Consider the following 53,488-nt stretch of genomic DNA (forward strand, 5'->3'; position numbering starts at 1 on the left):
GCGCTGGCGGTCCAGCGCGTACTCGGCCCACATCGGCGGCTGCGGCAGCCAGCTGGCGTCGGTCGGCCCGAAGCCGTACGACGGGGCGTCGGCCTCCCACGGGACCGGCACCCGGCAGCCGTCCCGGCCGCGCTGGGTGTGCCCGCTGCGCATCCAGGTGGGGTCCTGGCGGGCCTCCTCGGGCATCGTGGTGTGCTCCGGCAGCCCCAGCTCCTCGCCCTGGTAGAGGTAGGCCGAGCCGGGCAGCGCGAGCATCAGCAGGGTGGCCGCCCGGGCCCGGCGCAGGCCGAGCGCGGCGTCCGGCTGCGGGTCGCCGATGCCGATGCCGTTCGGCCGGGGGGTGCCGACCGGCAGGCCGAGCCGGGAGGCGTGCCGCACCACGTCGTGGTTGGAGAGCACCCAGGTGGTCGGGGCGCCGACCGCGTCGGTGGCCTCCAGCGAGCGGGTGATCACCGCGTACTGGGCCGGCGCGGTCCAGGCGGCCAGCAGGTACTCGAAGTTGAACGCCTGGTGCATCTCGTCCGGGCGCACGTAGCGGGCCAGCCGCTCGGCCGGCTCGACCCAGGCCTCGGCGACCAGGATCCGCTCCCCGGGGTAGCGGTCCAGCACCCGGCGCCAGTCCCGGTAGACCTCGTGCACGCCGTCCTGGTCCCACATCGGCGGCCGGGGCTTCTCCACCTCCCTGCCGGAGAGGATCTCCTGCGGCTCCTGCCAGTCCGCGAGATCGGCCTGCTTGATCAGGCCGTGCGCCACGTCGACCCGGAAGCCGTCGACCCCGCGGTCCAGCCAGAACCGCAGCACGTCCAGGAACTCGGCGCGGACCTCCGGGTTGTCCCAGTTCAGGTCGGGCTGCCCGGTGTCGAACAGGTGCAGGTACCACTGGCCGGGGCGGCCGTCCGGCTCGGTGATCCGGGTCCAGGCCGGTCCGCCGAAGACGCTCTGCCAGTCGTTCGGCGGCCGGTCGCCGTCCGGACCGAGGCCGTCACGGAAGACGTACCGGTTGCGCTCGGGGCTGCCGGGCGCGGCGGCCAGCGCGGCCTGGAACCATCGGTGCGCCGACGACGTGTGGTTGGGCACCAGGTCGACGATCACCCGCAGGCCGCGGGCGTGCGCCTCGGCGATCAGCTTGTCGGCGTCGGCGAGCGTGCCGAAGAGCGGGTCCACGTCCCGGTAGTCGGCCACGTCGTAGCCGGCGTCCGCCTGCGGCGACGGGTAGAACGGCGACAGCCAGACCGCGTCGACGCCCAGCTCGACGAGGTGGTCGAGGCGGGCGGTGACGCCCGGCAGGTCGCCGACGCCGTCGCCGTCGGAGTCGGCGAAGGAGCGCGGGTAGATCTGGTAGATGACGGCCTCGGTCCACCAGCCGGGGGCGGACTCGTCCTGCTGCGTCGGGTTGCTGTTCAGGGCCTTCTCCTGTGCGTCGAGCCGGTCGTCGGGTGCGTGACTGCCCGCCGGGGCGGGACGACTGTCGTTCAGTGTGCCCGGGGTGGCGCGGTCGATTCGCGCACGACCAGCCGAGTGGGCAGGATCACCGGCGAGCCGGGCGGGGCGTCGCCGTCCGGCGGGTCCAGCGGCCGCCCGCCGAGCGGGTCGAGCAGCAGCCGGGCGGCGAGCCGGGCCTGCTCCGCCGCGGGCTGCGCGATCGTGGTCAGCCCGAGCGCGCCGGCCAGGTCGTGGTCGTCGATGCCGACGACGCTGACGTCCTGCGGCACCCGCAGTCCGGCCTCGCGCAGTGCCGTCATGGCACCCATCGCCATCTCGTCGCAGGCCGCGAAGATCGCCGTCGGCGGGTCGCCGCGGCGCAGCAGCTCCTCGGTGGCCCGGGTGCCGCCGTCGATGGTGAACTGCGACTCGATGTCCAGGCTCGGGTCCGGGCGCAGCCCGGCCGCGCGCAGCGCCTCCCGGTAGCCGCGGCGCCGGTCCAGGTGGGTGGTGAAGGCGAGTTCGTCGTCGGGGTCGCCGGAGATGTGCGCGATCCGCCGGTGGCCGAGGTCGAGCAGGTGCCGGGTGGCGGACCGCGCGGCGGCCACGTCGTCGATGCGTACGCAGGGCCAGCCGGGCACGCCGGTGCCGGAGCTGACGATCACGCCGGGCAGGTCCAGCGCGCCGAGGGCGGTCAGCTCGGCCGGTCGCAGCGGGGTGGCGACCAGCATGATGGCGTCCACCCGCTTGCCCAGGTTGGCGGTGCGCAGCACCCGCTGGCGGATCTGCTCCCGTCCGCCGAGGTTGTAGAGCAGCAGGTCGTAGCCGGCCTGGTGGAGGAAATCCTCGACCGTCTCGACGACGACGCCGAAGAACCACCGGGTGATCCGGGGGACCACCACGGCGACCGTGCCGGTCCGGCCGCCGGCCAGCCGGGAGGCGCTGGGGGAGACGGCGTACTCCAGCTGCTCGGCGGCGGCCAGCACCCGGCGGCGGGTCGCCGCCGAGACCGTCGGCAGGCCCCGGAGCGCCCGCGAGACGGTGGCCGTGGAGACCCCGGCCAGGCGGGCGACATCATCAATCTTCGTCACGGTTCCCCGCTCCCCACCCCACGCCCGCCGCCGCCGGTGGCCCGGCGGCGGCGGAGCCGCGGGTCAGCCCTTGACGCTGCCGGCGAGCAGGCCTCGCACGAAGTAGCGCTGCAGGGACAGGAACACCAGCAGCGGTACGACGATCGAGACGAACGCGCCGGCGGTCAACCGCTGCCACTCGTTGCCCCGGGTACCGGCCATCTCGGCCAGCCGGACGGTGAGCGGGGCGGTCTCGTCGCCGCCCCCGGCGAAGATCAGCGCGACCAGCAGGTCGTTCCAGACCCAGAGGAACTGGAAGATGCCGATCGCGGCCAGCGCCGGGGTGATCAGCGGCAGCACGATGGTGCGGAAGATCTTCGGGTGGCTGGCCCCGTCGACCCGGGCCGCCTCCATCAGGTCGCCGGGTAGCTGCGAGATGAAGTTGTGCAGCAGGTAGACGGCGAACGGGAGCGCGAAGCAGGTGTGCGCGAACCACACCTGGGCGAACTTCTGTTCGTCGACCAGGTCCCAGGCCGGCATCAGGGTGATGCCGGCGACGGTGACGCCGGTGGAGAAGAACTTCAGCAGCGGCACCAGGGCCATCTGCAGGGGCACGATCTGCAACGCGAAGATCGCGATGTAGGCCCAGTCCCGGCCCCGGAAGTTGATCCAGGCCAGCGCGTACGCGGCCAGGGAGGCGAAGGCGATCGGGAAGAGGACCGACGGGATGGTGATCGCCAGGGAGTTGATGAAGTAGCTGGCCAGCTGCCCGGACGACGAGGACCGGCCGAACAGGACCTGCTGGTAGTTCTCCAGCGTGAACTGCGGGTTGGTGAAGGTGGTCCACCAGCCGGTGGTCTTGATCTCGTCTTCCGGCCGGAGCGAGGAGATGAAGAGGCCGAAGGTCGGGATGGTCCAGACCACCGCGATGACGATCGAGACGATGGTCGCGGTACGGCTGTTCAGCCGCTTGCGGACCCGCGCGGCGGTGCCGGGCGTACGGCCGTCGGTCTTCTGGGTGCCGGCGGCGACGGTGGGCGTTGCGGTCGTCATCTCAGCCCTCCCGCTGCTGACGGAGGTTGCGGATCTGGTAGATCACGATCGGGATGACCAGGATGAAGAGGAAGACCGCGAGCGCCGAGCCCTGCCCGTTCTCGCCGTACCGGAACGCCTGGTTGTACATCTCGTTGGCGATCACGCTGGTGTCGTAGTTGCCGTTGGTGGCGGTCCGGACGATGTCGAAGACCTTGAGCGTGGCGATCGAGAGGGTCACCACCACCACGATCAGCGCCGGGCGGATGCTCGGCATGGTGATCTGCCAGAACATCTGCCAGGGGCTGACCCCGTCGAGCCGGGCGGCCTCGACGATGTCCGCGGGGATGGCCTTGATGGCCGCGGAGAGCACCACCATGGCGAAGCCGGCCTGGATCCAGACCATGATGACGATCAGCAGCAGCGTGTTCACCGGTGACTCGAGCAGCCACTGCCTGGGTTCGCCGCCGAGACTGACCACGATCTGGTTGAGCAGGCCGATCTGGTCGCCCTCGCCGCGGTAGGCGTAGACGAACTTCCAGATGATGCTCGCGCCGACGAACGAGATCGCCATCGGCAGGAAGATCAGCGACTTGGCCACCGCCTCGAACCGGACCTTGTCCACCAGCACGGCGTAGATCAGGCCGAAGCTGGTCGCCACCAGCGGGACCAGGATCACCCAGATCAGGGTGTTGGTCAGCACCCGGATGATCGAGCTGTCGGAGAACATCCAGCTGTAGTTGGCCAGTCCCACCCACTCGTTGCTGTCCTTGTCCATCAAGGAGAGCATCGTGGTGCGGACGGCCGGCACGACCAGCCCGATGCTGAGCAGCAGCACCGTCGGCAGCAGGAAGAAGAGCGCGAAGAGCCCTTCCCGTTGCTTCGGGCGCCGGGGAAGCGGGGCGCCGCCGGCGGACGCGGCGACGAGCTGCGCCTCCCGACGCCGGGCGAACCAGGCCGGCACCACGTCGAGGAGCAGGAGCAGACCGCCCACCACCGCGACGAAAGCGATCAGCCCGTACATCAGCATGAGGAACTTCGGCTGTTCCTCCGCGAAGTCGAACTCCATCGACCCTCCCAGGTCCGGATCCGCCGGTGGGCCGGTCCGCGTGCGCGGACCGGCCCACCGCTCAGATCACTTCCAGCTGCTCTCGATGCCCTGGAGCACCGACGCGGTGTCCTTGCCGTTGATCCACTCGACCATGCCCTTCCAGAACGTCCCCGCGCCGACGGCGGCCGGCATCAGGTCGGATCCGTCGAAGCGGAAGACGCCGGTCTTGTCCTGCAGGATCTGGACGGAGAGCTTGTCGATCGGGCTGGCGACGTTGGCGATGTCCAGCTTGTTGTTCGCCGTGACCCAGTTGCCGAGCTTGGCGCGGCTGTTGACGTACTCGCCGGAGGCGAGGTAGGTCTGCACCGCCTGGACCTCCGGGCGGTCGGCGTAGGCGACGACGAACTCGCCGGCACCCAGCACGGGCTTGCCCTTGGCCGGGTCGATGGCCGGGAAGTAGAACGCGAACACGTCGCCGTCCTCGGCCACCTTGGTGTTGTCCGGGAACTGGTTGGCGTAGAACGACGCCTGCCGGTGCATGGCGCACTTGTCGGTGGTGATCGGCAGGCCGGCCTCACCGAAGGCGGTGGTGCCGATGCTCTTCACGCCGCCGAAGCCGCCGTTCATGTACTTCTCGTTCTTGAGGATGGTGCCGGCCTTGTCGACCGCCTCGACGACCCGCGGGTCGTTGAACGGGATGGCGTGGGTCGTCCACTGGTCGTAGACCTCGGGGCCCTGGGTGCGCAGCAGCACGTCCTCGATCCAGTCGGTGGCCGGCCAGCCGGTGGCGTCACCGGACTCGATGCCGGCGCACCACGGCTTCATGCCGCTGGCGGCGATCTTGTCGCTCAGGGCGATGAGCTGATCCCAGGTGGTCGGGACCTCCCAGCCCTTCTCCTTGAACGTCTTCGGCGAGTACCAGACGAAGGACTTGACGTTCGCGCCGAGCGGCACGCCGTAGAGGGTGCCGTTGACGGTGCCGTACTTCAGCCAGTCGGCCGGCAGGTTCTGCTCGGCCATGGCCTTGGTGTCGGCCCCGAGGCCCTTCAGCTTGCCGGCGTCCGCGAACCGCTTCACCAGACCCGGCTGGGGTACGAACGCCAGGTCGGGCGCGTTGCCACCGTCGACCCGGACGGGGAGCTGCGCCTCGAACTCGGCGTTGCCCTCGTAGTCGATCTCGATGCCGGTGCACTCGGTGAACTGCTCCCACGACCGCTCCAGCAGGTCGGCCTCGGCGTCGCGGATGGACGCGTAGATGGAGACCTTCTTGCCGTCGTGCCCCTCGTACTTCTCGTATGCGGCGCACTCCGCGGAGCCGGCGTTGTCGCTCTTCTTGTCGTTACCGGTGCCGCAGGCGGTGGCGCTGAGCGCCAGCCCCAGTACGCCGGCGATAACGAAGGCCTGGCGTGGTCTGGCAAAGACCGCCATGCCGTCCTCCTTTCTTGCCGGCGCGGCCACGGGGGCGTGACCTGACGCCGGTCCGATGGGCGTCCCAACATGTAAGCGCTTGCATCCGACCCGGTCCAGCCCTCACCGGACACGACCGAGTAACAATCCGGAAACCCCCGCGTTCCGCGATGGGCGCGCTCCCAGCCTGGATTTTCACCTCTTTCGATCGATGGCGATTTCTGTCACGCTGAGGGCAGCTGATCGAAGGATTTCGACATAGGAGGTGCTGGATGGGTAAGCGGTGGTTGAGCCTGTTCGCGGCCGGCCTGCTCGCCGTGGGTGTCGTCCTGCCGGCGGCCCCGGCGATGGCCGCCCCGACGTTCAAGGTCCCGTTCCCCTGCGGGCAGACCTGGTCCGGGCAGACCCGGACCAACCACAGCCCGGCGTACGCGGTCGACTTCAACCGCACCGACGACCTCGGCGACCCGGTGGTGGCCAGCGCCCCCGGCACGGTCGACCGGGTCACCGACCTCGGTGGCACCAGCTACGGCAAGTACGTCCGGATCGACCACGGCGGTGGCTACACCACCTACTACGCCCACCTGAACGGCTTCAACGTCTCGGTCGGGCAGAGCGTCGGCTACGGCAAGGTGATCGGCTGGGTCGGCAGCACCGGCGGCTCGACCGGGCCGCACCTGCACTACGAGCAGCGGCTGAACGGCAGCGACATCCAGGTCCGGTTCAACGGGGCGCTCGCGCTCTACTGGGGTACGAAGAACTACACCAGTGACAACGGCTGCGGCGGCACGACCGGCTCCGGCACCGTCAACACCAGCGGCACCCCGCTCACCGTGCGCTCCGGCCCGGGCACCGGCTACGACGCCGTCGGCACCGTCGCCGACGGCACCCGGGTCACGATCTACTGCCAGACCAGCGGCACCAGCGTCACCGGCACCTACGGCACCAGCACCATCTGGGACCGGATCGGCACCGGCCGCTTCATCTCCGACGCGTACGTCTACACCGGCTACGACGGGTACATCCCGAACGTGCCGCGCTGCTGAACCGGCGGCCGGGCCCCGCCTCCGCGGGGCCCGGCCGCTCAGCTGTTCAGTCGCCAGATGGCGAGGTTGAGCGCGGCGGCGAAGCTGACCCACACCCAGTACGGCAGCAGCAGCGCCGCGGCCGGCCGCCGGACCCGGTGGAAGAGCACGACCGTCACCCCGATCGCCAGCCAGAGCAGCACGATCTCGGCGAACGCCGGCCCGTACCGGCCGGCGCCGAAGAAGAGCGGGGTCCAGATCGCGTTCAGCACCAACTGCACCGCCGCGACGAACCCGAGCAGGGCCCACCACTGCCGCCCGCCGTGTCGAGCGCGCTCCGATATCTCCATGGTCGAGATATCGCCGCCGGGCGAGGCGGGCAAACCTCCGGACCGGGCCGGAACGTACGACGCCGGGGTCGTCGCGTCCGGTGCTCCTGTCGGGAGGACGGAGCTCCGGCCGCGACGACCCCGGCGGGTCCGGGTGCGTACGGCGACCGCGAGGTCAATTGAAGATGCTGACCCCGCCCGGGCCCACCAACAGCCCGACCACGATGAGGACGATGCCCCACAGGATCTGCCGGCGGAACAGTGCCAGGATGCCGGCGACCACGAGTACGACTGCGAGAATCCAGAGAATCAGCTCCATGACCGCTCCATACCCGAGCTTCCGATCCGGGAAACCTGGTGTTGATCGAGGTGGTCACCCAGGTGGAAGACGCTGTAGGCCTGCTTGATGACCGGGTGGGCGACGTTGCGCACGCGTACCCCGCCCGGGGTGGTGCCCCGCTCGCTGCCGTGGTGCGCGTGGCCGTGCAGGGCCAGCGCGGTGGGCGCCGAGTCGATCGCCTGCCCCAACTGGTACGAGCCGAGGAACGGGTAGATCTCCAGCGGCTCGCCGGCGAGCGTGTCCGGCACCGGCGAGTAGTGGGTGAGCGCCACCAGCACGTCGCACTCGAGGGACCGCAGCGCCTCGCCCAGCCGGTCGGCGCTGTCGATGGTGGTCCGGACGAACGCCTTCATCTCCGGCTCGCCGAAGTCGCTGGCGCAGCGGCCGGCGAAGCCGCCGCCGAAGCCCTTCACCCCGGCGACGCCGAGCCGGCCGCCGGCGCACTCCAGCACCACGCCGGTGCCCTCCAGCACGGTGATCCCGACGTCCTCCAGCACCTTGACCACCTGCGGCACCTGGTCGCACTGGTGCTCGTGGTTGCCGAGCACGGTCACCACCGGCACGCCGAGCCCACCGAACTCCCGGGCCACGCAGCGCGCCTCGGACTCGGTGCCGTGCCGGGTCAGGTCACCGGCGAGCAGCAGCGCGTCGGCGTGCTCGGGCAGTTCCTCCAGGGCCGGCCGGAACCGGCCGACCACGTCCTCGTCCAGATGCACGTCGCCCACGGCGGCGATCCGGATCACCATCGAACCTCCTCAGGGCAGTTCCTCGATCTGGGTGGGCGCCTGCGCGCGGATCACCCCGATGTCGCTGGTGATCGGTATGTCGGGGAAGCGCTCGGCCACCCGGCGCAGGATCTCCTCGCGCCGGTGCGGGCTCTCCACCTCGCCGTAGAGCACGAGGGCGCGTTCCCGGCGGACCACGGTGATCCCCTGCTCGGCCACGTCCGGATCCTCGGTCAGCATCCGGTGGATCTCCGCCTCGACGTACTCGTCGGGTGGCCCGGCGCCGCGATGCACGGTCACGGTGTCCCCTTCCCCTCCGGGGTGCCGGAGTACGGCACCACGTCCAGCCGGTCGAGCAGCACCAGGAACGCCTCCGCGTACGGCGAGTGCTGCGTCTCCTTGCGTACCCGTTCCCAATCGATCTGCTCCCGCAACGAGCGGGCCAGCGGCAGACCCCGGGCGAAGTCGCAGTAGTGCTGCGAGAAGCTGAGCAGTTTGTGCACCATCAACTGGGTGGCCGAGAGCACCGGCATGTGGATCGCGTCGACCGGCCGGACCACGGTGTCGGCGAACGTCTCCTCGGTCACCGGGGTCTCGATCGGCCGGTGGATCAGGTCCACCATCCGCCCGTCGTCGTAGACCTTGACCAGCCAGTCCTCCGGCGGGCGCTCGGCGGTGAAGCCGGCCGCCACCAGGGCCTCCAGGGCGCGGTCGACGTCGTCCCCGCGGATCAGGAAGTCGACGTCGTGCTCGCTGGAGTGGCCGCCGTGCGCGTACACCGCGAAGCTGCCGCCCAGCGCGAACGGGATCTCGGACTGCTTGAGCACGGCGGCGACCTTCTTCAGGGTGGTCACCAGGGTCTCGTCCCCGCGCTCGGCCATCTCGATCTCCCGTCGTCGTGAGGGTGGACAGGCGGTTGGGATCGAACTTGCGTACCCGGCATTCCGGTCGTCCACACCTGGCCGGGTCGCGGGTGGGTGCCAACCGGGAGCAGGAAGGACAAACCACCCGGTACGCGAGCGCCCGTCGGATAGCCTGTGCAAGGTGGCCAGATCAACGTGGGGACGGCGCGGCAGGGCCCGATTGCGCGCCGTCGCGCTGATCGGCATCGACGGCTCGGGCAAGACCACCCAGGCGCACCGCCTCGCCGACGCGCTCACCGCGTCGGGTCGCCCCGCCACCTACCACCGCAACGCCGGCGGCCGGCGCTGGCTGGGCCGGGTCGCGCAGCGGCTCGGCCGGCCGGACGCACAACGGCTGGTCGGGCGGCGCGGCCTGCTCGTGGTGGAGTCCGCGCTGCGGTGGCTCGCCATCGCCGCCGCCCTGCTCAGCCGCCTGCTGACCGGCCGGGTCGCGGTGATGGACCGCTACTCCGTCTGCCAGTACGTGAGCATCCGGGCGCACGGCGGGCACCGCTGGGAGCGGCTGGCCCGGCTCGGCTACCGGATCTTCCCGGCCCCGCAGGTCACCTTCCTGCTGGCCGTCGACCCGGCCGAGGCGTACCGGCGGATCGAGCGGCGCGGCACCGACCACGAGAGCATCGGCTACCTCGCCGCGGCGGACCACGCCTACCGGACCCTGCCCGAGTACCCGACGTTCGTGCTGGTCGACGCCGGCCGCTCGCCGGATGAGGTGTCCCGGCAGATCCAGGACCACCTGGCCGGCTGGTTGTCGGCGGCCGAACCGCGCCCCGACGGCCCACCGTCCGCGGAGACCGGTCCGGCCCGGCCGCCGGGGCGGCTGCCGGCGCGGGTGTTCCGCAGCGCTCAGGCCCGGCCGTAGACCGGGATCGCGGCGCCGCTGGTCGGGGCCGACTCGTCGGAGGCCAGGAACCGGATCACCGGCGCGATCTGGGCCGGGTCGACCCAGCGGGAGTGGTCGGCGTCCGGCTGGGCCGCCCGGTTGGCCGGGGTGTCGATGACGCTGGGCAGCACCGTGTTGCAGCGCACCCCGGCGGACCGGTACTCAACCGCCACCGCGCCAGCGAAGGCGAGCACCGCCGCCTTGGCGGTGACGTAGCCGGCGGCTCCGGCGAACGGGGCGACCGCCGCCCGGGACGAGACGCAGACCACCGCGCCGCCCCCGGCCGCCACCAGGTGCGGCAGGGCCGCCCGGGTGACCAGGTGGGTGGGGCGGAGGTTGACGGTCAGCATCCGCTCGAACTCCTCGACCGGCGTCTCGTGCACCTTGCCGCTGCCGGCGTACCCGCCGACCAGGTTGACCACCGCGCGCAGCGGCGCCGCCGGGTCGCCGGCCGCGACCTCGACCGCGCGCTCCGCCCCGGCCGGATCGGTCAGGTCCGCGACCACCCGGACCGGCCCGCCCGCCGCCGTCGCCGGACCCGTCCGCTGCGGTACGACCACCCGCCAGCCCGCCTCCACGAACGCGGTGGTGACCGCACCGCCGAGCCCACCCGTGCCGCCGGTCACCAGCACACTGCGATCCGCCATGCCACCACGCTATCGGCGCGGCCGCCGGGCGTGGTGCCCGCCCGGCGACGACCGGCGGCCGTCCGGCAGCCGGTCCGAGCCGGTGGGCGGAGGCGCCCGTTGCTACGCAATGGCACGCTGTCAAGCGGAGCGCGCCGATTGGCGGTACTTTCGCCAACACGCGGAGTCATGGTTGACGCTCACGCCTCATGAAAGTAAGTTTCATCCGTGGCGAAGAGTCCGAAGATTTCTGCGAGTCACGAGCCGGGTGGACTGATCGTCCACATCAGCGGCCTGCTCCCGTCGCTGTCCCCGGCCGAGCAGCGGGTCGCCCGGCTGGTCGTCGCCGACCCGGCCGACGCCGCCCGGCGGACGATCACCGATCTCGCCACCGCCGCCGAGACGTCCGAGGCGACCGTGATCCGGTTCTGCCGGTCGGTCGGCATGGACGGCTACCCGCAGTTGCGGATCCGGCTGGCCGCCGAGGCCGCCCGCCGGGTCGAGCCGCCGGACGCCCGCGTGGTCGGCGGCGACATCCCGCCCGGCGCCGACCTCGCCCAGATCATCGCGACCATCGCGTTCAACGACGCCCGCGCCGTCGAGGAGACGGCCGAGCAGCTCGACCCGGCGGTCTGCGAGCAGGTGGTCGACGCCATCGTCAACGCCGGCCGGATCGACGTCTACGGCGCGGGCGCGAGCGGCTTCGTCGCCTCGGACTTCCAGCAGAAGCTGCACCGCATCGGCCGGACCGCCTTCTACTTCCCCGACGTGCACACGGCGCTGACCTCGGCCGCGCTGCTCGGCCGGGGCGACGTGGCGGTGGGCATCTCGCACACCGGCACCACCTCCGACGTAATCGAGGTGCTGGAGCAGGCCCGGGCCCGGGGCGCGGCGACGGTGGCGCTGACCAACTTCCCGCGCTCGCCGATCACCGAGGTGGCCGACTTCGTGCTCACCACGGCGGCCCGCGAGACCACCTACCGGTCCGGCGCCATGGCCAGCCGGCTGGCCCAGCTCACCGTGGTCGACTGCCTCTTCGTCGGGGTGGCCGCGCGCAACCGCGCCCGGGCCAGGAAGGCGCTCGAGGCCACCGCCGAGGCGGTCCAGTCGCACCGGGTGGGCTCCGGCCGGAGGCGGGCATGACCGCGGTGGAGCCGGACGAGCAGGCGCCCTCCGTGGCGGCCGGGCCGGTGATCCGGGTCGGCGCGCCCACCGAACGGCGCAACCCGCTCAGCGTGGATCTCGACCTGATGTCGACCCGCGAGGTGCTCTCGGTGATCAACGACGCGGACCGGCGGGTGCCGGCGGCGGTCGCCGCCGTCCTCGACCAGATCGCCGAGACGGTCGACCTCGCGGTGACCGCCCTGCGCGGCGGCCACCGGGTGCACTACTTCGGCGCCGGCACGTCGGGCCGGCTGGGCGTGCTCGACGTGGCCGAGCTCGCCCCCACCTTCAACTCCCCGCGGCACTGGTTCTGCGCCCACCTCGCCGGCGGGCCGGACGCCATGTGGCAGGCGGTGGAGAACGCCGAGGACGACGACCGGGCCGGCGCGGCCGAGGCGGCCGACTGCGTACGCGCCGGTGACGTGGTGGTCGGGCTGGCCGCCAGCGGGCGCACCCCGTACGTCCTCGGGGCGCTCGCCGCGTCCCGGGCCGCCGGGGCCGCGACCGTGCTGCTCTGCGCGAACCCGGAGGCGGAGGCCGCCCGGTCGGTCGACGTCTTCATCGGGGTGGACACCGGCCCCGAGGTGGTCACCGGGTCGACCCGGATGAAGGCGGGCACCGCGCAGAAGCTGGTGCTCAACACGTTCTCCACCGCCGTGATGGTGCGGTTGGGCCGGGTCTACTCGAACCTCATGATCGACATGGTGGCCACCAACGCCAAGTTGCGGGGCCGGCTGATCTCGATCCTGATGGAGGCGACCGGGTGCGCGGAGGAGATCTGCCGCCGCGCTCTCGACGAGGCCGACGGTGACCTGAAGACCGCGCTGGTCTCGCTCGTCTCCGGGGCCGAGGTGTCGGTCGCGCGGGCCGCCCTGGCCCGCTCCGCCGACCAGGTACGCGGCGCGCTCGCCCTGCTCGCCTCCTGACCCAGCCCGGGCACGCTCCACGCACCTTCGGGCCGCGGCCGCCGGCGCGGCGGCGCCCCGGACGCCCCGCCTGGGCGGCTCCGGACGTGCCGTCCGACCCGTCCCGAACCCGTCCGGTGCGGTGGGCATAACCGGAGGCCCCGGATTGTTCAACCTGCCGTGGGGTATCACCATGGGCGTGGATGAACCGACCCGGCCGCCCGCGCGTATGTGGCAGTGACCAGGATCGCAGCGCGGCGGTGACCCGGGTCGCTGTGCTCCCGGGCCGGGCGGTGGTGCCATGGACCGGGCGGACGGCGTCCGTCGATCCGCCGACCCGTGCGTGGTGCCCACCGATGAGCAGCCCGACGGGGTGCTGACAGCAAACATGGACCGGGCTCTCAGCTGATTATCAGGCATTCGTGACACTTTCGACTCACGACATGGAATCCCCGACACGTCTCATCTGTTGTGTAGGTGTCAGCACCGGTGGGCACGGCGGAAGTTACGGGGGAGGGCTGATGGACGTGGGGATGGCAAGGAACCGGGCAACCGGCGCGAGCGAGGGGACCGTGGGCAACGTGGACAAGAACATCGGCATGCGAACCGACGAGGTCGCCGAGGAGCGGGACCTGGTCGGCGTCTACCTGCACGAGATCTCCCGGACGCCGCTGCTGGACGCCGCCAAGGAGGTCGAACTCTCCAAGGCGATCGAGGCCGGCCTCTACGCCGAGCACCTGCTCGCCGAGGACCGCGTCCCGGCCGGCGTCGACCGGGACGAGCTGGAGCGGCTGGTCGCCGAGGGTGAGCGGGCCAAGGACCTGTTCATCCGGGCGAACCTGCGACTGGTCGTGTCGATCGCCCGACGCTACGTGCGCTCCGGGATGCCCATGCTGGACCTGATCCAGGAGGGCAACACCGGCCTCGTCCGGGCGGTCGAGAAGTTCGACTACGAGCGGGGCTACAAGTTCTCCACCTACGCGACCTGGTGGATCCGCCAGGCGATCAGCCGGGCGATCGCCCAGCAGGAGCGCACCGTGCGGCTGCCGGTGCACCTGGTCGAGGACGTCAACCGGATGCGCAACGTGGCCCGCCAGCTGACCCGGGAGCTGGGCAGCGACCCGGAGCCGGAGCAGATCGCGGCGGCCCTCGGGGTCACCGTCGAGCGGGTCAACGAGCTGGTCCGGTGGTCGCAGGACACCGTGTCCCTGGACACGCCGGTCGGCGACGACGGGGACACCAACCTCGGTGACCTGGTCGCCGACAGCGACGCCCCGTCGCCCGAGGAGATCGTCCTCACCGGGCTGGAGCGGCAGCGGATCGAGGGCCTGCTCAACCACCTCGACGACCGGTCGGCCGGCATCATGCGGGCCCGGTACGGGCTCGAGGACGGCCGGGAGCACTCGCTCACCGAGGTGGCCTCGCGGTTCTCGCTCTCCCGGGAGCGGATCCGTCAGCTGGAGATCCAGGCGCTCGGCCGGCTCCGCGAGCTGGCTCGCGCGGAGGGGCTGCAGGCGGCCTGAGCTGGTAGTAATGACGACGAACGGCCGGCGTCCGATAGGGGGACGCCGGCCGTTCGTCGTCTTCGCCGGCGGTCAGCGGACCCGGCCGTAGCCCTGGATGGGCATCAGGTCCATGTCCCGCTTGAGCACGTTCCGCCCGGCGCTGGGCGCGTCGATCACCTGGCCGCCGCCGACGTAGAGGCCCACGTGCCCCAGGCCGCTGTAGAACACCAGGTCGCCGGGGCGCAGCTCACCACGGCCGATGTGTGCCACCACGCCCCACTGCATCCGGGTGTTGTGCGGCAGTGACTTGCCGGCCGCCCGCCAGGCGGCGGAGGTGAGGCCGGAGCAGTCGTACCCGTCCGGCCCGTCGGCGCCCCACCGGTACGGCTTGCCGAGCGCCCCGTAGGCGTAGCGGACCGCCGCCCCGGCCCGGCCGGAGACGGCCGGTGCGTCGGCGGCGTTGCCCGGCCGCGCGGCGGGCGCCTCGGTGGCCCGGCCGTACGCCTGGCGGCGCAGCTCGTAGAGGCGGGCCAGGTCCCGCTCGATGCGCTTCCTGCCGGCCGCCAGCTCGCGGGCCTGAACCGCCTGCCGGCTGAGCGTGACGTCCAGCCGGGTCTTCTCGTCCAGCAGCGCGCGCTGGCTGGCGGTGAACCCGGCGATCCGCTCCTGCCGCTGCCGGGTGAGCTGGTCGAGCGTGCCGAGCCGGTCCAGCAGCGTGCTGGCGGAGTCCGGTCGCAGCAGCGCGTCGGCGGTGCTCATGTTGCCGCCGTTCTTGTACGCGGTCACGGCGAGCGCGCCGACGTCGGCCCGGCTCTGCTCGGCCTGCCGCTCCAGCGGCCCGATGCGCTCCTGCAACCCGGCCACGGCCGCCTGGTTCTCCTTCATCTGCTCCCGGAGCTTGTTGTACGCCTCGACCACGTGCTCCAACTCCGTCGAGGACTTCTCGATCCGCCGGGTCAGTTCCGCGGCCGACGGTTCGGCCCATGCCGCCGTGGCCGGCGCGACCAGCGCGGCCGACAGCATCGTGACGACCAGGCCGCGCAGCGTGTTTCTGAGGGACGACAAGAGCGGAAGGCTCCTCTCCCACCGGCCGCCGTGGGCTGCTGACGCCCCCGGGCGGCACCCGGGCCGGCGCCATCCGGATGGACGGCGGTCGACCGGGCCGGGCCCGCTCAACCTAACCCGGGGCAGGAGTGGCCCGCAGTGAAAGCCGGGGCGAATGTTGGCAAAGGGGCGGGAATGGCGAGCCGTACCGTCACGATCGGTGGGCGCCCCGTCGCTCGGCCGGGGCGCGACTGCCCGTCTTTTCGTCGTACGGGGGATCTGTCGGATTCGTCGTTCCAGGCGTATGCCGCCGGATGCTGGAGCGCTATAACCGAAAAGACGGACTTGGATGGCTCTATCCGGCGGAGAGTGGGCCGACGGAGCCGCCGGGACGGCGAAAACGGCCGTCCGGGCTGGCGGGGCGGCAACACAATGAAGCGCGGAGCCGGGAATCCCGTCGGCGGGCATCGATGCCCGTACCGGCGGCGGCCGACCCGGCGCACAGCCGTGGGAGGTAGCCGTGAACCACGATGGCGCCACGACCCGACCGCCGCGACCGCCCCGACCCACCAAGGTGACCGCGGAGAAGAAGAACACCCTGCTCTACGCCCGCCCCGGGATCATCGTCACGGTCGACCGGTTCACGGTCGGCCGCAACACCTGGCGGGTCGCCGAGCTGACCCACCTGCACACCACCCGCGGGCCGCACGACCGGGTGGCGGTACGTGCCGTCGCCGCCAGCGGTGCGGTGATCGCCGGCGTCGGGCTGCTGCTCGGCTTCACCGGCGGCCTGCAACGGCTCACCGCCGGGGCGTACCTCACCCTGGGTGTGGTGTTCCTGCTGCCGGTGCTGCTCGCCGCGGCGGGGGACCGGTGGCGGCCGCCGGCGTACGAGCTGTGGGGCTGGCACCGGGGCACCGAGGTGCTGCTGTTCAGCAGCGACGACGAGCGGCAGTTCGGCCAGGTCTCCCGGGCCGTGCGCCGGGCCCGGGAGATGAACCGCTACGGCGGCTGGGAGGAACCGCTCGCCTCGATGGACCCGTGGCGGCCGAGCCGGTGAACCGGCCCGCCACGGGCCCGTCGCGGGCGACGGTCAGCCGGCGACCGGCTCCGGGGTGCGCTCGGGGCGCGGGGCGACCCAGGCGCTGACCCGGCGCTCGGCGTAGAAGGAGACGAACGGCACGGTGCCGGCCAGCATCACGGCGAGCATCCGCCGCAGCGGCAGGTCGGCCCGACGGGCCAGGTCGAAGGCGGCCACCAGGTAGACCATGTAGAGGAAACCGTGCGCCGGGCCCACGGTCTCCACCACGACCGGGTTGTCGAACCCGTACTTCAGCGGCATGCCGATCACGACCAGCAGGATCAGCACCACGCCGACGATCCAGGCGATCACGCGGTACCGGGTAAGGGCTGCGCCCACCTTCGTCCGTCCTTCCGAAACCGGCCTCAGCCGGGGTAGTCACCGGGCCGGGCGCCCGGATTGGCGTTCAACCATTGCAGGTAGCGGTTGTAGGCGGTCAGGTCGGCGTCCTCGCCGTCGACGCCGGCGGCCGGCACCCGGGCGACCCGCACCGGCCGGCGTACGCCCGGACGGGCCGCGCCCTGAGACGGTGCCGGCGGCGTCCCGGGTTCGCCCGCGGCGGCCGGCCCGCGCAGGGCGTGCCGGACCTCGCGCCACCAGACGAACACCACGAAGCCCGCGAAGATCGGCCACTCGAAGGCGTACGCCCAGCTCAGCGCGTTGCCCGCGGCGGCCCGGCCGATCTGCCACCACCCCAGCGCCAGGAAGCCCGCGACCAGCACGACCATGACCACGTGACGCGCGATCCACGCCGGGGTCCAGAGCCGCTTCATGGCATCGAGGGTACCGGGGCCGGCCGCGTTCTCCGACGCGGTGTCGTAGTCCGTCCGTGCCCGGGATGGTTTGGTGCGACCCGGTGTGGGCATCCGTCTAGACGCCAGCCCAAAACTCGACCAGGGGGGCGTGATGACCGGATCAGTACGACAGGACGAGTTCCCGAGCCCGGAGCAGCGGATGCCGGAGTGGGGTGGCGACCAGGTCCACGACATGGCCTCCACCGGCGTGGACGACGACGGCGACCTGCTCGGTGTCGACCCCGCCGAGCTGGCCGACGAGGACCTGATCCGCGAGATGCACAGCCTGCACCGCACCCGGCTGGACACGCTCCGGCACGCGTCCGACTCGGCGCTCGCGCACCACCTGCGCCGGACCGCCGAGCTGGAGACTGAGTACCTGGCCCGGCATCCGGGACGCGAGGTCGACCCGAGCCGGCTGCGGGACGAGTGATGGCCTCCGCCGAGCGCGGTGTCTCCGCCCCGCCCGAGGTGGTCTTCAGCACCGCGACCGACCCCGACCGGGCGTCGGCCTGGCTGCCCGAGCCGCTGCGCGCCGACGGCACCCCCGCCGAGCACGCCAGCGCGGAGGAGCTGTCGGCCCGCTGGCGCGCCCCGGGCGACTGGAGCGCCGAACTCCGGGTCGACCCCGCCGACGCCGGCGGGGCCCGGGTCCACCTCGACCTGACCGGTGGCGCCGACGCCGACCGGCTGGCCGGTGAGGCCCTGGACAGCCTGGCCCGCGAGGTGGCTGACAACCTGCAGGCCGGCTGAGCCCGGCGCGAGCACGAGGAGATCGGGTGACCGACCTGAAGGACAAGGTGGCGCGGCTGCGCCAGGCGTACGCGCCGAACGAGTACCGGCCGCTGGGCGGCTACCTGGCGGCGATGGGCGCCTATGCGGGGGTGGCCGGGGCGATCGCCGGCCTGGTCCGGCTGACCGGGAGGCCGGTGCCCGAGCGCCCCGCCACCGCCGACGTGGTGCTGCTCTGCGTCGCCACGCACAAGCTCAGCCGGCTGCTGTCCAGGGACGCGGTGACCAGCCCGCTGCGGGCCCCGTTCACCCGCTACGACAAGCCGATCGGCAGCGGCGAGGTGATGGAGGAGGTGCGCGACTCCGGCAGCTCCACCCGGCACGCCATCGGCGAGCTGCTCAGCTGCCCGTTCTGTCTGGCGGTCTGGGTGGCCACCGGGCTCACCGGTGGGCTGGTGCTCGCCCCGCGGTTGACCCGGCTGGTCGCCACCGCGCTGACCGCGGTGGCCGCGTCGGACTTCCTCCAGATGGCCTACGCGGTGGCGCAGCAGGCCGCCGAAGGCGACGACGACTGAAGCCCGAGCACGGCAACGGGGGCCGGCGATCCGCCGGTCCCGTTGTCGCGTCGACGGTGCGCGCCCGTCAGGTCGGGGTGGTGCCGTGGTTCTGACCGGCCCAGCCCCGGGCCGCCTCCGGCTCCCGCTCGTCCTCGTCCTCGCCAGTGATCACGTCGCGGTCCACCGCGGTCTTGTCGTGCTCGTTGGCGAAGTCCGGGTCCGGCAGCGTGTCCACGCCCTCCGGCGGTTGGCCGAGCGCCGGGACCTTCTCGTGCTGCTCCTCGTGGTGCGACATCTCGCTCTCCTCTCGCCGGGGTCGCCGGGACGACCTCAGGTGACCGACCCGCCGAGCAGATCCGCCGCCTCGTCCACCGCGTACTCGCCCTCGGGCAGCGCGGCGATCCGGGTGAGCAGTTGCGCGGGGAGCTCCGCGGCGACCGCCCGGCGGTAGATGGTCGCCTGGGTGATCCGCTCCTGGCCGTGGTAGAGGTCCTCGAGCAGGTCGTCGAGCCGCCGGATGTCCGGCTCGTCGCTGACGGACGCGTCGGCCACCGGCGCGTCGGTCACGGAGGTGTCAGCCACGGGTGTGTCGGTCACGGGCACGTCCTCGGTCACCCCGCCCAGCTACCCGCGCCCGAATCGGTCAAACCCCACCCCTCCCCCCACCCACCCCGTTGATCATGAGGTCGACGGCACTTCTGGAGATCGACTTCGCCGGCAACCTCATGATCAACGGGGTGGAGGGGGTGGGCCCGGGGCGGGTGGATGGTGGGTGGGTCAGGCGGGGGTCGGGGCGGGGGTGCGGCGGCGGGTGCGGACGGCGGCGGCGAGGTGGTCGAGGACCTCGTCGGTGGTGTCCCAGCCGATGCAGGCGTCGGTGACCGACTGGCCGTAGGTCAGCTCGCGGGTGGGGTCGAGGTCCTGCCGGCCGGGGAGCAGGAAGCTCTCCAGCATGATCCCGACGATGCCGCGCTGCCCGGCGGCGAGCTGCCCGGCCACGTCCGCGGCCACCTTCGGCTGGTTGCGGTGGTCCTTGCCGCTGTTGGCGTGGCTGGCGTCCACCACCACCCGCTCGGGCAGCCCGGCCGCCCGGAGCAGCTCCAGCGCCCCGGCCACCGACTCCGCGTCGTAGTTGGGCCGGCCGCCGCCACCGCGCAGCACCAGGTGCCCGTCGGCGTTCCCCCGGGTGTGCATGATGGCCGGCGTGCCGGAGACGTCGATGCCGGGGAAGACGTGCGGGACCCCGGCCGCGCGGATCGCGTCCACCGCGGTGCCGATGCTGCCGTCCGGCCGGTTCTTCATCCCGATCGGCATCGACAGCCCGGACGCGAGCTGCCGGTGCACCTGGCTCTCCACCGTGCGGGCACCGATCGCGCCCCAGCCCACCGTGTCGGCGATGTACTGCGGGGTGATCGGGTCGAGGAACTCGCAGCCCACCGGCAGGCCCAGGCGCAGCACGTCGAGCAACAGTGCCCGGGCGGTACGCAGACCGGCGTTGACGTCACCCGAGCCGTCCAGCCCCGGATCGTTGATCAGGCCCTTCCAACCCACCGTGGAGCGCGGCTTCTCGAAGTAGACCCGCATCACCACGAGCAGGTCGTCGGCGAGGCGGTCGGCGGCGGCGCGCAGCCGGTGGGCGTAGTCCAGGGCGGCGGCCGGGTCGTGCACCGAGCAGGGGCCGACCACCACCAGCAGGCGGTCGTCCGCGCGGTCCAGCACCCGGCCCACCGCGCGCCGGCCGGACAGCACGGCCGAGGCCAGCGCGTCGTCCAGGGGCAGCTCGTGGTGGAGCAGGGCCGGAGTGGTCAACGGCACGACACGGTCGATCCGTTGGTCGCTGACCCGATCGGTCTCCGGGGTCGTCACGGTGGGCATCCTTCCGCCGACCGTGCCCGGGGCCGGTGCCCGGGTCGAGCCGGCTGCTCGCATGCGAAAGGGCAGGAACTTCACGCTCCTGCCCGGCCGGCTCGTTGCTGCGGTGACGTCAGATCATGGTGAAGTCACCGGCTGGCGAGCCGGCTGCCTAAACCATCGATACGAACGCGTCACGCCGGCAAGCGTACCCGACGCGGCGGCCGGGCTCACCGCTCGTCGCGGAGGATCACCGCCCGGAGCGCGCCGGAGCCGACCGCGGCAGGCGACCCGCCGCTGCCCGGCACGCGTGTCCCGGGCGTGCCCGGCACGCGCCCGGGGTATGGGACCGGCATGACGCACGAGCAGAGCGACCAGGAACGGGTGGAGTCCCGCGCGCACCTGCTGCCGGAGGAGGCGGCGGTCGGCAGCGACGATCCGGTTGCGCAGGCGGACGCCGTCCTCGACGAGTCGGACATCCGGGAGGAGGACCGCAACGCCGCCCCGGACACCTTCCTGGAACGGCGGGCGTCGGATCAGACGGTGACCCCGAGCGAGCCGCCGGACTGAACCCGGGCGCCCCGGGCCCGCCGCGAGCCCCGGTAGCTGTGCTCGCGTAACCAGGCGAGCGGGCCCCTGGCTCGCAGCCCGGCCGGCAGGTTGCCGATCGGGTCGAAGGCCAGCGCGGCGTCCTCCCGGGCGCCGAGCTGGTCGCCGAGAGTCACCTGGCCGATCGGCCGCCACGGCCCGACCGCCGACGCCACCGCCAGCACCAGGCGGGGCGCGCCCGTCCGGGTCGCGGCGGTCACCTCGGCCAGGCTCCGGCCCAGGTCGACGGAGTCCGGGTCGGCCAGCGCGGCCAGCCAGAGCCGGCGCCGGCCCACCCGGTAGGACATTATCGAGCTGTACGTCCCGGCGAACCGGCGGCGCGGTAGCGGCAGGTGGCGCAGCACCGGCGCCGCGCAGCTGGAGCTGGCCAGCAGGTCGAACGGGCGCTCCCCGTCCCGATGCATCCGTACCGCCGCGCCCAGCACGTCCGGCCAGCCCTCCGGCGTGGGCACGCCCCTGGAGAGCCGGACGGTGGCCGGGTAACGGCCGGGCCGGTCGAACATGCCGACCCCGGTCGGCGGCCCGGCGACGCCCCAGATGGTCACCTCGCCGGTGAACGAGCGGCCGAGCGGGTGCAGCAGGCGGGCGCGGCGCAGCCGGGTCAGGGCGGCGATGGCCCGTTCCAGGACGGCGCCGGCCCGGTCGGTACCGGTCGAGAGGGACATGCCTCCCCGGTACCCGGCCGCCCGCGGTCGATGCCTCGCGGCCCGGTGTCCGGCCCCGCCGCTCGCCGGCGGCTGCCACCGTCTGGACCACGCCGGCCCCCGACGAGGGGCCGCCCAGGGGCGCGGCGCACCGGCGACGGCGCGTCACCGTTCCGTCCGGGAGATCGGATAGCGTCGTGCCATGTCCGACAGCGGTTACCCCTGGCCCATCGAGACGACCCGACTGGAGAACGGCCTGCGCGTGGTGGTGAGCGAGGACCGCACCGCCCCCGCGGTCGCGGTGAACCTCTGGTACGACGTCGGCTCACGGCACGAACCGGAGGGGCAGACGGGCTTCGCCCACCTTTTCGAGCACCTGATGTTCGAGGGCTCGGTCAACGTGGCCAAGACCGAGCACATGAAGCTGGTGCAGGGCTCGGGCGGCTCGCTGAACGCCACCACCAACCCGGACCGCACCAACTACTTCGAGACCGTCCCGGCCGAACACCTGGAACTGGCGCTCTGGCTGGAGGCCGACCGGATGGGCGGGCTGGTGCCGGCGCTGACCCAGGACACCCTGGACAACCAGCGTGACGTGGTGAAGAACGAGCGGCGGCAACGCTACGAGAACGTCCCGTACGGCGACGCCTGGCTGCGGCTGCTGCCGCTGCTCTACCCGCCCGGCCATCCCTACCACCACGCCACCATCGGCTCGATGGCCGACCTGAACGCCGCCGACCTGACCACCTTCCAGGCGTTCCACCGGACCTACTACGCGCCGAACAACGCGGTGCTCACGGTCGTCGGCGACGCCTCCGCCGCGGAGGTCTTCGCGCTGGCGGACAAGTACTTCGGCGCGATCCCGGCCCGGGCCGACATCCCGGCCGCACCGGACGGGCGCGTCGTCCCGGCGACCGGTCGGCCGGCCGTGGAGACGGTCACCGGCGACGTGCCCGCGCCCCGGGTCTACGTGGCGCACCGCACCTACCCCTTCGGCAGCCCCGGCTACGACGTGCTCACCGTGCTGGCCACCATCCTCGGCAGCGGCCGGGGCAGCCGGCTCTACCAGCGGCTCGCCGACGGCGAACGGATCGCGCAGCCGGACCTGGTCGGGGCGTACGGGGTGGACCTGGCGCACGCCCCGGCGCCGCTGATCGCCACCGCGACCGCCCGCCCCGGGGTGACCGGCGAACGGCTGGCCGCCGGGCTGGCCGAGGTGGTCGACGAGCTGGCCACCGTGCCGGTCACCGCCACCGAGCTGGACCGGGCCAAGGCGCTGCTGACCACCGCCTGGTGGCGGCAGATGTCCACGGTGGACGGCCGGGCGGACACGCTGGGCCGCTACGCCACCCAGTTCGGCGACCCGGCGAAGGCCGCGGAGCGGCTGCCGGCCTGGCTCGCGGTGACCGCCGAGCAGGTCGCCGAGGCGGCCGCCGAGGTGCTCGGCGCCGCCGACCGGGCGACTCTGACCTACCTGCCGGAGGAGACGTCATGACGCTGATCACCCACCGTCCCGGCCCGGGCGCCGCCCGCCCGTACCGGTTCCCGCCGGTGGTCCGCCGCGCGGTGGCCGGCGGCCAGGTCGTCGCCGCGCACCTGCCCGGGCAGAACCTCGCCGTCGCGCTGCTGCTGCTCGACGCCGGCGCCGCCCGCGAGCCGACCGGCAAGGAGGGGCTCGCCGGGGTGCTGGCCAAGGCCCTGGAGGAGGGCACCGCGCAGCGGGACGCGACGGCGTACGCGCTGGCCATCGAGGCCCTCGGCACCGAGCTGGTGACCGGGCTGGACTGGGACTCGTTCCAGGTCAGCGTGCAGGTGCCGGTGGACCGGCTGGGCGCCGCCGTGGAACTGCTCGCCGAGGCGGTGCGTACGCCCCGGCTCGACCCGACCGACGTGCGCCGGGTCCGCGACGACGAGGCGACCGCGCTGCGGATGGACTGGGCCAACCCGGGCCCCCGGGCCGACGCGGCGCTGCGCGCCGACCTGTTCGGCGCGGAGAACCGCTGGGGCCGCCCGATGTACGGCGACCCGAACTCGGTGGCCGCGCTCGACGCGGAGGACGTCACGGTCTTCCACTCCGAATGGTTCATCCGGCCCGGCACGCTGATCGTGGTCGGCGACCTGGACCGGCTCGACCTGGACGCGCTCGGCGCGGCGGCGTTCGCCGGCACCGGCGGCGGCCCGATCGAGCGGGGCGGCCCGATCGAGGTGCCCACCCGCGCCGGCCGGCGGATCATCCTGGTGGACCGGCCCGGCTCGGTGCAGTCCACGCTGCGGCTGGGGCACCCGTCGCCGCACCGCGCCCACCCCGACCACGTGCCGATGACGCTCGCCGGCACCGTGCTCGGCGGGGCGTTCACCTCCCGGCTCAACCACCTGATCCGCGAGGTGCGCGGCTACACCTACGGCATCCGCGGCGACTTCGCCTCGTCCCGCCGGTTCGGCCGGTTCGCGGTCAGCTCCGGGGTGCAGACCGCGGTGACCGCGCCGGCCCTGGTCGAGGCGGTCGGCGAGATCACCCGTACCCAGGCCGGCGGGGTGACCGAGGACGAGCTGGTGGTCGCCCGGTCCTGGCGGGCCGGCCAGCTCTCGGTCGAGTTGCAGAGCCCGCGGGCGATCGCCTCCGCGCTGACCACGCTGGTGGTGCACGACCTGCCGGACGACTACCACGCCCGGCTGCGGGAGTCGCTGCTCGCCGCCGAGGTCGGGCAGGTCTCCGCCGCGGCCGCGGCACACCTGCACCCGGAGTCGCTCACCCTGGTCGTGGAGGGGGACGCCGCGGTGATCCGGGACGACCTGGCGGCCACCGGCCTCGGCGAGATCGTCGACGCCGCGCCCTGACGGCTGCGGGCGCTGACCCCTGCTCCCTTCACGCCGACGGCTGCGGACCGTCGTGGTCCGGGAGGGTGTGGCCCGCTGGGTCAAGCCCCGCGGGCGCCGGCGATCTCGTGCACCCGGGGCCGGGCCAGGCCGGGACCGGCTCGGGTGGTCGGGTGTGTGATGTGGGTCGCGCTCGGGGGTGGGGCGGGGGCGTGGGCGTTCCGGGCCGGGGGTGGCGATGCTGCGGTGGGGGGCGGCGGTGGCCCGCGAATCTTCCGGGGCGGAGCGTGGCCGGGCGGCGTCGTTGCGGCCGGCGTCCGCTCCCGGTCCGCCGCTCGGCGCGCCCGGCCGGGTGTGGCGTCGGCCCGGGCGGTGGGAAAGCGTTCCCGGTCCGGGGGCCGGGCTGGGTAGCCTCGCGGGCATGAGGATCGGCATTGTGGGGGCCACCGGCCAGGTCGGTGGCGTGATGCGGCAGGTGCTGGGCGAGCGGGAGTTCCCGGCGGAGCAGGTGCGGTTGTTCGCCTCGGCCCGGTCGGCCGGGCGTACGCTGCCGTGGCGCGACGGCGAGATCACCGTGGAGGACGCGGCCACCGCCGACTACGCCGGCCTGGACATCGTGCTCTTCTCGGCCGGCAAGGGCACCGCCAGGGACCTCGCCCCCCGGGTCGCCGCCGCCGGCGCGGTCGTGATCGACAACTCCTCCGCGTTCCGGATGGACCCGGAGGTGCCGCTGGTCGTCGCCGAGGTCAACCCGCAGGCCGCCGCCGCACGCCCGAAGGGCATCATCGCCAACCCGAACTGCACCACGATGGCGGCGATGCCGGTGCTGCGCCCGCTGCACGAGGAGGCGGAGCTGGTCAGCCTGGTCGTCTCGACGTACCAGGCGGTCTCCGGCGCCGGCCTGGCCGGCGTGGCCGAGCTGGACGAGCAGGTCCGCAAGGTCGCCGAGCACGCCAGCGGCCTCGCCTTCGACGGGGCCGCCGTGGAGTTCCCGGCCCCGCGCTCCTTCGCCCAGCCGATCGCGTTCAACGTGCTCCCGCTCGCCGGCTCGGTCGTCGACGACGGCTCCGAGGAGACCGACGAGGAGCAGAAGCTGCGCAACGAGAGCCGCAAGATCCTGGACATCCCCGGGCTGAAGGTCTCCGGCACCTGCGTCCGGGTGCCCGTCTTCACCGGCCACTCGCTCCAGGTCAACGCCCGCTTCGCCCGGCCGATCACCCCGGGGCGGGCCCGCGAGCTGCTCGCCGGCGCGCCCGGCGTGGCGCTGAGCGACGTGCCCACCCCGCTGCAGGCCGCCGGTCAGGACCCGACCTACGTGGGACGGATCCGGGCCGACGAGACCGTCGAGCACGGCCTCGCGCTGTTCTGCTCCAACGACAACCTGCGCAAGGGTGCCGCGCTCAACGCCGTGCAGATCGCCGAACTGGTGGCCGCCGAGCTGCGCTGACCCGTCACCGTGCCGGGACGACAGCGACGGGACCGCGCGACGAGGAGGATGCCGTGCCGGACGACCGGACCCAGCGGGCGTTGACCGACCTGATCGCCGGGCGGTGGATGGGGGTGCTGGCCACCGTCCGGCGGGACGGCCGGCCGCAGCTGTCCACCGTGGTCTACGCCTACGACCGGGAGCGCGACCTGATCCGGGTCTCGGTGACCGACGACCGGGCGAAGACCGCCAACCTCCGCCGGGACCCGCGGGCCAGCTTCCACGTCGGCAGCGACGACGGCTGGGCGTACGCGGTGGCGGACGCGCGCGCCGAGCTGACCCCGGTCGCCGCGGATCCGTTCGACGCCACCGTCGAGGAACTGGTCGGGCTCTACCGGTCGATCCAGGGCGAACACCCGGACTGGGACGACTACCGGCGGGCGATGGTCGCCGAACGGCGGCTGGTGCTGCGCCTGCACGTCGAGCGCGTCTACGGCGCGCCGCCGCGCGGCTGACCCGGACGGGCGCGGGTCAGCCGGGTTCGATCACCGTGACGCCGGGCCAGCGCCGGGCGGGGCGGTGCCGGGCCAGCCGCTGCCGGGACCGGGCCACGTCCACCCGGGCCGGGTTGTGCCGCCAGATGCCGCCGAGCAGGTCGGCCAGCCCGTACGGGGCGCAGACCTCGATCCGGTCGGCGGCGTCGAGGCGTACCGCCACGGCGGTGGCGTACTCGGGCCAGGTGGCCACCGCCTCGGCGACACTGCGATAGGGCGCGATCGGCTCGCCGCCGAACGTGTCGGCGTACCAGGTGTGCACGGCGGCCTGGTTGCGCGCCTCCCAGGGCGGTTCGGCCCAGGCCGCCGCCAGCCGGGTGGTGGCCCGGTGGTCGTTGGCGCGGGTCAGGTCGCCGGGGTCGAAGAAGACCACGTCGACGTCCCGCACCGCGCCGGGATCGAACCCGTCCCCGTAGCGCTCGCCCCAGACCAGGTCGCGCAACGTCCCCGCGCCGATCCAGGCGTCCGGCAGTCCCGAGTCGCGCACCACGGCCAGGGCCCGCAGCACCCACGGGCTGCGCCGGACCAGCTCGGCCAGCTCGTGCTCGTCCCCGCCCACGCCGCCACGCTAGCCCGCGAGAGCGGGGCGTTACCCCGGCGGGGCGGCGGGTAGACGGCCGGTGCCGAACCGAGAGGGGAGCACCATGACAACGGTCGGAGAGTTCATGACGACCCGGTTGGTGACGATGGACGGCAACGACACGCTCACCGCGGCCGCGCAGGAGATGCGCGACAGCGCCATCGGCGACGTGGTGGTGACCGACGGTGACAACGTGGTCGGGATCGTCACGGACCGGGACATCACGGTCCGGGGCGTGGCCGAGAACCTGGACCCGAACACCACCGCGCTCAACCGGATCACCAGCAAGGACGTGGTCACGGTGAGCCAGTACGACGACGCGGTGGCCGCCGCGGACCTGATGCGGACCTACGCCGTCCGCCGGTTGCCGGTCGTCGACGACGGGCGCCTGGTCGGGCTGGTGTCCATGGGGGACCTCGCGGTCGAACGGGAGCCTCAGTCGGTGCTCGCCGACATCAGCGCCGAAGACCCGAACAACTGATCTGTCCGCCGCGGCACGCCGGCTCCCCACCCGGGGCGCCGGCGTCGCGGCGCTCCGGCCCGCCCGCCGTGCCGATGCGCCGCGGTGGGGCGGGTGAGCACCCCGGGCGGCCGGGCGCCGCGGAACGGTCAGGCCGGCTCGATGCGGACGCGCACGTCGGTGGCACCACGCACGGCGGCCACGCCGGCCGCCTCCGCGTCCAGCTCGCGGCGGGCGCGGGCGGGCAGGGCGCCGTCGAACGGGCTCACCGTCAGCTCCAGCGCGCCCCGGCCCGCCACCTTCGCCCGCCAGACGCCGGCGACCTCGCCGTCGACCAGCAGGGCTCCGGGGTTGCCGAGGATCCGCCAGAGCTGCGCCTGGTGGGCCTTCTCCGGGACCAGCACGCCCCGGTCGCGGGCCTGCAGGAACGGGTCGCCGGGCGGCAGCAGCCGGACGCCCGGCGCCGGCCGGGCGTCGCGCAGCGCGTCGAGCCGGTCGGCCGGCAGCCAGGCCCGGCGGCCGGCCACCCGCACCTCGACCAGCCCTGCCGGCCACACCGCGCGCAGCGCGCCGGCGCTGGTGCCCAGGAAGCCGGCCACGTCGGCCGGGGCGGCCGGCCCGAGCAACCGCAGGTAGGCCAGCGCCAGCGCGTCGGTGCCCGCCGCCTGCTCGGGCGGGCCGGGCCAGCCGGGCAGCGGGGCGAGCGTCGCCGCCCGCCCGGAGACCTCCAGCCGTACCCCGCCGGCGAGACCGGCCTGCTGGAAGAGCGCCCCGGAGATGTGCCGGGCGCCGCACGGTTCGCAGTCGTACGTCAGCTCGGCCGGCACCCGGTCGCTGACCGCGCGACTCACGTCGCCCCGGGCCATCGGCGCGGTGACCACCGCGGCGAACGCGGCCGCCGTGGCCCGGAAGGCGGCCAGCCCGAGCCGGGCGCCCTCCCGGATGCGGCCGGGGATGCGCCGGGTGGCGTCGGCGTCGTCCAGCGGCCAGATCGCGGCGGCCAGGCCGGGCAAATCGGCGCGCCGGTGCAGGTGTGGCGCGCCGCGCACCGACCAGACCAGCTCCAGCCGGTCGTCGTCGGCCGGCGCCGCGCCGCGGGCGGCGAGCGCCAGCCGGGCGGAGCCGTAGGGAGTGTCCTGCACGCCGAGACCGAGCACCGCGAGGTCGGCTGCGGCCAGCCCGGGGCGGTGCAGCTCCTGGGCGGTCGCCCGGTAGGCGAGGACCTGCTCCCGGCCGACCTCCGGTCCGCCTTTCGCCATGCGACCTCCCGCACTCCGCCCGGCTTTCCGGAGGCTACCGCCCGGCCCCGACGACCGGTCGCCGGCTCACCCGATCCGGGCGAGGTTGACCCCGCCCCGGCCGGGGACCCGTGCACCGATGCCGAACGTCGACACGTGGGACGTACGTGACACCCGCCCGCCGGACCGGCGGGCCGGGACCGACCGACGGGGGAGGAGAGGACCGGTGGACGCGACCACGAGGTTCTTCGAGGAGCTCGACCGGCGGGGCTTCGAACCTGTGCTGGCGAAGACCACGGGAACCCTGCGCTTCGACCTGCACGAGGGGGCGCAGACCACGCACTGGCTGCTGCGGATGAACCGGGGCCGGATCGAGGTGAGCCAGGAGGACGCCGAGGCGGACACCGTCATCGGGACCACCCCGGCGCTCTTCGAGGACCTGGCCACCGGTCGGGAGAACGGGATCGCGGCGCTGTTCCGGGGCGACATGACGGTGACCGGCGACGCCCGGTTGGTGGTGCAGGTCGAGCGGCTCTTTCCGGGCCCGCCGGACAGCCGCGGGCCGCGCCGGCGCTTCGAGAGGGGGAAGCACTGATGGGGCAGAGCAACACCATCCGGATCCTGGACGGCAACACCTTCGTGGTCTCCGAGGACACCGGGGACATCGAGGCGACGCCGAGCGAGCCGACCGGACTCTTCGCCCTCGACATGCGCTTCCTGTCCACCTGGGTGATGACGATCAACGGGGAGCGGCTCAACTCCCTCTCCTTCGACGACCTGCAGTACTACGAGGCCCGGTTCTTCCTGGTGCCGGGCGTGGCGACGCACTACATCGACGCGAAGCTGTCGGTGATCCGGGAGCGCATGGTCTGCGGCAGCTTCCGCGAGCAGGTCACCATCCTCAACCACGACGAGAAGCCGGTCGACCTGGAGATCCGGATGGAGGCGGCGGCCGACTTCGCCGACCTGTTCCAGGTCAAGGACGAGATCGTGAACAAGAAGGGTGAGCTCTACGCCGAGGCCGAGGCGAACTGCCTGCGCCTCGGCTACCGGCGGGGCAACTTCAAGCGGGAGACGGTGATCTCCTCGTCCGCGCCGGCCCGTTACGACCGGCAGGGCTTCGCGTACGCCGTCCACCTGGAGCCCAACGAGCAGTGGGGCACGGTGATCAACGTGAACACCTTGGCGGTCGGGCCGGGGGGCCGGGATCTGCGGATGGGGCTGCGGGCCCACGGCACCGAGCGGCTCGCCCTCCAGCACGACCTGGAGGAGTGGGTGCGCAACGCGCCCTCGGTGAACACCCAGCACGAGGACCTGAGCGCCACCTACCGGCGCAGCCTGATCGACCTGGCGGCGCTGCGCTTCTCGCCGCTCTCCCTCGGCGGGGCGGCCCTGCCGGCGGCCGGACTGCCCTGGTTCATGACCATGTTCGGCCGGGACAGCATCCTGACCTGCCTCCAGACCCTGCCCTTCACGCCGGAGCTGTCCAAGACCACGCTGCGGATCCTTGGCGCGTTGCAGGGCACCCGGTTCGACGACTTCCGGGACGAGGACCCGGGGCGGATCCTGCACGAGATGCGCTACGGCGAGACCGCGGCCTTCGAGGAGCAGCCGCACACGCCGTACTACGGCTCGGTGGACGCCACCCCGCTGTTCGTGGTGCTGCTCGACGAGTACGAGAGGTGGACCGGGGACGTCACGCTGGTCAAGGAGCTGGAGCGGGAGTCGCGGGCGGCCTTGAAGTGGGTCGACGACTACGCCGACCTGGTCGGCAACGGCTACATCTGGTACGAGCGCCGCAACAGCGACACCGGCCTGGAGAACCAGTGCTGGAAGGACTCCTGGGACTCGGTCTCCTACCGGGACGGCAAGCTGCCGCCGTTCCCCCGGGCCACCTGCGAGGTGCAGGGGTACGCGTACGACGCGAAGATGCGCGCCGCCCGGCTGGCCCGCGAGTGCTGGGACGACCCCGACTACGCCGACCAGCTGGAGCGGGAGGCGGCCCAGCTGAAGGAGCGGTTCAACCGCGACTACTGGGTGGCGGACGGCGAGTACTACGCGCTCGCCCTCGACCCGGACGGCCGCCAGTGCGACGTGCTCAGCTCCAACGTCGGGCACCTGCTGTGGAGCGGCATCGTCGACCACGACCGGGCCGAGAAGATCGCCCAGCATCTGGTCGGGCCCCGGCTCTTCTCCGGCTGGGGGGTGCGGACGCTCGCCGAGGGGGAGGTCCGCTACAACCCGATCGGCTACCACAACGGCACCATCTGGCCGTTCGACAACTCGTTCATCGCCTGGGGGCTGCGCCGGTACGGCTTCGCGGAGGAGGCGGCGACCATCGCCAGCGGCATCCTGGACGCGGCGACCTACTTCCAGGGCCGGCTGCCGGAGGCGTTCGGCGGCTACCCGCGTGAGCTGACGAAGTTCCCGGTGGAGTACCCGACCGCGTGCAGCCCGCAGGCGTGGTCGACCGGCACCCCGATGCTGCTGCTGCGCACCATGCTCGGCCTGGAGCCGCACGAGGGTCACCTGGCGGTGGAGCCGCGGCTGCCGATCGGGATGGGGCGCATCGAGGTGCTGGACATCCCGGGCCGGTGGGGCCGGGTGGACGCGTTCGCCCGGGGCCGGCTCGAGATCGAGGAGCCGGTGGCCGGCTGACCGGATCGTCCGACCCGCCGGCGGCCGCCCCGGCCGCCGGCGGGTCCGCGTCAGTCGGCCGGCAGGACGGTGTCCAGGAACGCCCCGGTCACCGCCGCCAGGTCCGGCCGGCGCAGGTCGAGCGCGTGCCCGCCGTGGGTGAGCCAGCCGTGCACCGGGTGCCCGGCGGCCAGCAGCGCCGCCGCCAGGTCGACCGTCTGGCTGACCGGCACCGACCGGTCGGCGACCCCGTGCACCAGCAGCACCGGCACCCCGTTGCCGGCGTGCGTGGTGACGGTGGCGTCCACGGTCGCCGGGTCACCGGTGGCCGGCGGGTGGCCGAGCAGCCCGGCCCACGGGTCGTCGCCGCCGCGCAGCCGCCGCCAGTCCACCGCCAGCGGGTCGACGGCCGGCCAGTACGCCAGCCCGGCGGTCACGTCGTCCGGCCGGTCCACCCCGCGCAGCGCCAGGTGCAGGGCGAGCGTGCCGCCGGCCGAGTCGCCCGCCACCAGCAGCGGACGGCCCGGGGCCGCCGCGCGGGCCCGCCGCGCCGCCGCGCGTACGTCGTCGAGCTGGGCCGGCCAGTGCGCCCGGTCGACCAGCCGGTAGGTCGCCGGCACCACCCGCAGCCCGTACCGGGCCAGCGCCGCGCCGTCCTCCGTCGAGCGGGCGCGCCAGCCGCCGCCGTGGATCCAGAGCAGCACCGCGCGTTCGGTCATCCCGCCATCGTGGCCCCGCCTGCGGCCGGGCGCCCGTCCGCTCTGCGACGGGCAGAAAAACCGGCGGCGGGGCAGGCCCGGCGGACCCGGCGCCGGGGGACCGGAACAACACTCGGCCCTGGCGTGACTCCCAGCCGGGCAGGGTACCGTCTGCGGATGCCGGAACTCGTGTATCCGCCCGTGATCGCCGCCGCCAAGGCGATGTTCCGGGTCCTCGACCTGAAGATCACCATCGACGGCGCCCACCACGTCCCGCGCACAGGCGGGGCGGTGCTGGCCAGCAACCACGTCAGCTACCTGGACTTCATCTTCTGCGGCCTGGGCGCGCACCCCGCGAAGCGGCTGGTCCGTTTCATGGCCAAGCAGTCCGTGTTCACCCACAAGGTCTCCGGTCCGCTGATGCGCGGGATGCGGCACATCCCGGTGAACCGCCGGGCGGGCGCCGGGTCGTACGCGACGGCGGTCAGCGCCCTGCGCCGGGGTGAGGTGGTCGGCGTCTTTCCCGAGGCCACGATCAGCCGCTCGTTCACCGTCAAGGAGCTCAAGAGCGGCGCCACCCGGATGGCCCAGGAGGCCGGCGTGCCGGTGCTGCCGGTGGCGCTCTGGGGCACCCAGCGGCTCTGGACCAAGGGCCGGCCGCGCACGCTCACCCGCCGGCACACCCCGATCACCATCCTGGTCGGCGAGCCCATGGACCCGGCCGGCTACCCGGACACGAACGCGATGACCGCGGACCTGAAGATCCGGCTGGACGCGCTGGTCGACCGCGCCCAGCGGGAGTACCCGGAGGCGCCGGCCGGCCCGGACGACCGCTGGTGGCTCCCCGCGCACCTCGGCGGCACCGCCCCCACCCCCGAGGAGGCCGCCGCCCTCGACGCCGGCGGTCGCCGCACCTCCACGGCCTGACCCTCCGCGATCTTGCATTTTTTGCCCCGGCATCAGGGGCAAAAGGTGCAAGAGGAGGGCTGAATGTGCAAGATCGCGAGGGAGGGCAGGGCAGGGGCGGGTGGTTGGCTGGATCGGTCCGGGGTGGGGCGGGATGGTGTCTGCCGTGGCGGCGCCGGGTTGGCCAGGATTCAGGTCATGAGCAGAGCAGCACTCGTCGTCATCGACGTCCAGGAGTCGTTCCGGCAGCGCCCGACCTGGGCGTACGCCTCCAACCCCGACATCGTCGGCGCGGTCGACCGGCTGGTCGCCGCGGCGCGCGACCGGGGCGACCTGGTGGTCTGGGTCCTGCACGCCGAGCCGGGCAGCGGCGGTGTCTTCGACCCGGCGCACGGGCACGTCCGGCTGATCGACGGGCTGGCCCCGGCGGCCGGGGAGCCGACCCTGGTGAAGACCTCGCACAACGCGTTCACCACCACCAACCTCCAGCAGCTGCTGACCCTGGCCGGCATCCGTGACATCACCGTCTGCGGGATCCGCACCGAGCAGTGCGTGGAGACCACCGCCCGGGTCGGCTGCGACCTGGGCTACGAGGTGACCTTCGTGACCGACGCGACGGTGACCTTCCCGACCCCGCACCGGGACCTGCCGGCGGCCGCCACCCTGGCCGAGCTCCTCGCCGACCCGCGCACCCTGTCGAACGAGGAGATGATCGCCCGTACCGAGTACGCGCTGGCCGGCCGGTTCGCCACCATCCGCACGGTGGCCGAGGTGACCGGCGCGGTCCCGGCCGGCGCCCGGGGCTGAACCGATGGCCCGGGTCGTCTTCCTGCTCGTCCCGCAGCTGCACCTGCTGGACCTGGCCGGGCCGGCCCAGGTCTTCTCCACCGCCGCCGACCTCGGGTACGACTACCGGCTGCACTACGTCGCCGACCGGCCGCAGGTCCCGACCGTGCAGGGCGTACCGCTGGTGGCCGGGCTGGACTGGCCCGAGCTGACCGGCGACGACCTGGTGGTGGTGCCCGGGTGGCGGGTCAGCGCGCACGGCCCGCAGGGGCCGGTCGGCCCGGCCGACCTGCGGCGGCTGGCCGAGCACCACGCCCGGGGCGGGACGGTGGCCAGCGTCTGCGCCGGCGCGTACGCCCTGGGCCGGGCCGGCCTGCTCGACGGCCGGCGCTGCACCACCCACCACGACGTGCAGGACGACCTGGACCGCCGGTTCCCGGCGGCCCGGGTGGTCCGCGACGTGCTCTACGTGGTCGACGACCGGGTGGTCACCTCGGCCGGCATCGCCAGCGGCATCGACGTGGCGCTGCACCTGGTGGCCACCCGGCACGGCCCGTCGGCGGCCGCCCGGATCGCCCGGACGCTGGTCGTCTACGCCCGGCGCAACGGCCACGAACAGCAGGCCAGCGCCATGATGCGGCACCGCTCGCACCTGTCCGACGCGGTGCACCGGGTGCAGGACCTGATCGACTCCCGGTTCGCCGAGCCGCTGCCGCTGGCCGACCTCGCCGCCGTCGGCGGGGTCGCCGAGCGGACCCTCACCCGGCTGTTCCGTCAGGCCACCGGGCTGACCCCGCTCGGCTACCAGCAGCTGCTGCGGGTGGAACGCGCCGAGCACCTGATCGGGCACGGCAGCACGGTGGAGGCCGCCGCCCGTACGGTCGGGTTCACCGACGCCCGCATGCTGCGCCGGCTGCGGGCCCGCGCGACCCGGAGTCCGATCGCTCCGGATGGTAGTAGTCGTCCCGGGAGCGGAACTCGACCGGCAGTGACCCGGGCAGGGTGATCCGTCCGTCGCCGGCCAGCGGCCCGCCCCCGGCGCGCAGCCGCAGCACGTCCCGCTCCGCCGGGGAGAGGTCGACCAGCTGCGGCCGGGTCAGCCGGAAGGTGGCCACCGACCGGCGTACCTGCCGGGACAGCTCGGTGACCTCGTCGGCCGGGCCGGCCAGCGCGAGCGCCGGCTGCCAGATGGTGCGCAGCGCGTCGCAGACGATCAGCAGCCGGGCCGGCCGGCCCGGGCCGGCCGGCACCACTTCCAGGCGGGACGGCCACTGCCAGCGGATCTGACCGCTGACCAGGCCCGGCCCCCGGGCGCCGCGACGGTGCCGGGCGGTGTCGTCCGGCCGCCCGACCACGGCGAGCTGCGAGCCGGTGCCCGCGTACGCGATCCGCCGGTCGGTGACGGTCACCGCCACCGGCGCCGGCAGCGTCCACCGCTGCCACCCCTCGGACGGGCCGAGCAGGTGGCCCGCCGCGTGCAGCCGGTGCCGCCAGAGCACCCGCTCGCCGGGTTCTCCCACCAGCTCGTGGCGCCGGTCGAGCACCGGGGCGACGTCGTCGTCCGGCGCGTCGAACCGGTGCGGACCGACGAAGAACGGGGACGCGTCGTCGTGCATGGTCACGACCTCCCGGAGCGGACGACCTTTCGCACCGAGCGTCGCCGACCCCGACCCCCGGTGTCATGACGCCCGTTAGGGGGTCGGCCGGTCGTAGGACGCCTGTGACCGGTAGATGCCGATCTCCTCCGGCCGGATGAGCCCGTCCTCGATCGCCCGGGCGAGCAGCGCCGCCTTCGTGGCGGCCGGTCGCCCCGCCCGGGTGTATTTGATCCGCGCCCGGTCGACGTACTGCTTGACGGTGTGCTCGCTGATCCGCATCCGGCGGGCCACCGACGCCTTCGACATCGACTGGAACCACAGCAGCAGCGCCTCGCGTTCCTTGTCCGACAGGACGGGCCGGTCCGGGCGGGCGTCGCCGACGATCGCGCCGGCCAGCGCCGGCGGCACGTACGGGCGGTCGCTGGCCGCGGCCAGCACGGTGGCCACGCAGTGCTCCCGGCCCTCGTGCTTGGCGAGGAACGCCACCGCCCCCGTGTCGAGGGCGGCGAGCATGGTGTCCGGGTCGGTGTGCTCGGAGTAGACCACCACCCGGCGACCCGCCGCGCTCAGCTCGGCGAGCTTGTCCAGCACCATCCGGCCGTGCAGCCGCAGGTCGAGCAGGACGACGTCGGCCGCCGGGGCGGCCCGCAGCACCTCGTCCGGGTCGTCGCCGGTGGCCAGCACGGTCAGCCGGGGCTCGGTGGCCAGCCAGGCCCGCACCCCCTCGACCACCACCGGATGGTCGTCGACGATCGCCACGCCCACCGGTCGCTCGCCGGTCACCGCCGCCACCGGGTCCGCGTCCATCTGATCTCCCCGTCGTGTTCGTAGAGCTGTTCCACCCGGTCGTCGTCCCCGGCGTGGTCCGGCGACGGCCGGGTGCCGTCCGGGCCGTCCCGGTCCGGCGCGACCAGGCTGACCACCACCTCGTCCGGCCCGGACACCACGGTCAGCCGGGCCCAGTCCCGGGCACCGGCCAGGGCGGCGGTGAGCGGGTCGGCCAGCCGCCGGCGGACCGCCACCGGTAACGGCGGCGGCGTGCCGATGGTGACCAGGTCGATCGGCAGGCCGCTCCGCTCGGCCAGGTCCGCGGCGGCCCGCAGCTCGTGCAGCAGCGGGTCGGGCACGTCGTCGGACTCGGCGATGAGGCGGCGCAGCCGGGCCGCCGCCAGCACGCAGCGGCGCTGCACGCCCGGATCGGCCGGGTCGGCCCGCCCGTCGGCGAGTTCGGCGAGCACCGCCTCGGCCGTCCCGCTGACCAGCGCCAGTCGTTCCCGCCGGTCCCGGCGGGCCCGCTCGGCGGCCTCCCGTTCCGCCGCGATCGCGTGCGCCGCCGCGGCGGCACCGGCCCGCTCGCGGGCCAGCGTGGCGATCACCGCGCCGCCCACGAAGACCGCCATCGGCAGCGACGAGGTGCCGTACACGTACATCGCGTAGCGGGCCAGGTCGGCGGGGGCGGTCGCGCCGTGGCCGAGCACGGCGAGCAGCGCGATCAGCGAGTGCGCGGCCAGCAGCGCGAGCAGCCCGAGGGCCCGCCGCCCCCAGAGCACCAGCACGAAGAACCAGCCGAGGGTGCCCCACACCCAGTTGGCGGCGGTGAAGAGTTGCCGCTCGCCGGCGGCGGCGAAGACCGCCGCGTCGACCACCAGCAGCAGCGCGGCCAGCGGCCAGGCCGGCAGCGGGGCGTCGCGCAGCAGCCGGACGCCGGCCAGCACGCCGGTGGTCGCGACCACCAGCCAGCCGGCCGCCACCACCGCGGGCGCGGCGAGGTCGGCCCGCGCCGCCAGCACCGCGGGCAGCCCGATCGCGGCGTGCCAGGCGAGCGCGATCGCCACCACCACGACCCGGGCACCCCGGTCGGAGGCGCTGGCCACGGCGGCCGCCGCCTGCCGTGCCCCGGTCTCCGCCGCCGGGCCGCCGGCCGCGGGGCTCCGCGGCCCGGGGATCCCGCCGGCCGGCGCGTTCGTCGTCCCACCCGCCGCCGTGCCGGTCGCTCCGTCGGCCGTTGCCGCGCCCGTGGTCGCGTCGGCTGCCGGGCCCGCCGTTCCGCCGGTCGCCGTCGCACCGGTCTCAGTGGACATCGGACCACTCCAGCCGGATCCGGGTGCCCGCGCCGGGAGCGGAGTCGACCACGGCCCGCCCGCCGACGGTCGCCATCCGGCCGCGGACCGACTCGCGCAGGCCGTACCGGTGGGCCGGCACCTGCAGCGGGTCGAAGCCCGGACCGTCGTCGGCGACCACGACCGCGACGGCGCCGGCGGCCCGGTCCAGCCGCAGCGTGGCGGTGGCGCCCGGGGCGTGCCGGGCCACGTTGGACAGCGCGGCGTACGCGCTCTCGGCGATCGCCTCGGCGACCGGCCCCGGCACCGCGCAGGAGGTCAGCCCGGCGGTCACCCGCAGCTCGGGCAGCCGGTCCAGCACCGCCCGCAGCCGGTCGTCCAGTGGCACCGGCCCGCCGCCCGGGGCCGACCGGGCGTCGGCCAGCATCCGGAGGGTGCGCAGGTCCGCGGCGCACCGCCGGCGCAGCCCCGCCGAGGGGCCGGCGACCGCGCCCAACCCGACCATGGTGAGCGTGGCCAGCACGGTGTCGTGCAGGTCCCGGTTCTGCCGCCGCTCGGCGTCCCGGGCGGTCCGGGCGACCAGCGCCTCCCGGGTCAACCGCTGGTGCTCGGCGAAGCCGCGGTCGGCCCGGCCGATCCGGCGCCGCATCACCGCCGTCATCATCGCCGCGCAGGCCGTCTGCATCAGCAGGGTCGCCGCGTGCGCGGTGGCCTCCTCGGGATTGCCGGCGGTGTACGCGCCGGCCGCGTAGCCGACGGTGACCAGCAGCCCGGCCGGGACCGACCAGCGCAACGGCGCGGTGGCCTGGGCGCTGATCACCGTGGTGCTGGCCAGCACCGCGACCCAGCTCCCCTCCCCGGGCAGCACCTCCGGCGCCACCAGCACCGGGATCGCCAGGCAGGTGGCCGTGGTCAGTGCCACGTCGGCGACCACCAGCGCCGCGGTGACGCCGTGCCGCAGCGCCCGCACGGCGTACCAGACGGACCAGGCGGTCAGCCCGGCCACCGCCGGAACCAGCAGCCCCGACTCGACCGGCGGGGTGCGGACCGCGAGCGCCACCGCCGCGCCGGCCAGCCCGCAGGTCAGCCGGAGCAGGGCGGGAATCGTGGTGAAGATGAGCGTGAACGCGCCGCCGGCCGGATTGTCCAGCGGGGTCGGCGGCGTGGTCGGAGTGGGAACGGCCGACATCGGGAGGAGTCCTTTGCGACAACGACCCGATCCGGGTCCGCGCTGCGGAGATCGACGCCGGAGAATAACATGTGCTTCCGGCGGGGTTCACTGTCCGTACCCGGCGTGTCGCCGAGGGGTCGGCTCGCCGGTGTCCGCGCCGCGGCCGGCTGGTGGAGCTGGCAGCGAGCACCTCGGGATCGGGTCCGAAGAGGGTGGCAGCGTGCGGGTGTTGTCCTGGCGGCACGAACGGCGGTAGCGCCACCGTCCATGGCCGCCTACGGTCACGATCATGGAAGCCTCGAACGCCACCGAGGGGCAGCCGCCGTTCGTCGCGCTCGGCGCGATGCCGATGAGGGTGTTGCTGCAGGCGTATTCAGCGGCGGTGCGGCGCGGGGCGGGCAGCATCGGCACCGTCGACCTGCTGTGCCGGGTGGCCATGTACCCCAAGTCGGTTCCGCCGTGGCTGCTGGCGGGCGCAAGCGGTGCGAACCTCATGCGGATGGCCGCCGATCCACGCCGTATCCCGGCGGGGCGGGCAGTCGGCGAACTGGTGTCCGGGTCGGTCAGCGAGTACGACCAGGAGGTGCGGGCGGTTCTGCGCGAGGTCGAGTGGAGGATCCACCGCCAGCCGGACCGGCGGCTCGGAAAGTCCGACGTGCGGGGCGGGAGCCAACGCCCACCTTGGACGAACGGCGTTCGTACCACGCTGGTCGGCGCGCTGCAGGTCGCGCGTGACAACGGTCTACCGTTCGCCAACCTGTCCCATCTCGTGCTCGGGATGCTGCAGATGCCCGGCTGCGACGGGACGCGCTACGTCTACCCCTACGAGTACTCGCGGCTGGAGGCCGTCGACCGGTTGCGCGCGGAACCGGCGATGCGCTCGGCCGACGAGCCCTATCCGGACCTCGAGGACGAGAGGTTGGCGATCTGGCCGAAATCCGGGTCGCTGCTCGACCGACTCGCGGGACAGTTCTTCGCGCGCGCATCTCGGCTCAGCCGCCTCGGCCCGATCCTCGTCGCGGTCGACTTCGAGGCGAGACGCCAGGCGATCCGGCTCGGCGATGACGTGATCGGTCCACTGCACATCCTGCTCGCGATGCTCACACACGACGCCACGCTCGAAGCGGCCCGGTTCCGGGTGCCCGCTCACCACTCCGGCCGCAACCGAGGTGCGGCCGTCCTGCGTACCCACGGTGTCGATGCCGACCGCCTACGCGTGCTGGCCCTCGGTCGCGGCGGGCCCGAGGAGCCGCCGGCCGAGGTGCTCGCCGGACAACTGAGCAGCCAGCGCCCCGGCGACCCGTTCACGGGCGCCGAGGTCGTCACCGCGATGGCACGAGCCATGGAGATCTCGCTGGCCTACCGACACCCCGACACGGGCACCAGCCACCTCCTGCTTGCCCTCATCGAGGACGAGGCCGGCGACGCCGCCGCCATTCTGCGCGACCTGAGCGTCGACGCGCCGGCGGTCCGAGAGCGGGTCGAGCAGGACCTTCGTGCCGCACCAGCCGCTTGGTAGCTGATCGACCGGACTGGGCGCGACAAACCGCTGGCCTGGACGAGGTCAAGTTCGGTCGGCACCGGGGTCGGGCGGAACGACAAGAAGCGCCCGCGCGTCCGACAACAGCCGCCGGTGCTCAGGTCCGTGTGCGATCGCCGCGCAGAACACCGTCTCCACCGCGGCGGCGTGCGGGTCCTCGTACGTCACCGCGAACATCATCGGATCCGGGCGCCGCAGAGATCAACGCCGGCGAACAACCGGTGCTTTCCGCCGGGCGTCACTGCCCATGACCGTCATGTCACCGAAGGGTCAGCTCGGCGGTGTCCGCGCCGCGGCCAGCAGGTGGGAGCTGGCGCCGAGCACCTCGGGATCGCGTTCGAAGAGGGTCGCGCAGCGCAGCGCCTCGGCGAAGAGCGTGCCGTCGGTCCCCGGGCCGCCGGCCAGCGGCAGCAGCGGCCAGAGCGGACCTTCGACGCCGTACAACTCGGGCCGGGGCAGCCCGGCGGCGCGGAACTCGTCGACGACCTCCGCCGGGCGGTGGAAGTAGGCCGTGGTGAAGCCGGAGACCGGGTCGTTGACCCCGGAGGCGTAGGCGGCGAGCAGGGCGGGACGGGTGCGGTCGTCGACCCGCCCCTGCCGGGTCAGATCCAGCAGCGGCGCGTGCCGGCTGATCGTCGCGGTGACCACCACGCCGCCCGGCCGGGTCAGCCGTAGCGCCTCGCCCAGTGCGGCCAACCGGTCGGCGCGCTCGGTGAGGTGGTATAGCGGCCCGAGCAGCAGGGTCGCGTCGACGCAACGGTCGGCCAGCGGCAGCCGCCGCGCGTCGCCGACCGTCGCGGTCACCGCCGGGTGCGCCCGGCGGGCCGCCGCCGCGTGCGCCGGGACCAGGTCGACCAGGTGCACGCGATGCCCGGCGCCCGCCAGCCAGCCGGCGTACGCGCCGGGGCCGCCGCCGACGTCCAGCACCGTCGCCGGTGCCGGCGGCAGCAGCCGAGTGAGCAGGTCGCGGGTACGCAACGCCTCCAGGCGCCCATGCGGCGCGCGGGACAGCCGGTCGGCCTCGACGAAGACGTCGGTGTAGTAGCGGACGATGTCCGGCTCGGCGGGTCGGTGCTCGGGCATAGTCGATGGTGGACCGCTGCCGCCCGGCCCGTCACTCCGTTTACCTGGCCGCCTCGGCTGCGCACCCCTCGCCCCTGCCCCGCCCGCCGTCAAGGACGGCGGAGTTCAGCGCGAAGGGAAGGTGCCAGGGAGTAGCACCTATGACGGAGTTCGCTCAGACGACTGTTGGCCTGTTGGATCTCGACGGGTGCCGGACCGACGGGCCAGGACCAGTCCCCACGCACGAGATCGCTGAAGCTGCCCATTCCTCCGCGGACTCCGGCGAGCAGGTGATCCAAGGCATCGGCGTCATGCCGTTTGAGGCCGGCGAGCGTGCTCCACCCACTCTGCCCAGAACTAGGAAGAGTTTCGATCTCGCCGCGCTGACGCTTGGCGCGTCCGTTCGAGGCTGCCGCGGGGCCGCCGTAGCGCGCTCGCACCACGAATAGCCCCACGCGAGCCAGTCAGAGCAAAGAAGTGGCTGCGCGCCCGGCAGGATTCGAACCTGCGGCCTTGGGATTAGAAGGCGTAATCCGGCCGCGCCGTCGACTACCAACGGTGACCAAATCTGCCGTCTGACCAGGCGAAACGGCGTGGTTGAGCACTCCTGACCACCCTCGGCTACCAGTGACACGGGTGGGGCCGGGGTGCGGCCGGCGAGCAGGGTGGGTCCACTCTCGCCAGTTCGGTTGCTCGGCACGCGCGGCCAGCGGTAGCCTCGGTGCCAGCAACACCCCGAGGCTCTGGGACTGCCCTCGGCAAGCTGACCAGCCCGCACAGGCGGGACGGAACAGCGGCATGAGGGCAACGGCACGTCAGAGCCCATTCGGTTGAGCCGCAGCCAGCAGCGTCGGCTACAGCGGGCGGGGTCGTTGACCTGGCCGCCGAGCGGCGCAAGCGGCGGGCGGGGTAGCGCGTCGCGCGTAACGGTCGTTTCGGGGCCGTCTGCCTTGCCGGTGGGCGGCCCCGAGCGCTGGCCGCGCCCCATGTTGGACACCGGCGCGACAATCAATGGATGCCCAAGAAGATGGACCCTCACGTGGTCTCCCTCCTGCGACGCCGCGAGTTGGAGAACGCCGTTCAAGACTGGGCAGCCCAGCTAGAGAAGGAGGTGACCCGCCACCGGCAGCGGGCGGAGCGGCACCGTGGGACGAGGACGTGGGAACACATGGCCGACCTCTGGGAGAAGCAGGCTGCCGAGACGCTGTCGCTCTGGGATCTGATACGGCGTGGCCTAGACCCGAAGCAGGAGCGACGGTTCCGTGGGCGGGTGGCGCTCACCGTCCGGTGCAAGGCGAAAGGCCACGTCCTCGGGCTGGTCTACCCCACCTGCGCCCTCCCCGTGTTCGTCCCGGCCGTACGGGGTCTGCCGCCCAACACCTCTGCGGGCGGCAGGGAAAGGTCGGTGCAAGCCGCAGCCAACGCTCGCAAGCTCTTCCCGTGGGCACTGGCAGCCATCCGGGACCCCTGGATTGAGACGTACGAAGACGACGAGGGCGAGATCCTGTACCACATCCGCGGACTGAGCGTCCTGAACGAGGGGTGGCACAGGCGGCTAGAAGAAGAGGCCGAGCAACAGGGCCTTGGCCGCCCTGCGCTCTTCCTCGTGTGCCGGTGTGGGGAACAGGTAGTGGCCGCAATGGACGTCTACGCGGCGCTGCACCGAGGCGACGCCCATCTCACAGCCGTCTACAACGGTTGATCCCTGCTACCATCCAGGAGAGAAGTCGATAAGCGCCCGAGCCGTTGCGGCCGAAGCCTTCCTGCTAGCCGATTGGGCACGGTGCAGGCTCCCGAAGGGGTCTGTTCATCCATGCCCGAAAACCTGTTGGGCGCTGGGGCGAGCGTGCTGGTGGCCTACGCGGTGCTCCGACTGCTGCTGTTCGTCATCGCCTTGATCGCCAGGGTTCGCTGGAAGGTGCCGGCGGCCGATCTTCAGCGCCTGCTTGAAGCTTCCTCCCCGCACCCGCCCACGTCAGCGCTCCCCCTGCCTCGTCGTCGGGTCAACGCCAGCCAACAGGCGGCGGACGAGGGTGAGACCGCATAGGGCCTTCCTTGCTCGCCATCGGCGGGGCCGCCCATCCGCAAGGCAAGCGGCCCGAACGCTGCCCTACGCAGAACTGGAGGCGTCGAGCTCCGCTTGGCCCGGCGTGGCCTGCAAGCCCGCTACCTGCTGGTACTGGCGCGCTTGGTCATCCCAGAATGCCGCTTGGCCTTCTGCCCGAAGGATGGCCGGGACCTGCTGCATCGCCTGCTGCAATCCCTCGTCGCTCATCGCCGTGATCTTGACCTGAGTGGTTTTCGACCTCGGCGTGCGGCTCACCCGCACCTCGAACGTTGGCGCTGGTGAATCCTCCTTGAGTTGAGCCTTGAGTCGATTGGCGACCTCGGTCAACATCAAACCGAGAAGATCACTAGGGGTGGACATAAGGAGGGCCATCCCGATCTCGATCAGGACCTTCGGCTCGGGCACCCACGAGAACTGGAACAGCTCAGCAAGCTCGACGGATAGCCCCGGCGGCAGTGTCTCCGCCGTGGCCAGTGTCGCTCGCGCAGGAAAGTGCGAGGCGTCAGCCGCGATGACAAGGTCGTATGGGGGCTCGCCCCGGGTGGCGAAGGTCGTCGTCGTGGTGAACGAGAACCCGCCCGGCGCGCCGGCTTCCAGCCGCTCGGCCTCGAACCGAGCCCACCCGTCCTCGTCGATATCGAACTCCGTCCAGACCGCAAACTCGCCGTCCTCCATCTGCTCCACCCCGGCGGTGACGTTCGTGGGGGCCAGCGGGCGCGCGAGATCATGCTGGAGCCGCATGGGGATGCTGCCGCTCGCGATCGCCTCTGCCATCTGGTGCAAGGCGCTCTCAGCTAGTTGGAATCCGCCGTAGGCGGGAATTGCATGCGTGGTAGCCACCCGCGCCCGGACCCGAACGATCGCCATGCTCGCCACGGTAGCGAGCCCGTGCGACAGCGTCGCCTTTCCTTGCTCGCCATCGGCGGGGCCGACTACCGTGCGGTCACGGTAAGTAGTCGGCCCCGTGCGCGGTGCTAGCGACACCGGACGGGGCCTTGACCGGGAAGGAGCCCCGGCCCATGAACAACGTACCTGTGCATCCTCATTGGTGTGACCGCCACGAGTGCACCGTGACCCCGGACCGCCCCGCTGGCGCGCACTGCTCACGACCCGTGTTGCTGCGGCCGGAGGACCGCGAGGCAATGTATCTCCGGCTTGCCTTGCACCAGGCCGACCGGCCGCGTGGGCTGCCGGTGGTGGTCTGCGTGGAGGGCTACGACCAGGACCCCGCCAAGGACCCGAACCCGCTGGCCCTGCTGGCGCTGAGCACCCGTCAGGCAGCCATCACGGCGCACCTGCTGCGGCGCTTGGTACAGCGTGCGCGCAGTTGACGCGGTGGGCTCCGGGTGGGGCCGGGCCTAGTCGAAGATCAGCAGCGATCAGCGTTTGCGCTGGTGGGAGGTGGCGCGCCCGGCAGGATTCGAACCTGCGGCCTTGGGATTAGAAGTCCCCTGCTCTATCCGCTGAGCTACGGGCGCATGGTGTGGTCGTCGCGCCAGAAGGGTACCGCCGCCCCCGGCGTGAGCGGTGGATCGGGTGCCCGGCGGCCACGCCGCTGATCAGCGTCGCACGCACTGCGTGCAGCTGGCACCCGGATTCCGGCCCGCCGCCCACCCCGCCGTTTCCGCTCCGTACCCTCGGCCTCGTGCTGCTTGACCCGGACGCCGAGAACGACGTCGCCTACGAGCTGTGCCAGCTCCTCGGGCGCGCCATCCTGCCGTACCGCGGGACCGGCGTGGCCCCGACGGCGGCCGGCACCGCCTTCTTCTTCCGCGACCCGGCGGGGGAGTACCTGCTCACCGCCGACGCCCTCATCGGGGAGTCGCCCGGTGAGCTGGGGGTGCGGGCGAGCGTGACGGAACCGGCCGGCGCGGCGCCCGACGTGGTGCCGGTGCCGGACGGGTGGACCCGCCGGCCGGAGGTCGGGGTGGCCATCCTGCCCACCGCCGGCCTGCACGAGGACGCGCGCCGCGCGGGCTGGCGGTGGCGGATCCAGCAGGTGACCGAGGGCGTCGCGGCCGGGGCGGACGCGGTCGCCCGGGTGGGCGCGGCTCCGGGGTCGGCGTTCGTGCTGGCCAACGGCGTCCGGGAGGACGGGGCCCGGCCGCTGGAGGTGGCCATCGAGCAGGTCGTGCGGGCCGGGGATGCCGTCCGGATCACCACGGAACTGCCGCCCGGCTACGTCGGCGCGCCCGTGTTCGGGGTGCAGGCGGACGCCGCCGGCGACGTCGCGCTGCACTGCCTGGGTCTGGTGCTGCCCGCCGCCGAGGGCGGGCACCCGCTGGCCACCTTCGACCGGATCCGGGCCGCGATACCGGCGCCCGGCCAGGCCTGACCCACCGCCGGGAATCGCCGGCCGCGTCAGCCCTGGGCCGGGGCACCCGCCGGCTGGTCCGCCGGCTGCCGACGTCCGGGCACCCCGGCGTCCCCGCCCGGGCGTACGTCGGTCGGCCCGGCGCCGAGGAACGCCTCGGCCCAGCGGCCCACCTCGGTGAAGACCTTCTCCCGTACGGCCGGGCCGGAGAGCGTCAGATCGTGCATGCCGCCGTCGAAGCGGGCCACGGTGACGTGCCGGCCGAGCCGGGGCGCCCAGCGCACCATGTGTTCCACGTCCAGCACGGCGTCGGCGAGCGCCGCCGACTCGTGCCACTTCGTGCCCCTGAACGAGCGGGTCGAGCAGGCGAGCAGCACCGGCACCTGGATGTCCAGCCCGGCGCGTAGCTGCCGCTGGCCGGTGCGGATCGCGTTGAGCCAGCCGGCCCGGACCGGGAACCCGGCGAGCGGCTTCCACTCCAGGTCGTACTGCCACTCGCCGTGGTGCTCGGCGTGGATGGTCTCGCTGTAGACGGTGCCGAGCCCGAACGGCAGGACCCGGCGGGGCACCCGCCGGCCCAGCCGGGCGGCGGCGGCCGCGACGGGCCGGCGCAGCACCCAGGGGGCGTTCAGGTCGAAGAACGGGCTGTTGAGGAAGACGCCGTCGATGATCCCGGCGTCCCGGCGGGCGTGCGCCCAGAGCGGCATGACCAGCCCGCCCGTGGAGTGGCCCATGGCGAGCAGGGTGTCGTGCCCGTCGTCGTCGCGGATGATCTTCGCGGTGGCGTCCAGCTCCGGGAAGTAGTCGCTGAGGTCGCGGCAGAAGTTCGGGGTCTGGTGCGGCAGCAGGCTGCGACCGTGTTTGCGCAGGTCGAGGGCGTAGAAGTCCCATCCCCGCTCGGCGAAGAAGTGGCCGAGGTGGGCTTGGAAGAAGTAGTCGGTGAAGCCGTGCGTGTAGAGCACGGCGCGCCCGGTGGGGCGGTCGGAGCGGCGGCGGACCAGGGTCGCCACCACCGGTCCCTCGTCGTCGGTGCCCAGGTCGATCGTCTGCCGCTCGTACGGCGGGCCCAGCACGTCCGGTTCCACGTCGGTGACGGTACGCCCGGAAGCTACCGGACGGTAGCCCCCGGTGGCCCGGCGTTCCCGTCCGCCCGCACCCGGCGGACGGGAACGCCGGGCGTACGCCTCATGCGGTCTCCACGTCGGCGCGGGCCGGGTCGACGTCGCCCGCCGGGGCCCCGCCCTTCGGGCCCGGCTGGCCGATCTCCCGCACGTGCTTGTTGTGCCGCGGTTCCTGCCGGGTCTTCGCGTCGTTGAGCCGCCGCCGCAGATCGTCGCGGGCGTCGTTGAGCGCGGCCCGCAGGTCCTCCTCCGCGGAGGTGGTGACGATCTTCTGCCGGCCGGCGATCCAGCATTCCAGGGTGACCTTCTGCCCCCGGGAGTCCCGGTCCTTCACCGACACCTCCAGCTCGGTGGCGTCCGCGTGGAACGCGGCCAACCGGGCGTCGAGGGTGGCGAACTGCTCGACGATCCAGTTCCGGTCGCCCTGGGAGAACCCGGCGCCGACCCGCAGGCACTCGGCCACCGTGGCCGGGTTCGCGACGGCGCTCATCGCCGCACCTGGCCGGGAACGCGGGCGGAACGGGTGGTGGTCGTCATCATGGCGCTGACCTTTCGTTCGACGTCGTGCTGTCGGCGGTGCGGTTGATCAAATCCATACCCAGCCGCGCTCCGCCCGGAACGCGACACTTGTCGCACCTCCGATCGTCCGGTCGTGATCGCCGCCGGCCCAGGGCCGGCCGGCCGTCGTCGCCGGGCCGCTCGCCCCTTGATCGGCAGTCCGCGCCCGCTCAGCCCCCGCCGCCCAGAGCAGCCGGACCCGGGCGGCGAGCCACGGCATAGCACACCGGGCCCTTGATCAGGGCGTTGTCCACAGCCAGCCGGGCTTTCCACAGGCCGGCGGCACGGGCTGGCGCCAGGCGGGCCGCCGGCCCAGGCTCGGCACGAGTCGACTCGCCAAGCCAAGCCCGATCTCCCCTGGAGGGACGATGTTCGACACGTACGTCACGATCGTCGGCAACGTGCTGACCGCACCCGAGTGGCGGCGCACCACCCAGAGCAACACCTTGGTGGCCAACTTCAAGGTCGCCTCGACCGCCCGCCGCCTCGACCGCGACAGCGGCCGCTGGGTCGACGGCAACAGCCTGCGGGTGCGCGTCAACTGCTGGCGCAAGCTCGCCGAGGGGGTGGCCGCCTCGGTGATGGTCGGCGACCCGGTGGTGGTGTGCGGCCGGCTCTACACCCGCGACTGGACCGACGACGCCGGCAACCACCGCACGCTCTACGAGCTGGAGGCGGTCGCCGTGGGGCACGACCTGTCCCGGGGCCGGGGCCGCTTCCTGCGTAACCGGCCCGGCATGGCGACCAGCACCGTCGAGGACGCCGAGGCGGAGCGGCGGGTGCACGGCGAGCCGACCGAGCCGGTGCCGGGCGGCCAGGCCCCGGTCCGGCCCGAGGACCGCCCGCTGGACGACGACTTCGAGGTGCCCGAGTTCGCCCCGCCGCGGCCCGGTCGCGGCCTGCCCGCCGACGCCGCCGGCACCGGCCCGCTCGACCCGTTCGACGAGCGGACGGACGGCGGTGACGACGAGGAGGCCGGCGGCCCGGGTCGGACGGTCGACGTCGACGGCTTGGTGGACGACGCCGACGCCCTGGCGCCGCTGACCGGCGAGGCCGACGAGCTGGCACCGCTGGCGGGCGGAGCCGACGAGCTGGCGCCAAGGGGCGGCGGGGCCGCCGAGCTGCCCCCGCAGGCGGGCGCGGCCGACGAATTGGGCCCGCCGGCGGGCGGGGTAGACGAATTGGGCCCGCCGGCGGGCGGGGTAGACGTGCCGGATGGCGAGCGGGGCTCGGCGGCGGAGGGCTCGGGAACGGCTCCGGCCGGCCGTGGTCGACGGGGGCGGGGCCGGGTGCCGCAGCCGGCGTGAGCAGGGTGCGGAGGTGCCCCGACGACGGGGGCGGGGTGACGGCCGGCCGCCGCCACCCCGCTTCGGGGCCACACCTCCGCGCCGCCCGCCGCGCTCGCTCCCGGCGCTGCGGACGGCTGCCGGGAGATCCGCGCACTTTCGGGGAAGTAGCGGTGTCCCCGAGCCCGGAGGCCGCAACTTCCCTGAAGTTGCGGCCTCCGGGGCCGGCCTCGGCTCCGGCCTCGGCTCCGGCCTGGCTCCGGCCTGGCTTCGGCTCCGGCCCGGCTCCGGCCCGGCTTCGGCTCCGGCCCGGCTTCGGCTCCGGTTCGGCTTCGGCTCCGGCTCGGCCTCGGCCCGGCCCGCCCCCGGCCCGGCCCCGGCCCCGGCCCGGGCTTGTGCTTTCTGCCCCGGCTCGAGCCCACGCCCGACGCCGGCCGAGGGTGCGCTCCGCGCGTCGCCCCCGGTTCGGGGTGGCGGTGTGCGGGGCGGGGAGTGGGTGGGTGGGGCTGGTCTAGGCTGGCCGGCCGGAGGTGGTGACGGGTGCGGCAGGCTGCGCCGGTGGCGAACGCGGTGGGACTGGCCGCGGGGTACGCCCTGGACGCGCTCCTCGGTGATCCCCGCCGGTGGCATCCCGTGGCCGGCTTCGGCCGCGCGGCGGGCACCCTGGAACGGCGGATGTACCGCCCGGACCGGCCGGCCGGCGCGGCGTTCACCGCGGTGGCGGTCGGCGTGCCGGTGCTGCTCGGCGCGGTCGCCACGGTCGCCACCCGGCGCCGCCCGGTGGCCCGGGCGGTGCTGGTCGCCGCCGGCACCTGGACCGTGCTCGGCGGGCGCACCCTGCGACACGAGGCGACCGTGATGGGCCGCGCGCTGCGCGACGGAGACCTGCCGGCGGCCCGGCAACGCCTCGGCCACCTCTGCGGCCGGGACCCGTCCGCGCTCGACGAGCCGGAACTGGCCCGCGCCACCGTGGAGTCGGTGGCGGAGAACACCTCCGACGCGGTCGTCGCCCCGCTGCTGTGGGGCGCGGTCGCCGGGCTGCCCGGCCTGCTCGGCTATCGCGCGGCGAACACCCTCGACGCCATGGTCGGTCACCGCTCGACCCGCTACGCCCGGTTCGGCACCCCGGCCGCCCGCCTCGACGACCTGCTCAACCTGGTGCCCGCGCGGGTGACCGGGCTGCTCACCGTCGCGCTGGCGCCGACCGGGCGTGGCGACCGGGACCGCGCCTGGCGGGTCTGGCGCCGCGACCGCAACGACCACCCGAGCCCGAACGCCGGGCAGTGCGAGGCGGCGATGGCCGGCGCGCTCGGCGTACGGCTGGGTGGACGCAACGTCTACTTCGGTCGTTCGGAGGTGCGCCCGTACCTCGGCGACGGCCCCCGTCCGGAGGCCCGGCACCTGAAGCGGGCGGCCCGGATCTCCGGCGCGGTCGGGTTGGCCGCGCTGGGGCTGGCCGCCGCGTATCCGCTGACCCTGGGCCGGCTGGTGAACGCCGCCGGGCGCCGCGTCCTGGGCGGCGGCGGGCGGGGGAGCGCGCGGTGAGCGGGGGGCTGCTGGTCGCCGGCACCACCTCGGATGCCGGCAAGAGCGTGCTGACCGCGGGCATCTGCCGGTGGCTGCACCGCCGAGGAGTCAAGGTGGCGCCGTTCAAGGCGCAGAACATGTCGAACAACTCCGCCGTCGTGGTCGGCCCGGACGGGCGGGGCGGCGAGATCGGCCGGGCGCAGGCGATGCAGGCCGCCGCCTGCGGCCTCGCCCCCGACCTGCGGTTCAACCCGGTGCTGCTCAAGCCCGGTAGCGATCTGGCCAGTCAGGTGGTGCTGCTCGGCGAGGCCGTCGACACCGTCACCGCGGGCAACTTCCGCCAGCTGCGGCCCCGGCTCGCCGAGACGGCGTACGCGGCCCTCGCCGAGCTGCGCGCCGCCTACGACGTGGTGATCTGCGAGGGCGCCGGCAGTCCCGCGGAGATCAACCTGCGGTCGGGCGACTACGTCAACATGGGGCTGGCCCGGCACGCCGGCCTGCCCACGATCGTGGTCGGCGACATCGACCGGGGCGGCGTCTTCGCCTCGATGTTCGGCACGCTGGCCCTGCTCGACCCGGCCGACCAGGCGCTGATCGCCGGCTTCGTGATCAACAAGTTCCGGGGTGACCGCGGGCTGCTCCAACCCGGGCTGGACATGCTGCGCCGGGCCACCGGCCGCCCGACGTACGGGGTGCTGCCCTGGGCGCTGGATCTCTGGCTGGACGCGGAGGACTCGCTCGCGTACGGCCGGGTGCTCGGCCGCCCAGCCGCGCCGCACGGCACCGACTGGCTGGACGTGGCCGTGGTCCGGCTGCCCCGGATCAGCAACGCCACCGACGTCGAGGCGCTCGCCACCGAGCCGGGCGTACGGGTCCGGCTGACCGTCGAGCCGGCCGAGCTGGCCGCCGCCGACCTGGTCGTGCTGCCCGGCTCGAAGTCGACCGTGGCCGACCTGGCCTGGCTGCGGGAGACCGGCCTCGCCGACGCGGTGCTGGCGCACGCCGCGACCGGGAAGCCGCTGCTCGGCATCTGCGGCGGCTTCCAGATGCTGGCCCGGGCCATCCACGACCCGGTGGAGAGCCGGCGGGGCAGCGTCCCCGGGCTGGGCCTGCTGCCCATCGAGATCACCTTCGACCCGCGCAAGACCGTCCGGCAGTCCACCGGCACGGCCGGCCCCGACGTGCCGGTACGCGGCTACGAGATCCACCACGGCTACGTCTCGTCCGCCGACCCCGCCCTCGCCCCGCTACTGACCTGCGCGGACGGCACCGGGGAGGGAGCCGTCCTCGGGGTCGTCCAGGGCACCCACTGGCACGGCGCGTTCGAGTCCGACGAGTTCCGCCGCCGCTTCCTCACCGAGGCGGCCCGGCTGGCCGGCCGGCACGGGTTCCGGGTCGCGCCCGACACCGCGTTCGCCGCCGTCCGCGAGCGGTCCCTGGACCTGCTCGGCGATCTGGTCGAGGAGCACCTGGACACCGACGCCCTCTGGCGCCTCATCGAGACCGGCCCGCCGCCCGGCCTGCCCTTCATCCCACCCGGCGCCCCGGCCGGCGACGACCAGCGTCCCGGTGGGCCGGCCGGTGACGGCCAGCCTTCCCGGGGGCCGGCCGGCGACGGCGAGCGTTCCGGTGGGCCCGCTGGTGACGGCGAGCGTTCCGGGGGGCCGGCTGGTGACGGCCAGCGTCCCAGCGCCCCGGCCGGCGACGGCCAGCGTCCCGGTGGGCCGGCCGGCGACGACCAGCGCCGGCGACGACCAGCGTTCCGGCCGGCCGGCGACTAGCGCGGATGCCGACGGGGACACCATCGGGGCGGCGGGGTCGCTAGAGTGCGCCGGTGTTGTTCAATCGGCCCGGAAAGTTAACTGATCGCTGCGCCGACGTGGAGGCGGCCGTGCGGGCACACGACAGTGCCCGGATGACCAAGGCGGTGCCGCGGTTGTGGCAGGCCGCCCAGGGGGCGTCGCCCGCCGAGCTGGACGAGGCGCTGCCCCGCTGCGTCGCACTCCTGCCCGAGCTGGGGACCAGCGCGGGCGGGCAGTTCGCGGTGCTCTGCGGCGCGCTGGTGGAGCTGGGCGCCAGTCCCGACCCGCTGGTCCGCCCCGTCGCCGACGGGTTGCTGGACGCGCTCACCGAGGCCGAGCGGTTCCGGGTCGCCTGGGAACGGGTCCGCCCCGACGACGAGCTGCCCGAGCCGGGCGATCCCGCCGCGTTGGAGACGGCGGTCGCGGCGATGACCGCGGCCGGCGACGACGAGGACGCCGCTCTCCGGGCGGCGCTGGGCTGGCTCTCGGCCGGCAGCTGGGCGATGCCGACGACCACCCTGCTGCAGCACTCGACGGCCCTGCGGCAGGCGTTCCCGCACCGGGCGCGGCTGCGCGAGCTGGGCAGTGGACTGGCCGACGTGCGTGGCGACCTGGACTGCATGCTCGGGCTGCTGCGACTGCTCGACGCCGAGCGGTTGCTCGTCCTGCACCGCGGGACCGGGCGGGGTTGGTGGGTCACGGTCGACGGCGTGGGCGACAACTTCCAGCTGCACACCCTGCTGGCCGGAGCGCTGGCCGGACCGGGCCGCATCGAGGGGCTCACCGTCGACCCGGCGTGGGTCGCGGTCGCCACCGACGCGCCGCCGGAGCGGTTCGGCGGCATGGTGACCGGCAGCTTCAACCTGGTGGACGGCCACGGCGAGTGGATCTGGAACGAAGGGCTCCCGGCCGACATCCCGCTGCTGGACGGGGTCCGGGTCATCGTGCTCGACCCGCCGGCCTACACCCGCAGCTGGGAGAACATCCGCCGATACCCGACGCTGCACGCCTCGCTGACCGTGGACGCGGAGCTCGGCGCCGCCGACGCGGCGGCCTGGCTGGCCAAGGTCGGACCCGCCCGGAACCCGCTGGACGACTAGCCGCCGGCGCGGCCGGCCGGGAGCGTACGCCGTTGGGGCGCCGTCAGTAGCGGACGTCGGCGGGCCGGTCCGACATCGGCAGCCCGGCGGCCAGCCACGCCTGCACCCCGCCGATCATGTCGGTGGCCCGGTGCAGCCCGAGCGCCCGGAGGCTCGCCACCGCCAGGCTGGAGCTGTAGCCGTGCCGGCAGGCCACCACGATCCGCAGGTCGTACCCGGTGGCCTCGGGGATCCGCCAGGCGCTGGCCGGGTCCAGCCGCCACTCCAGCACGGTGCGCTCGATGACGATGGCGCCGGGCAGCTCGCCCTGTTCCCCGCGGTGCCGTTCGCTGCGGGTGTCGATCAGCAACGCCCCGGTGCGGACCGCCTCGACGGTCTGGTGCGGGGTCAGCCGGCGTACCCCGGCGCGGGCCTGTTCCAGCAGGGCGTCGACGCCCGGACTCATCACGCTGTGGGACACCAG

General features: G+C 73.8%; 60 protein-coding genes, 1 tRNA gene and 1 pseudogene (2 of these 62 only partly in view). 30 read left to right on the forward strand and 32 right to left on the reverse strand.

Features of this window, described 5'->3' with window-relative positions:
* The 5 genes from AC1WTP_RS15510 to AC1WTP_RS15530 all read right to left on the reverse strand — a co-directional run.
* Positions 1–1,404, reverse strand: the 5' portion of a protein-coding gene (locus AC1WTP_RS15510; RefSeq protein ID WP_481650045.1) for a glycoside hydrolase family 13 protein. The gene continues 261 nt to the left of window position 1, outside the view; 1,404 of the gene's 1,665 nt are visible here — the first part of the coding sequence; its start codon is at positions 1,402–1,404; its stop codon lies beyond the left edge, outside the window.
* A gap of 68 nt (positions 1,405–1,472) precedes the next feature.
* Positions 1,473–2,513, reverse strand: coding sequence for a LacI family DNA-binding transcriptional regulator (locus AC1WTP_RS15515; protein WP_481649957.1), 1,041 nt, complete (start codon positions 2,511–2,513; stop codon positions 1,473–1,475).
* Between the two features lie 63 nt (positions 2,514–2,576).
* Positions 2,577–3,545: a carbohydrate ABC transporter permease gene (locus AC1WTP_RS15520; RefSeq protein ID WP_481649958.1), complete on the reverse strand. Its 969-nt coding sequence runs from the start codon at positions 3,543–3,545 to the stop codon at positions 2,577–2,579.
* Position 3,546: 1 nt separating this feature from the next.
* Complete coding sequence (locus AC1WTP_RS15525; protein WP_481649959.1) at positions 3,547–4,593, reverse strand: carbohydrate ABC transporter permease; 1,047 nt, start codon at positions 4,591–4,593, stop codon at positions 3,547–3,549.
* A gap of 66 nt (positions 4,594–4,659) precedes the next feature.
* Positions 4,660–6,003, reverse strand: a complete 1,344-nt coding sequence (locus AC1WTP_RS15530; RefSeq protein WP_481649960.1) for an ABC transporter substrate-binding protein — start codon at positions 6,001–6,003, stop codon at positions 4,660–4,662.
* A 251-nt stretch (positions 6,004–6,254) separates the two neighbouring features.
* Here AC1WTP_RS15530 and AC1WTP_RS15535 point away from each other — a divergent pair, with 251 nt between their 5' ends.
* On the forward strand, positions 6,255–7,028 hold the full coding sequence (locus tag AC1WTP_RS15535; RefSeq protein WP_481649961.1) for a M23 family metallopeptidase: 774 nt from the start codon (positions 6,255–6,257) through the stop codon (positions 7,026–7,028).
* A gap of 38 nt (positions 7,029–7,066) precedes the next feature.
* Here AC1WTP_RS15535 and AC1WTP_RS15540 read toward each other — a convergent pair whose 3' ends face one another.
* From AC1WTP_RS15540 to AC1WTP_RS15560, 5 genes are read right to left on the reverse strand one after another with little or no spacing between them, the layout of a single operon-like run.
* Entirely contained in the window at positions 7,067–7,516 is a 450-nt protein-coding gene (locus AC1WTP_RS15540; RefSeq protein ID WP_481650046.1) for a TspO/MBR family protein, read from the reverse strand.
* A complete protein-coding gene (locus tag AC1WTP_RS15545; protein WP_007464364.1) occupies positions 7,512–7,655 on the reverse strand; it encodes a GPGG-motif small membrane protein in 144 nt (47 codons plus the stop codon). Before AC1WTP_RS15545 ends, AC1WTP_RS15540 begins: the two co-directional genes overlap by 5 nt.
* A complete protein-coding gene (locus tag AC1WTP_RS15550; protein WP_481649962.1) occupies positions 7,646–8,422 on the reverse strand; it encodes a metallophosphoesterase family protein in 777 nt (258 codons plus the stop codon). The genes AC1WTP_RS15545 and AC1WTP_RS15550 overlap by 10 nt, the downstream gene beginning before the upstream one ends.
* A gap of 9 nt (positions 8,423–8,431) precedes the next feature.
* Positions 8,432–8,641, reverse strand: a complete 210-nt coding sequence (locus AC1WTP_RS15555; RefSeq protein WP_481650047.1) for a hypothetical protein — start codon at positions 8,639–8,641, stop codon at positions 8,432–8,434.
* 56 nt (positions 8,642–8,697) lie between these two features.
* A complete protein-coding gene (locus AC1WTP_RS15560; protein WP_481649963.1) occupies positions 8,698–9,282 on the reverse strand; it encodes a nucleotidyltransferase family protein in 585 nt (194 codons plus the stop codon).
* A gap of 163 nt (positions 9,283–9,445) precedes the next feature.
* Between AC1WTP_RS15560 and AC1WTP_RS15565 the strand changes: the two genes are divergently transcribed.
* Positions 9,446–10,183, forward strand: a complete 738-nt coding sequence (locus AC1WTP_RS15565; RefSeq protein ID WP_481649964.1) for a dTMP kinase — start codon at positions 9,446–9,448, stop codon at positions 10,181–10,183.
* On the opposite strand, the gene AC1WTP_RS15570 is transcribed toward AC1WTP_RS15565, so the two are convergent.
* Positions 10,168–10,851 (reverse strand): SDR family NAD(P)-dependent oxidoreductase, encoded by a 684-nt coding sequence (locus AC1WTP_RS15570; protein WP_481649965.1) that lies wholly within the window; start codon positions 10,849–10,851, stop codon positions 10,168–10,170. The genes AC1WTP_RS15565 and AC1WTP_RS15570 overlap by 16 nt on opposite strands.
* Positions 10,852–11,058: 207 nt before the next feature.
* On the opposite strand from AC1WTP_RS15570, the gene AC1WTP_RS15575 reads away from it, so the two are divergent.
* From AC1WTP_RS15575 to AC1WTP_RS15585, 3 genes are all read left to right on the forward strand, one after another.
* The gene (locus AC1WTP_RS15575; RefSeq protein ID WP_481649966.1) at positions 11,059–11,973 is read left to right on the forward strand and encodes a MurR/RpiR family transcriptional regulator; all 915 of its coding nucleotides are present in this window, start codon (positions 11,059–11,061) and stop codon (positions 11,971–11,973) included.
* Positions 11,970–12,920: an N-acetylmuramic acid 6-phosphate etherase gene (gene murQ / locus AC1WTP_RS15580; RefSeq protein WP_481649967.1), complete on the forward strand. Its 951-nt coding sequence runs from the start codon at positions 11,970–11,972 to the stop codon at positions 12,918–12,920. The genes AC1WTP_RS15575 and murQ overlap by 4 nt, the downstream gene beginning before the upstream one ends.
* 512 nt (positions 12,921–13,432) lie before the next feature.
* Positions 13,433–14,422: a sigma-70 family RNA polymerase sigma factor gene (locus AC1WTP_RS15585; protein ID WP_447137846.1), complete on the forward strand. Its 990-nt coding sequence runs from the start codon at positions 13,433–13,435 to the stop codon at positions 14,420–14,422.
* Between the two features lie 72 nt (positions 14,423–14,494).
* Here the strand turns inward: AC1WTP_RS15585 and AC1WTP_RS15590 are convergent, their stop codons facing one another.
* Positions 14,495–15,469 (reverse strand): C40 family peptidase, encoded by a 975-nt coding sequence (locus AC1WTP_RS15590; protein ID WP_481649968.1) that lies wholly within the window; start codon positions 15,467–15,469, stop codon positions 14,495–14,497.
* 499 nt (positions 15,470–15,968) lie between these two features.
* Here AC1WTP_RS15590 and AC1WTP_RS15595 point away from each other — a divergent pair, with 499 nt between their 5' ends.
* Positions 15,969–16,508, forward strand: coding sequence for a DUF6232 family protein (locus AC1WTP_RS15595; protein ID WP_481649969.1), 540 nt, complete (start codon positions 15,969–15,971; stop codon positions 16,506–16,508).
* Positions 16,509–16,541: 33 nt separating this feature from the next.
* On the opposite strand, the gene AC1WTP_RS15600 is transcribed toward AC1WTP_RS15595, so the two are convergent.
* Together AC1WTP_RS15600 and AC1WTP_RS15605 are read right to left on the reverse strand one after the other, a co-directional pair.
* Complete coding sequence (locus AC1WTP_RS15600) at positions 16,542–16,868, reverse strand: DUF3817 domain-containing protein (protein WP_481649970.1); 327 nt, start codon at positions 16,866–16,868, stop codon at positions 16,542–16,544.
* Positions 16,869–16,894: 26 nt separating this feature from the next.
* A complete protein-coding gene (locus AC1WTP_RS15605; protein ID WP_481649971.1) occupies positions 16,895–17,302 on the reverse strand; it encodes a hypothetical protein in 408 nt (135 codons plus the stop codon).
* 130 nt (positions 17,303–17,432) lie between these two features.
* On the opposite strand from AC1WTP_RS15605, the gene AC1WTP_RS15610 reads away from it, so the two are divergent.
* Genes AC1WTP_RS15610 through AC1WTP_RS15620 form a run of 3 tightly spaced genes read left to right on the forward strand, consistent with a single transcriptional unit; the run spans position 17,433 to position 18,630 of the window.
* Positions 17,433–17,756 carry a DUF6158 family protein gene (locus AC1WTP_RS15610; RefSeq protein ID WP_447137841.1) on the forward strand — a complete coding sequence of 108 codons (324 nt, stop codon included), beginning with the start codon at positions 17,433–17,435 and terminating at the stop codon, positions 17,754–17,756.
* Positions 17,756–18,076 carry a hypothetical protein gene (locus AC1WTP_RS15615; protein ID WP_481649972.1) on the forward strand — a complete coding sequence of 107 codons (321 nt, stop codon included), beginning with the start codon at positions 17,756–17,758 and terminating at the stop codon, positions 18,074–18,076. Before AC1WTP_RS15610 ends, AC1WTP_RS15615 begins: the two co-directional genes overlap by 1 nt.
* Before the next feature lie 26 nt (positions 18,077–18,102).
* Positions 18,103–18,630, forward strand: a complete 528-nt coding sequence (locus AC1WTP_RS15620) for a DUF1360 domain-containing protein (protein ID WP_481649973.1) — start codon at positions 18,103–18,105, stop codon at positions 18,628–18,630.
* A 67-nt stretch (positions 18,631–18,697) separates the two neighbouring features.
* On the opposite strand, the gene AC1WTP_RS15625 is transcribed toward AC1WTP_RS15620, so the two are convergent.
* The 3 genes from AC1WTP_RS15625 to AC1WTP_RS15635 form a co-directional block, all read right to left on the reverse strand.
* Entirely contained in the window at positions 18,698–18,907 is a 210-nt protein-coding gene (locus AC1WTP_RS15625) for a hypothetical protein (protein WP_481649974.1), read from the reverse strand.
* A gap of 35 nt (positions 18,908–18,942) precedes the next feature.
* Positions 18,943–19,179, reverse strand: coding sequence for a hypothetical protein (locus AC1WTP_RS15630; protein ID WP_481650048.1), 237 nt, complete (start codon positions 19,177–19,179; stop codon positions 18,943–18,945).
* A gap of 210 nt (positions 19,180–19,389) precedes the next feature.
* Complete coding sequence (locus AC1WTP_RS15635; RefSeq protein ID WP_481649975.1) at positions 19,390–20,487, reverse strand: 3-deoxy-7-phosphoheptulonate synthase; 1,098 nt, start codon at positions 20,485–20,487, stop codon at positions 19,390–19,392.
* A gap of 330 nt (positions 20,488–20,817) precedes the next feature.
* On the opposite strand from AC1WTP_RS15635, the gene AC1WTP_RS15640 reads away from it, so the two are divergent.
* Complete coding sequence (locus tag AC1WTP_RS15640; RefSeq protein WP_481649976.1) at positions 20,818–21,033, forward strand: hypothetical protein; 216 nt, start codon at positions 20,818–20,820, stop codon at positions 21,031–21,033.
* Here the strand turns inward: AC1WTP_RS15640 and AC1WTP_RS15645 are convergent.
* Positions 21,000–21,737 carry a phosphodiesterase gene (locus AC1WTP_RS15645; RefSeq protein WP_481649977.1) on the reverse strand — a complete coding sequence of 246 codons (738 nt, stop codon included), beginning with the start codon at positions 21,735–21,737 and terminating at the stop codon, positions 21,000–21,002. The genes AC1WTP_RS15640 and AC1WTP_RS15645 overlap by 34 nt on opposite strands.
* 181 nt (positions 21,738–21,918) lie before the next feature.
* On the opposite strand from AC1WTP_RS15645, the gene AC1WTP_RS15650 reads away from it, so the two are divergent.
* The 4 genes from AC1WTP_RS15650 (at position 21,919) to AC1WTP_RS15665 (ending at position 26,474) form a co-directional block, all read left to right on the forward strand.
* A complete protein-coding gene (locus tag AC1WTP_RS15650; protein ID WP_481649978.1) occupies positions 21,919–23,211 on the forward strand; it encodes a M16 family metallopeptidase in 1,293 nt (430 codons plus the stop codon).
* Positions 23,208–24,554 carry a M16 family metallopeptidase gene (locus AC1WTP_RS15655; RefSeq protein ID WP_481649979.1) on the forward strand — a complete coding sequence of 449 codons (1,347 nt, stop codon included), beginning with the start codon at positions 23,208–23,210 and terminating at the stop codon, positions 24,552–24,554. The genes AC1WTP_RS15650 and AC1WTP_RS15655 overlap by 4 nt, the downstream gene beginning before the upstream one ends.
* A 400-nt stretch (positions 24,555–24,954) precedes the next feature.
* Complete coding sequence (locus AC1WTP_RS15660) at positions 24,955–25,980, forward strand: aspartate-semialdehyde dehydrogenase (RefSeq protein ID WP_481649980.1); 1,026 nt, start codon at positions 24,955–24,957, stop codon at positions 25,978–25,980.
* A 53-nt stretch (positions 25,981–26,033) separates the two neighbouring features.
* Positions 26,034–26,474 (forward strand): PPOX class F420-dependent oxidoreductase, encoded by a 441-nt coding sequence (locus tag AC1WTP_RS15665; RefSeq protein WP_481649981.1) that lies wholly within the window; start codon positions 26,034–26,036, stop codon positions 26,472–26,474.
* A 16-nt stretch (positions 26,475–26,490) separates the two neighbouring features.
* Here the strand turns inward: AC1WTP_RS15665 and AC1WTP_RS15670 are convergent, their stop codons facing one another.
* A complete protein-coding gene (locus AC1WTP_RS15670) occupies positions 26,491–27,072 on the reverse strand; it encodes a nucleotidyltransferase family protein (protein ID WP_481649982.1) in 582 nt (193 codons plus the stop codon).
* Positions 27,073–27,157: 85 nt separating this feature from the next.
* Here AC1WTP_RS15670 and AC1WTP_RS15675 point away from each other — a divergent pair, with 85 nt between their 5' ends.
* Positions 27,158–27,574, forward strand: coding sequence for a CBS domain-containing protein (locus tag AC1WTP_RS15675; protein ID WP_447137829.1), 417 nt, complete (start codon positions 27,158–27,160; stop codon positions 27,572–27,574).
* A 128-nt stretch (positions 27,575–27,702) separates the two neighbouring features.
* On the opposite strand, the gene AC1WTP_RS15680 is transcribed toward AC1WTP_RS15675, so the two are convergent.
* Entirely contained in the window at positions 27,703–28,812 is a 1,110-nt protein-coding gene (locus tag AC1WTP_RS15680; protein WP_481649983.1) for a DNA glycosylase AlkZ-like family protein, read from the reverse strand.
* Between the two features lie 205 nt (positions 28,813–29,017).
* Between AC1WTP_RS15680 and AC1WTP_RS15685 the strand changes: the two genes are divergently transcribed.
* A complete protein-coding gene (locus tag AC1WTP_RS15685) occupies positions 29,018–29,386 on the forward strand; it encodes an SCP2 sterol-binding domain-containing protein (RefSeq protein WP_481649984.1) in 369 nt (122 codons plus the stop codon).
* On the forward strand, positions 29,386–31,449 hold the full coding sequence (locus AC1WTP_RS15690; protein ID WP_481649985.1) for an amylo-alpha-1,6-glucosidase: 2,064 nt from the start codon (positions 29,386–29,388) through the stop codon (positions 31,447–31,449). The genes AC1WTP_RS15685 and AC1WTP_RS15690 overlap by 1 nt, the downstream gene beginning before the upstream one ends.
* 50 nt (positions 31,450–31,499) lie before the next feature.
* Here AC1WTP_RS15690 and AC1WTP_RS15695 read toward each other — a convergent pair whose 3' ends face one another.
* Complete coding sequence (locus AC1WTP_RS15695; RefSeq protein ID WP_481649986.1) at positions 31,500–32,147, reverse strand: alpha/beta hydrolase fold domain-containing protein; 648 nt, start codon at positions 32,145–32,147, stop codon at positions 31,500–31,502.
* A gap of 156 nt (positions 32,148–32,303) precedes the next feature.
* Between AC1WTP_RS15695 and AC1WTP_RS15700 the strand changes: the two genes are divergently transcribed.
* The 3 genes from AC1WTP_RS15700 to AC1WTP_RS15710 all read left to right on the forward strand — a co-directional run bounded on the left by AC1WTP_RS15700 (position 32,304) and on the right by AC1WTP_RS15710 (position 34,824).
* Positions 32,304–33,053, forward strand: a complete 750-nt coding sequence (locus tag AC1WTP_RS15700) for a lysophospholipid acyltransferase family protein (protein ID WP_481649987.1) — start codon at positions 32,304–32,306, stop codon at positions 33,051–33,053.
* A 177-nt stretch (positions 33,054–33,230) separates the two neighbouring features.
* A complete protein-coding gene (locus AC1WTP_RS15705) occupies positions 33,231–33,839 on the forward strand; it encodes a cysteine hydrolase family protein (protein WP_481649988.1) in 609 nt (202 codons plus the stop codon).
* Positions 33,840–33,843: 4 nt separating this feature from the next.
* Positions 33,844–34,824, forward strand: coding sequence for a GlxA family transcriptional regulator (locus AC1WTP_RS15710; protein WP_481649989.1), 981 nt, complete (start codon positions 33,844–33,846; stop codon positions 34,822–34,824).
* Here AC1WTP_RS15710 and AC1WTP_RS15715 read toward each other — a convergent pair.
* From AC1WTP_RS15715 to AC1WTP_RS15730, 4 genes are all read right to left on the reverse strand, one after another.
* Complete coding sequence (locus AC1WTP_RS15715; protein WP_481649990.1) at positions 34,706–35,434, reverse strand: hypothetical protein; 729 nt, start codon at positions 35,432–35,434, stop codon at positions 34,706–34,708. The two genes, AC1WTP_RS15710 and AC1WTP_RS15715, sit on opposite strands and share 119 nt — an antisense overlap.
* Positions 35,435–35,509: 75 nt before the next feature.
* Positions 35,510–36,223: a response regulator transcription factor gene (locus AC1WTP_RS15720; protein WP_481649991.1), complete on the reverse strand. Its 714-nt coding sequence runs from the start codon at positions 36,221–36,223 to the stop codon at positions 35,510–35,512.
* Positions 36,196–37,497, reverse strand: coding sequence for a hypothetical protein (locus AC1WTP_RS15725; RefSeq protein WP_481649992.1), 1,302 nt, complete (start codon positions 37,495–37,497; stop codon positions 36,196–36,198). Before AC1WTP_RS15725 ends, AC1WTP_RS15720 begins: the two co-directional genes overlap by 28 nt.
* On the reverse strand, positions 37,487–38,665 hold the full coding sequence (locus tag AC1WTP_RS15730; protein WP_481649993.1) for a sensor histidine kinase: 1,179 nt from the start codon (positions 38,663–38,665) through the stop codon (positions 37,487–37,489). Before AC1WTP_RS15730 ends, AC1WTP_RS15725 begins: the two co-directional genes overlap by 11 nt.
* 271 nt (positions 38,666–38,936) lie before the next feature.
* Here AC1WTP_RS15730 and AC1WTP_RS15735 point away from each other — a divergent pair, with 271 nt between their 5' ends.
* Positions 38,937–40,166: a Clp protease N-terminal domain-containing protein gene (locus AC1WTP_RS15735; protein ID WP_481649994.1), complete on the forward strand. Its 1,230-nt coding sequence runs from the start codon at positions 38,937–38,939 to the stop codon at positions 40,164–40,166.
* 45 nt (positions 40,167–40,211) lie between these two features.
* Here AC1WTP_RS15735 and AC1WTP_RS15740 read toward each other — a convergent pair whose 3' ends face one another.
* Positions 40,212–40,355, reverse strand: coding sequence for a hypothetical protein (locus AC1WTP_RS15740; protein ID WP_481649995.1), 144 nt, complete (start codon positions 40,353–40,355; stop codon positions 40,212–40,214).
* A 102-nt stretch (positions 40,356–40,457) separates the two neighbouring features.
* A complete protein-coding gene (locus tag AC1WTP_RS15745; protein WP_481649996.1) occupies positions 40,458–41,270 on the reverse strand; it encodes a class I SAM-dependent methyltransferase in 813 nt (270 codons plus the stop codon).
* A gap of 994 nt (positions 41,271–42,264) precedes the next feature.
* On the opposite strand from AC1WTP_RS15745, the gene AC1WTP_RS15750 reads away from it, so the two are divergent.
* Positions 42,265–42,951, forward strand: coding sequence for a hypothetical protein (locus AC1WTP_RS15750; RefSeq protein ID WP_481649997.1), 687 nt, complete (start codon positions 42,265–42,267; stop codon positions 42,949–42,951).
* 111 nt (positions 42,952–43,062) lie between these two features.
* A complete protein-coding gene (locus AC1WTP_RS15755; protein ID WP_481649998.1) occupies positions 43,063–43,296 on the forward strand; it encodes a hypothetical protein in 234 nt (77 codons plus the stop codon).
* A 63-nt stretch (positions 43,297–43,359) separates the two neighbouring features.
* Here AC1WTP_RS15755 and AC1WTP_RS15760 read toward each other — a convergent pair whose 3' ends face one another.
* Positions 43,360–44,184, reverse strand: coding sequence for a hypothetical protein (locus AC1WTP_RS15760; protein WP_481649999.1), 825 nt, complete (start codon positions 44,182–44,184; stop codon positions 43,360–43,362).
* Between the two features lie 152 nt (positions 44,185–44,336).
* On the opposite strand from AC1WTP_RS15760, the gene AC1WTP_RS15765 reads away from it, so the two are divergent.
* Positions 44,337–44,648, forward strand: a complete 312-nt coding sequence (locus AC1WTP_RS15765; RefSeq protein WP_481650000.1) for a hypothetical protein — start codon at positions 44,337–44,339, stop codon at positions 44,646–44,648.
* A gap of 71 nt (positions 44,649–44,719) precedes the next feature.
* Here the strand turns inward: AC1WTP_RS15765 and AC1WTP_RS15770 are convergent.
* Positions 44,720–44,795: transfer RNA gene (locus AC1WTP_RS15770), tRNA-Arg, on the reverse strand.
* 167 nt (positions 44,796–44,962) lie between these two features.
* Between AC1WTP_RS15770 and AC1WTP_RS15775 the strand changes: the two genes are divergently transcribed.
* Positions 44,963–45,652, forward strand: coding sequence for a hypothetical protein (locus tag AC1WTP_RS15775; RefSeq protein WP_481650001.1), 690 nt, complete (start codon positions 44,963–44,965; stop codon positions 45,650–45,652).
* A gap of 26 nt (positions 45,653–45,678) precedes the next feature.
* On the opposite strand, the gene AC1WTP_RS15780 is transcribed toward AC1WTP_RS15775, so the two are convergent.
* The gene (locus AC1WTP_RS15780; protein WP_481650002.1) at positions 45,679–46,716 is read right to left on the reverse strand and encodes an alpha/beta hydrolase; all 1,038 of its coding nucleotides are present in this window, start codon (positions 46,714–46,716) and stop codon (positions 45,679–45,681) included.
* Positions 46,717–46,816: 100 nt separating this feature from the next.
* Positions 46,817–47,242 carry an HPF/RaiA family ribosome-associated protein gene (locus tag AC1WTP_RS15785; RefSeq protein ID WP_481650003.1) on the reverse strand — a complete coding sequence of 142 codons (426 nt, stop codon included), beginning with the start codon at positions 47,240–47,242 and terminating at the stop codon, positions 46,817–46,819.
* A 436-nt stretch (positions 47,243–47,678) separates the two neighbouring features.
* On the opposite strand from AC1WTP_RS15785, the gene AC1WTP_RS15790 reads away from it, so the two are divergent.
* The 4 genes from AC1WTP_RS15790 to AC1WTP_RS15805 all read left to right on the forward strand — a co-directional run bounded on the left by AC1WTP_RS15790 (position 47,679) and on the right by AC1WTP_RS15805 (position 53,025).
* Positions 47,679–48,617, forward strand: coding sequence for a single-stranded DNA-binding protein (locus AC1WTP_RS15790; protein ID WP_481650004.1), 939 nt, complete (start codon positions 47,679–47,681; stop codon positions 48,615–48,617).
* 519 nt (positions 48,618–49,136) lie between these two features.
* Entirely contained in the window at positions 49,137–50,141 is a 1,005-nt protein-coding gene (locus AC1WTP_RS15795) for a cobalamin biosynthesis protein (RefSeq protein WP_481650005.1), read from the forward strand.
* Positions 50,138–51,904, forward strand: a complete 1,767-nt coding sequence (locus AC1WTP_RS15800; protein WP_481650006.1) for a cobyric acid synthase — start codon at positions 50,138–50,140, stop codon at positions 51,902–51,904. The genes AC1WTP_RS15795 and AC1WTP_RS15800 overlap by 4 nt, the downstream gene beginning before the upstream one ends.
* 134 nt (positions 51,905–52,038) lie before the next feature.
* Positions 52,039–53,025: a hypothetical protein gene (locus tag AC1WTP_RS15805; RefSeq protein WP_481650007.1), complete on the forward strand. Its 987-nt coding sequence runs from the start codon at positions 52,039–52,041 to the stop codon at positions 53,023–53,025.
* Between the two features lie 43 nt (positions 53,026–53,068).
* Here the strand turns inward: AC1WTP_RS15805 and AC1WTP_RS15810 are convergent, their stop codons facing one another.
* The gene (locus AC1WTP_RS15810) at positions 53,069–53,470 is read right to left on the reverse strand and encodes a rhodanese-like domain-containing protein (RefSeq protein ID WP_481650049.1); all 402 of its coding nucleotides are present in this window, start codon (positions 53,468–53,470) and stop codon (positions 53,069–53,071) included.
* Here AC1WTP_RS15810 and AC1WTP_RS15815 point away from each other — a divergent pair.
* Positions 53,405–53,488, forward strand: a pseudogene (locus tag AC1WTP_RS15815) (uridine kinase family protein) (its annotated part continues 874 nt past the right edge of the window); the annotation flags it as partial. The gene AC1WTP_RS15810 and the pseudogene AC1WTP_RS15815 overlap by 66 nt on opposite strands.

This window comes from Micromonospora sp. R311 (assembly GCF_056780015.1).

Coding starts and splice junctions, on each gene's coding strand:
- AC1WTP_RS15520 (WP_481649958.1), bottom strand. CDS start 3,545: ATGACGACCGCAACGCCCACCGTCGCCGCCGGCACCCAGAAGACCGAC.
- AC1WTP_RS15525 (WP_481649959.1), bottom strand. CDS start 4,593: ATGGAGTTCGACTTCGCGGAGGAACAGCCGAAGTTCCTCATGCTGATG.
- AC1WTP_RS15530 (WP_481649960.1), bottom strand. CDS start 6,003: ATGGCGGTCTTTGCCAGACCACGCCAGGCCTTCGTTATCGCCGGCGTA.
- AC1WTP_RS15535 (WP_481649961.1), top strand. CDS start 6,255: ATGGGTAAGCGGTGGTTGAGCCTGTTCGCGGCCGGCCTGCTCGCCGTG.
- AC1WTP_RS15545 (WP_007464364.1), bottom strand. CDS start 7,655: ATGGAGCTGATTCTCTGGATTCTCGCAGTCGTACTCGTGGTCGCCGGC.
- AC1WTP_RS15550 (WP_481649962.1), bottom strand. CDS start 8,422: ATGGTGATCCGGATCGCCGCCGTGGGCGACGTGCATCTGGACGAGGAC.
- AC1WTP_RS15555 (WP_481650047.1), bottom strand. CDS start 8,641: ATGCTGACCGAGGATCCGGACGTGGCCGAGCAGGGGATCACCGTGGTC.
- AC1WTP_RS15560 (WP_481649963.1), bottom strand. CDS start 9,282: ATGGCCGAGCGCGGGGACGAGACCCTGGTGACCACCCTGAAGAAGGTC.
- AC1WTP_RS15570 (WP_481649965.1), bottom strand. CDS start 10,851: ATGGCGGATCGCAGTGTGCTGGTGACCGGCGGCACGGGTGGGCTCGGC.
- murQ (WP_481649967.1), top strand. CDS start 11,970: ATGACCGCGGTGGAGCCGGACGAGCAGGCGCCCTCCGTGGCGGCCGGG.
- AC1WTP_RS15585 (WP_447137846.1), top strand. CDS start 13,433: ATGGCAAGGAACCGGGCAACCGGCGCGAGCGAGGGGACCGTGGGCAAC.
- AC1WTP_RS15605 (WP_481649971.1), bottom strand. CDS start 17,302: ATGAAGCGGCTCTGGACCCCGGCGTGGATCGCGCGTCACGTGGTCATG.
- AC1WTP_RS15615 (WP_481649972.1), top strand. CDS start 17,756: ATGGCCTCCGCCGAGCGCGGTGTCTCCGCCCCGCCCGAGGTGGTCTTC.
- AC1WTP_RS15625 (WP_481649974.1), bottom strand. CDS start 18,907: ATGTCGCACCACGAGGAGCAGCACGAGAAGGTCCCGGCGCTCGGCCAA.
- AC1WTP_RS15635 (WP_481649975.1), bottom strand. CDS start 20,487: ATGCCCACCGTGACGACCCCGGAGACCGATCGGGTCAGCGACCAACGG.
- AC1WTP_RS15640 (WP_481649976.1), top strand. CDS start 20,818: ATGACGCACGAGCAGAGCGACCAGGAACGGGTGGAGTCCCGCGCGCAC.
- AC1WTP_RS15645 (WP_481649977.1), bottom strand. CDS start 21,737: ATGTCCCTCTCGACCGGTACCGACCGGGCCGGCGCCGTCCTGGAACGG.
- AC1WTP_RS15650 (WP_481649978.1), top strand. CDS start 21,919: ATGTCCGACAGCGGTTACCCCTGGCCCATCGAGACGACCCGACTGGAG.
- AC1WTP_RS15655 (WP_481649979.1), top strand. CDS start 23,208: ATGACGCTGATCACCCACCGTCCCGGCCCGGGCGCCGCCCGCCCGTAC.
- AC1WTP_RS15660 (WP_481649980.1), top strand. CDS start 24,955: ATGAGGATCGGCATTGTGGGGGCCACCGGCCAGGTCGGTGGCGTGATG.
- AC1WTP_RS15675 (WP_447137829.1), top strand. CDS start 27,158: ATGACAACGGTCGGAGAGTTCATGACGACCCGGTTGGTGACGATGGAC.
- AC1WTP_RS15680 (WP_481649983.1), bottom strand. CDS start 28,812: ATGGCGAAAGGCGGACCGGAGGTCGGCCGGGAGCAGGTCCTCGCCTAC.
- AC1WTP_RS15690 (WP_481649985.1), top strand. CDS start 29,386: ATGGGGCAGAGCAACACCATCCGGATCCTGGACGGCAACACCTTCGTG.
- AC1WTP_RS15695 (WP_481649986.1), bottom strand. CDS start 32,147: ATGACCGAACGCGCGGTGCTGCTCTGGATCCACGGCGGCGGCTGGCGC.
- AC1WTP_RS15700 (WP_481649987.1), top strand. CDS start 32,304: ATGCCGGAACTCGTGTATCCGCCCGTGATCGCCGCCGCCAAGGCGATG.
- AC1WTP_RS15705 (WP_481649988.1), top strand. CDS start 33,231: ATGAGCAGAGCAGCACTCGTCGTCATCGACGTCCAGGAGTCGTTCCGG.
- AC1WTP_RS15710 (WP_481649989.1), top strand. CDS start 33,844: ATGGCCCGGGTCGTCTTCCTGCTCGTCCCGCAGCTGCACCTGCTGGAC.
- AC1WTP_RS15715 (WP_481649990.1), bottom strand. CDS start 35,434: ATGCACGACGACGCGTCCCCGTTCTTCGTCGGTCCGCACCGGTTCGAC.
- AC1WTP_RS15720 (WP_481649991.1), bottom strand. CDS start 36,223: ATGGACGCGGACCCGGTGGCGGCGGTGACCGGCGAGCGACCGGTGGGC.
- AC1WTP_RS15725 (WP_481649992.1), bottom strand. CDS start 37,497: ATGTCCACTGAGACCGGTGCGACGGCGACCGGCGGAACGGCGGGCCCG.
- AC1WTP_RS15730 (WP_481649993.1), bottom strand. CDS start 38,665: ATGTCGGCCGTTCCCACTCCGACCACGCCGCCGACCCCGCTGGACAAT.
- AC1WTP_RS15735 (WP_481649994.1), top strand. CDS start 38,937: ATGGAAGCCTCGAACGCCACCGAGGGGCAGCCGCCGTTCGTCGCGCTC.
- AC1WTP_RS15745 (WP_481649996.1), bottom strand. CDS start 41,270: ATGCCCGAGCACCGACCCGCCGAGCCGGACATCGTCCGCTACTACACC.
- AC1WTP_RS15750 (WP_481649997.1), top strand. CDS start 42,265: ATGCCCAAGAAGATGGACCCTCACGTGGTCTCCCTCCTGCGACGCCGC.
- AC1WTP_RS15755 (WP_481649998.1), top strand. CDS start 43,063: ATGCCCGAAAACCTGTTGGGCGCTGGGGCGAGCGTGCTGGTGGCCTAC.
- AC1WTP_RS15760 (WP_481649999.1), bottom strand. CDS start 44,184: ATGGCGATCGTTCGGGTCCGGGCGCGGGTGGCTACCACGCATGCAATT.
- AC1WTP_RS15765 (WP_481650000.1), top strand. CDS start 44,337: ATGAACAACGTACCTGTGCATCCTCATTGGTGTGACCGCCACGAGTGC.
- AC1WTP_RS15785 (WP_481650003.1), bottom strand. CDS start 47,242: ATGAGCGCCGTCGCGAACCCGGCCACGGTGGCCGAGTGCCTGCGGGTC.
- AC1WTP_RS15790 (WP_481650004.1), top strand. CDS start 47,679: ATGTTCGACACGTACGTCACGATCGTCGGCAACGTGCTGACCGCACCC.
- AC1WTP_RS15805 (WP_481650007.1), top strand. CDS start 52,039: ATGACCAAGGCGGTGCCGCGGTTGTGGCAGGCCGCCCAGGGGGCGTCG.
- AC1WTP_RS15810 (WP_481650049.1), bottom strand. CDS start 53,470: ATGAGTCCGGGCGTCGACGCCCTGCTGGAACAGGCCCGCGCCGGGGTA.